A 53,352-nucleotide genomic window follows, 5' to 3' on the forward strand; every position below is an offset into this window, starting at 1 on the left:
AAATAATGGTTGGCCATCGCTCCGCGATTATAGCCAACCATTATTTCTCTCTTAGCAAGGCGTTATGTATCTAATGGAGTTTTTGTACATGGACAAAAGTATCGAGAATAATAAAGGTTTGATTGCTGACCTTAAAGCACTTCGTGCAAACTCAAATGTATATAATTTATGCTGTTTGCATAATTTTATTTTTTTTAGTTCACTTCTTTTATTTCGAAACAGAGATGTTTTCTAATTACTTGGGTTTGCTTTTCGTTTTCGCTATTAGCTTAGTGAAAGATGGTTATTCTAAGAGTGTTAAGGTAAACAAACGAGTTAATTCTATAGTTGAAGAGTTCAATAGAAAATAGAGTTAACGATACATAACAAGGCAATCAAGCAGGAAAATTTGCAGTTGGTAAGTTGAGACTCTGGGCGACTTGCTAGTAGTTTTTTCAGAGACTTAAAGGAATAAATCATGAAACTACAAATTTTGACTTCTATCGCAGTTGTTACAGGCCTTCTATCTGGATGTGCTGGAAACTTATATACACATACTTCAAAAAGTTCTACGTGTGTAGAGGATGATGGAAAGTGCACAGGTGTTTACAAAGGGATTACGTATCGTCCCTTATTAAAATATACTGAAACTTATACGCAAGATCGGGTTTTAGACTCTAAAGGAGTAGTAACACATTTTGCTGGTGCTGATGGTGATAAAGCTTGCGTTCCAACGGTAGTTACAGAAGAAAAGTTAATCCCCGATCCTGATAACGAATATATGATTCAATATGATCCTGCGTTTTTTGAAACATCAACGTTTACAGTTAAGTTGTCTCCACTGGGTACTTTATCAGAGGTTGGTACTAGTTCAACTCCAGGCGGAAAAGCATTGGTTGAGAGTTTCACTGGATTAGCTACAACAATCAAAACTTTAAATCATGGTCCAGTAAGTTCAAGCTTTGTCGATGATTCGAGTAATAAACTTTTATGTTCACATGGTAAGGTGTTTTTATCGGAGTAAACAGCATAACAAAGTGGGTGTATTATCCATACAAGAATTTCAAGCGGGACTGCTAACAGTTTGCTCGGTTTCGCTGCGCTACACAATTTTAGCAAACTATTATCAGCCCCTTATGCGGGCGTTAGAGAGCTGTAGGAATATCGAATTATGTATCTAGGCAAATGTTTATGCGGCGAAGTGCAAATAAAAATAAATGGTGAAATCAGTGACATTATTCACTGTCATTGTTCTTTATGCAGAAAAAATAGCGGTACAGCTTTTGCCACAAATGGTTTCATAAACTCTTTAGATTTAGAGATTGTATCAGGCAAGAATAGCTTAAGTTCATTTTCATTTAAACCAGGTAAACATAGGCATTTCTGCACTAATTGTGGCTCTCCAGTTTATAGTTCAAATGAACAAGATCCTACACGTTATAGACTAAGATTGGGTATTCTTGATTCAGATATAGAAGAACGCCCAATCTCTCATAATTTTGTTTCTTCAAAAGCAAATTGGGAAGAACTGGATGCTAAGCTACCAAGATATGACTCGTTTGAGCCTAGCCGTAAATAGCTTTCTAAAAAGCTCTTTAATGAGGACAAAATACAGTTGGCTTTTGCTCCTACGTCGCTAATTTTAGTCAACGTTACTTTGCCCGTTAATATGGGCGTTAGATTTTTCACAGAGTTCATAAGTTATGATGATAAATAAACTTTTAATCAATTTTTCTATGCTATTTATTTTGGTCTGCATGAATACTAATGCTCAAACTGTATTTAAGAATGTTGATATTGAAAATATATCAAATTCACGGGCTTTAATGTTAGATACTTCTTTTTTAGCGTTGATTAAAAAACACAAAATTAATACTGCTGGTGTTGCAGTGATCAAAGATCGTAAAGTTATATGGCAGAACCAGTACGGATTTCAATCTCCAGGTATTCCTGCATCAGCCAATACATTATTTGACGTTGCATCATTGACGAAAACAGTAACCGCAGAAACCATACTAAGACTCATTGCGCAGGGTAAACTCTCGCTTGATGAATCAGTAGCACCATACTGGATAGATCCAGATCTAATGGGTAATCCAAAACTTCACCAATTAACACCTAGAATGTTACTTTCCCATACTAGCGGATTTATGAATTGGCGTTATTTTTCTAACGATGGAAAACTAGACTTTGTCAATACGCCCGGAACAACTTTTGGTTATTCAGGAGAAGGTTATGAATATTTGGCGAAGTATGCCGAGAATAAAATAGGAGTGCCATTCGAGAAACTGGTTCAATCGACTGTCTTTGACCCCCTTGGTATGGACAATGCCTCAATTGGTGTACATAAGAAAAACTTCACTCGTATCGCAAAACCGTTAGATAAAAATGGAAAATTCTATGGGTATTATTGTCATCCCCAAGGTTACTGTAAAGAAGAGGGGAGCTATTCTGCTGCGGCAAATTTGGTTATAACAGTAGCCGACTATGCGAAGTTATTAATTTCATCAATGGCTGGCGAAGGGTTAAATCTTAATCTCAAACAAGATAGAAATAAGATGCAAGGTATACAGTTTACACAAAGCGATATTGATTGTGGTGACACTAGCGAGATTCAATGTCCGACCAAACTTGGTTACGGATTAGGGTGGAGCATATCCCAATTGCAAAACGATAAACTTATTGGTCACAGAGGTACTAACTGGACGGTAGTCTCGCTAGCGTATTATTATGAAGGGAGTGGTGATGGGTTAATTATTCTCTTCAATGCTCCCAACAAAGCTGGAATAGCAGGAATGATTGATGCCCTTAAGTTGCTCGATCCAGACTCTCCGGAAATACACGGATATAAACTACGACTTTCGAGAACTAATTGACAATTAATGTAGGTTTGAACAGTGCAGTTTCAATCCTGATTAGCGTATAAAATCTAACAAGCAGTTAAACAAGGACAAAATACAGTTGGCTTTTGCTCCTTCGTCGCTAATTATAACCCACTATTTTGTTGCCCGTTTATGGGTCGTTAGCTTGGAAATGAGAGTCTGGTGAAAAATTCAAAAAGCGAAGGAAATCAATCAAGCCTAGCAAATTATATGACATTGTTTTTTAGCATGTTTTTAACATTGTCTATTTTTCATAAAGCAGGGTTTAAGTATAACTTTATTTCTGATGATTTTGATTTAATTAAATTTATTATATTTCTTGGTGTTTACCTTGTCATTTATGAGTTTTGTAATGCTTTTTTTAGTTGGCTTTACCCTAATATAGTAAAGGAAAAGAAATAGGACTCTTTCAAGCTGTTCAAGCAGGAAATATACAGTTAGTTGGTTTAGCTTAGCTATACATTTTAGCCAACAAACTTTTTGCCTGTTAATTAAGTATTAGTTACTAAGGAAGCTTATGCGAATTTATCACTGGTTTTATGTTAGCTTACTGTTAGCTGTAACTTTAGGTCGTTTAATTCAGAAAGTTACTATGGACACTGGTGGGTTTGCAAGCCGATATTTACCAATAATAATCGCGATGTTATTAATAACGGCTTATGTTGGTTGTGTGTTAAATAAACCCATCTTAAATCGTTATTTCTGGCGAGGTGTTTTTTATTTTTTTTCGATAGTTAGCTTAGGGGCTTTATCCTTCTCATTTTATTTAATAATAAGTTTCGGTAACACAGTCATAATTAAAGTTGCATTTATCATGTTAGGGCTTGTTATTGTTTTTCCTGCTCTATTGTCCATGAATAAGTATTCTCATCTAAGTAATACGGTTTGGCGTAAATAGGCAAGTGTAATTTGATATATTCATCGAATGGTATTTAATTATGAGTAAGTTGCAACTTGATCACTATAGGGTAAAACTTATTGGGGCATGGTTATTCAAACATTCGTCATTGTGCTTGCTAAATTTGCTCTCGCTTAGGTAAAACTTATCGGATCCATGTTGTGCTCCAAAATGTTCATGTATGTTTATTTGTACAAGGTGGCGAAGTAGCTCATAACAAGTCAATCGAGCAGGAAAATTTACAGTTGGTTGTTAGCAGTGGGTTCAACAATTTTAGCCAATAGCAATTTGTCGCTTAAAACGGCGTTAGGCATACAAGGTCAGCATGCATAAAACTATTACACTATCAGAATACGTGAAAAAGCGTAATGGCGTAGCTCTTGGCGCACCTGGTTCTATGACTAATATGGTTAAGCGTTCGTTAGGTGCAAGTTCGTTTTATATGTTTTGGCAATATTGGAACCCAATATGGGGGTATTACCTTTCTCGTAAAGTAATGAAACCATTGAGGCAACTACTTCCAACCTGGCTAGCAATTATTATGACTTTTGCTGTTAGTGGAGCATTACATGACTTGGCTATAACGGTAGTACAATGGAAATTAACGTTTCTTTTTACACCATGGTTTACCTTTATGAGCTTTATAGTTTTAACTACAAAGTATTTAGGTATTTCATACCGTGAATATCATTGGTTGATTCGAGCATCGATAAATATATCATTCGTAGTAGTATGCTTAATTGTTACTCGTCAGTATGTCATACAAGTAGCTTAAACAAACGGTAAACACTTGGTTTTGTTCATGGCATTCACTATTATAACTAAGTGTTTTAGCCCATTTTTTTGGCCGTTATGTGCTCTCGCAACTTTTAAAGTGAAAAGGATTACAATGAAATTAGTAACAGGAATGATATTGCTAGCTCTTTTGCCTACACCATCAATAGCGAAAGATTTAGAAAAAAAAGTCGACGAATTATTTAGTGTTATAGATGACAATAATGCGCCCGGCTGTAATGTCGGTGTTATCCATAATGGTAAATTTGTTTATAAAAAAGGGCATGGCTTGGCTAACTTGGAACTAGGGGCAAGTTTAGACGGTAATAATATCCATCGAATTGCTTCGGTTTCAAAACAATTTACCGCCATGTCTGTATTACTATTAGCAGATGAAGGAAAAATCAATTTAGATGATGATATTAGAAAACACCTACCGGAATTAAAAGATTACGGAAGTAAAATCACCATAAACTCTATGCTTGGGCATACTAGTGGGATGGCTGATTATGATTATATTTCTAGCTATTCAGAAGACGAAGTAGAAGGTGGACTAAATTTACGTAATTCAATGGGAAATCCATTCCGTTTAGGCAATGAAGATTATCTCTCTATTGACGATTTCTACGACGTTGTAAAAAAAGTATCGCTACGTCACGAGCCTAATAAAAAATGGCAATATAGTAATCTTGCATACTTTTTACTCTCAATGTTAGTTGAAGAGGTTTCTGGTGAAAGTTTAAGGGATTATGCAAATAAACGTATATTTCAGCCCCTTGAGATGAATGATACTTTTTATAGTGATGATCCTACAGAGATTGTCAAAAACAGAGCGAGTGGTTATAAAAAGAATGATAAAGGTGGCTACCAAACTGATATGACAAATCTATTTTGGGTTGGTGATGGAGGTCTACATACTAACCTTGATGACTTATTAAAGTGGGATCAGCATTTTTATAACCCTAGTCTTGGAAAAAATCCTCAACAATTAATGGTACTATTAAATACACCTAATAGTAATTTTTCAGTTTCTGGTGGTTTATACGCAAATGGGCAAGTTGTAACTAAAGTCGATGGTTATGATGCCTATATGCATGGTGGGGCTTGGTTAGGTGTTCAAACATTTTACCTTCGGATACCGAAAAAGAATCTATCCACGATAGTGTTGTGCAATGATGCAAACCAAGATTCAGCTTCTTACGCAAAAGCTATTACTGAATTTTACTTGCATAATTAATTTATAAACAAACAACTAAATAGACAGGGACACGCAACAGTTGATTTTTATTCAATTTTCGTTTGTTAATTAACTGGTATTTGCTTGTTAGTGGGACGTTATATGCTTATTCATAATTGGGAGCTTACGTGAAAATAATTAGATGTAAAGCGTTCAAACCTGAACGTGCTTGGGGTGCAATAAACATCGCTAATATGAACGGCATTACGACGCGATTACATTGGACTGATCAACCTTATAAGTGGCATGTAAACGATGGCGAAGAAGTATTTGTTGTTTTAGATGGCGTTGTTGAGATGTTATTTAAGGAAAATGGAGTTGAGCAATCAACAGTGCTGGAAACTGGTGATATATTTTATGCTTCTATAGGAACTGAGCATGTTGCCCACCCTCGCGGAGAGGCAAGAATCTTAGTCGTAGAATCGGAAGGAAGCGTATAACAATCAAAATTAATTAGAATACGTAACAGTGGCTTGATTTTGCTCGACTTTATAGCCAACTAATTTTTGTCTCTTAATGAGGCGTTATATCTTACAAAGGTTTTTGTAGTATGAAGAAAGTTATTAATATCATTTTAGCCGTTATCGTGTCTTTTGCAGTGAATGCCAATGAAAATATTTTTTCTGGTACTTGGACACTTGTTTCAGGTGAGTATATTGATCACGAAGGTAACTTGATAAATTATGAAACGCTTAATTTGAAATCATTAAAAGTGATTAACGAGACTCATTTTAGTTTTGTTAGTATGTCTGGTGATAAGTTTTGGAGCTCAGGTGCAGGCACTTTTACGTTAACAGATAACGAATACATAGAGTCACCTACCTATACATCATTTAATTCCCCAAAAGGTAAAAAATACGTATTTAAATATAGAATAGAGGGAGATAAATGGTTCAGTTCAAGATGGGAAAATGATAAACGAGTAGAGTATGAAGTATGGCAAAAGCTCAGTAAATAGCGGTATAACAGGCCGTTTTGTATTACAGGAGCTTAGTGTTGACTAAAGTTATATTACAGGGATTTATCGTCGTACCACATTCAGATCTTGAAGCGGTAAAAGCTGAATTAAAAACTCACAAAAAACTTACTTTAGCAGAAGATGGATGTTTAATTTTTGAAGTTGAGCCCGATGATAATAACCTTAACAAATTTAATGTTTACGAAGAATTCATAAACCAGTCTGCGTTTGATAATCACCAAGCTAGGGCTAAGTCATCTAAGTGGGGTGAAGTAACACAAAATGTTGAAAGGCATTATCAAATAAGTTGTTGTGAATAAAGGTGTAATGAGTTGTTTTAGCAGGAGCGTAAAAGTGAGTTCGGCTATGTTTCGCGATAGCTTTAACAAACTATTAATAAACGCTTATTGTAGACGTTAGGTTTACTGAGGAAGTTTAGTGTTAAATGCCAAAATTAGTTGTTTAATAACGTTATTGTTTAGTTTAAATGTTTATTCTGTTGATACTTCGGTCTGTTATGACACAGCAATGAGTCAGCTTGACTTAAACCGATGTGCGGGAGTAAATAATAAAAAAGCTGAGCTAGAAATGCAGCGAGTTATATTAGAGATTCAAAGGCTATATAAAGGTGAGGTTAAATTTCTTAGTAACTTAGAACAATCTCAACAAAACTGGGAAACTCAACTTGAGTTAGATTTAAATTTAAAGTTTCCTAAAGCAGATGAAGCCTTGTATTACGGTAGTGTTTTTCCAATGTGTTATTCCAGTTATAAAACAAGGCTCATGCTTCAACGTATTGCGTTTTTGAAAGAGTGGTTAGAGGGAAGTAAAGAGGGGGAGGTTTGTTCTGGTTCTATAAAGCACGAATATTTTTTAAAGCATGTTGAAAGATAAAACCAAACAAGCCAATTTAGCGAGTCAGCTCAAAGTTGAGGGTTATTACATCGCTCAATATTTTCGCCAACTTTTAATGTTTTTTTAGTATCGCGTTATGTACGTAAGTGATTAATCAAGTATGCCCGATCTTAAAAACTTATATTCTCAAATGTGGCTAAATTCAATTGACAAATTTCACAATAATAATTGTGAAATAGATGATTTAATTCATGACCAATCAGACATGAGAAGAGGAATTACGGTATTATCTTATCTTGATAACTCGGTTAGTGAAAACATAACTAACTTTCTAAACGAATTGCAAGTTATAGAGCCGGAGCAGTATTACTACCCTAGAAGTGAATTGCATTTAACTATCTTATCGGTTATTTCCTGTTTTGTTGGGTTTAAATTATCAAGTATTAATGTCGAAGATTATTCCGCAATATTCCAAGAAACAATGTTAGATTTTGAACCATTTACCATTAATTTTAAAGGTATTACAGTTTCCTCATCTTGTATTTTAATTCAAGGATTTCCTGAAAGTGAACAGTTAAACCATTTGAGGGATTCTTTACGGGCAAACTTTAATGGCTCTAAACTTAAAACCACAATTGATTCACGTTATAAATTATCAACAGCCCATATAACTGCAGTAAGATTTCGTGCACCGTTTAAAAATAATCACCAACTTATGGCTGTATTATCTAAATTTAGAAATTATGATTTTGGTACTTTAGAAATAAAGTCATTAGATCTTGTCTTTAACAATTGGTATCAAAATTTATCTATTACAAAGAGTTTATCTAGTGCTAATCTTAAGACTAGATAAAAACTGCTGGCAAGTTATTTAATAAGATCTTGAACCGTTGGTTTTAAGTTTTTCATCGTCAATTTTTAAGCAATAATTTTACCTCTTAACGAGGCGTTATACGTATATAGGGAAGTTTAGGCATGGTTGTCGTCTATGGAATAAAAGAAAATTTAAACCCAATTAAAGCACAACTTTCAGATGTTATTCATAAATCGATGCAATCTATACTAAAAATGCCAGAAGATAAAAGAGCGCACCGCTTTATTCCAATGAATAAATCAGACTTTTATTATCCAGGCGGGCGTTCAGATAATTATATTGTTATCGAAATCAATATGATGGAAGGTCGTCAAATTGAAACTAAAAAATCTTTAATTAAATCATTGTTTTTAGCAATTGAATTAGAGCTAAATATATCTCCGGTTGACGTAGAAATTACGATTAAAGAGCAACCTAAACATTGTTGGGGATTCCGCGGTGTCACTGGTGATGAAGTTAATGATTTAAAATACAAAGTCAATGTTTAATCAGTTTGGATTCAATTTAAAACCGTTGGTTTTTATCTAACATCGTTCAAGTTAATTAACTATTTCGCTTGTTGGTAGAGTGTTATGAATCTAGGACAAATAAGTAGTGAAAATCAAGTTTAGTGTCTTTGGCAAAACAATGTCTTTCCATAAAGTAAATCAGTAATGGCAATTGTTTAATGAATCAGATATAAGTATTCGTTCTAGAGTCTATGATGTTGTGATTCCGTCAGATTTACAGGTAAGTGAATTAGCGACTTATCTTGATGATATTTATCATGAATACTCTTGTAATAAACATCCTAACGTAATTGAAATTAGAAATTAAATCACTAGAACAAAAAAATTAAAAGCGGAATTACTTTCAGTATCCTCATTTTTTTCGCTATATAATTTTTGTTGTTAATATAAGCGTGAAAGCGCAAAAAAATAAAAGCGCATTAGAATAGAAGAGTAAAAAAAGATAACAAAATAACAATAGAACCAAGGAGTGTAGAATGGAATTAGGTGCATTTTCAGTCAGCTTAGCGGTAAACAACATCGAAGAATCAAAAATTTTCTATCAAAAACTAGGTTTTGAAATCATTGGTGGAGATCAATCTCAAAACTGGTTAATACTTCGAAATGGTCAACATACCCTTGGGTTATTTCAAGGGATGTTTGAAGGAAATATTATGACATTCAATCCCGGTTGGGATCAAAATGGTAAAACACTCGAATCATATACGGATGTTAGAGAGCTTTTAAGAGAATTTGAGGCTCAAGGTGTAAATATCATCCAGAAATCGATTAACGGCGACAGTGGTCCTTCGAGTTTTTCTTTGAAAGACCCCGATGGTAATTCAATACTCATCGATCAACATATATAACCAAGGTTAACAAGGCGTTGCATTGTATGCTGGTGAGCTTGGTGTTAGTAGTACTAAGAAACTAGCCAAGAAACTCGCATGCAATTATCTTAATTCAAAAAGACAATGCCCTGGTTTTCTTGTTCTTTGAAAGGAACAAAATAACAAAGCCCTTATTAACCTTAAAGCACAGTTTTGTAGCTAAACTGTTTTAAAACTAACAAGTTAGGGCTCTGTCAAAGAGGTTATTTCTACTATTATTTTATGTTAAATTGCGTTCGTGACATCGATCGATAATTTAAGCATTTGTCCAGGTTGCAGATACTTTTTTCGATTGAGTCGATTCCAACGTTCAATATCTTTAATTGAAACATTAAATTTATCTGCGATTCTTGCGAAGGAGTCACCACGCCTTACTTTATAGGTAATGTTTCGCATGATTGCTTGGTCATTATGAGACATTTGTGCTGATAATAAACTGTCTTTTGCTATCTTAGCTTTTTTCCAAATAACAAGTTTTTGGCCAAGTTTTAAGGTATCTCTTGGCGCCATGCCATTCCATTTCGCTAATTGACGATAATTAACGCCATAGGTGCGACTAATGTCCCAAAAATTATCACCAGAGACTACCGTATGAATAATTTTTTCATTGCCTCTAGGTGTATTTTGTTTTTTTGCTAATCGTTGATCTTGAGACAATATGTAAGTATCAAGCGATTTTGCCGCCACAGGAATTAATAAATGCTTACCTGCACGAATGTTATTACCGCGAATATTGTTAACTTGTTTGATCACGCCAATGTCGGTATTAAATTTTTTCGCTATTCTTCCTAAACTATCTCCATTTTTAATTTGATAACGCTGCCAAGCTAAGCGATCTTCCTTGCTGAGTTTGCTCAAACCAGCTTTAAATTTCTCTACCTTATGATTTGGAATTACTAAATAATGTGGCCCTTTAGGGTCTGTTGCCCAGCGATTATAGCCTGGGTTTAAATGTTGCAGTTCTTCTAAAGGTAAATCAGCAAGCTCAGCTGCTTTTGCTAAATCAATTTGGGAGCCAATATCTACCGGTGTAATAACACTTTTATTTTCGATTTCAAAAAATTTAATATTGAAATCAGCAGGGCGTTTTACTAAATCTGCTAATGCTAATAGTTTAGGCACGTATGCTCTTGTTTCTTTAGGCAAATCAAGCGACCAAAAATCTGTTGGCATATTACGTCGAGCATTATTTTTTACCGCTCTTTGAACTCGACCTTCGCCAGAGTTATAAGCAGCAAGTGCTAATAGCCAATCACCATCAAAAAACTTATGTAAATATTTAAGATATTTAATGGCACCTTTTGTTGATGCGATAACGTCTCTACGGCCGTCATACCACCAGTTTTGTTTCATACCAAAACGAGTACCGGTACCTGGTACAAATTGCCACATGCCAGAAGCTCTACCATGAGAATAAGCAAAAGGATCAAATGCACTTTCTACGATAGGTAATAAGGCCATTTCAAGCGGTATATTGGCAGCTTCAAGTTCTTCAACTATGAAGTGCATATACGGCTTTGCTCGTTTAGCTACGCGATCTAAATAATTTTGATTTTTTGCGTACCAATTTCTTTGTACAACAACACGACGGTTTTGTTCGATGGGAAAGGTTAATTGTTCTCTGATGCGTTGCCAGACATCGTCACTCACATTGACGTCTTCTGATAATGAAATTTCAACGTCATTCACGGGATGTATCACATCTGCAGTTTCATCAGCGAGCAGTGCTTGGCTAATATCAACAGGAGAAGCGATATTTTCAAGTAAGAGCGTATTAGTTGCTTGGTTGTTATTAGCTGATAAACCTTGATTTGGTGTTGTACTTTGACAACCCACTAAGGCGATAGCGGCGGAAAGTGAAAAAGATATATATTTCATGAAAAATCTAACTATGAATACTTGATGTTTAGTGTCACTTATTTGAAGTTAAGGATCAACAAGCATAGAAAAATATATGTACCGATTAAGCAAATATATTTTTCTATAAGCTATTAGAAGGTATCTTTCCAACGACGTAAGCTGGTGAAGGTTTCAAGTACTGAGTTCATTGCTTGTTGGCTATATTCTTGCACACTGGCTTGAATTTTTTCGTCATGACAACGTAAAAAGGGGTTAATTTGTTTTTCTCTTAATATCGACGAGGGTAAAGTCACTTTATTTGCCGCTCTAAGTTCTTGTACTTGGTTATAATAATGAACTAGTTCAATATTCGTGGGATCAACCGTTAAAGCAAAAGTAAGATTGGCTAATGTATATTCGTGTGTACAGTAAACACGGGTTCTTTCCGGAAGCTCTTTTAAACAAGTTAATGAAGTGTGCATTTGTTGAGGCGTACCTTCAAAAATTCTGCCACAACCACCTGAAAATAATGTGTCTCCACAAAATAAAATATCGTCTGCATGATAAGCAATATGACCTAAGGTGTGACCTGGCAAATCAATAATATTAAAAGTTAAATCAAATGTTGGCAGCTCAACTGTATCACCTTGTTGTAATTTTTGTGTCGCAAAAGGAATGTTTTCGTGCAAAGGTGCGTATACCTCTATCTGCCAACCTTTATCTTGACAATATTGATGAAGTGCCTCAATGCCACCAATATGATCAGCATGATGGTGAGTGATGAATATAGCGGACAGCGTTTTGTGATGCTTTTCAAGATATTCGATACAAACATTAGCATCACCAGGATCAACTAAGATAAGCTGATCACAATGGTTTGCAGAAATTGCCCAAATATAATTATCAGAGAATGCTTTTATAGGTGAAATTACATTTTTAGCTGTCGATTGTTGGGTATTCATGGCTGCCCCTTTATAACTTTCAGGTTATTATACTGTGACTAGTTAAATTGTAACGATTTTATTTACCGGTAACATTTGTGCAAGTTATCCAATAGTTTTATAGTTAACCGATACTTACTGAGTTTAAAATACCATGAAACCAGCACTCGCATTTAGACAACCTCATTCACCTGCATCTTGGCTTGAATTACCTAATGGGGAATTAATAGTTGCTGAAATCAACCAACTTTTAGCGCCTTGGTGGCCTAAATTTTTTGGTTATCATTTGTTGAAAATAGGGGCGTTGAGCAGCTTTGTTGATAGTCAAAGGTGCCCAATTAAACATCATGTGGCTTTATTAGAACATCAAAAAGTTGCTCAAAGTCAAAATGTGCCAGTTTATGCAGAAATAGATGATTTGCCTTTTCTAGAACATAGTGTAGATGTTTGTGTTTTAAGTCATGCCTTAGAGTTTTCGTTAGATCCCCACCATGTAATTCGAGAAGCCAATCGAGCTTTAATACCGAATGGCTACTTAGTACTTTCAGGATATAATCCTTTTAGTTTAGCTGGGCTTAATAGTTTTATTCCGTTTAGAAGGCAACATTCTCCTTGGAGTGAACGCTTTTTCTCTGCAATGCGGGTAAAAGATTGGTTGCATTTAATGGGCTATGAAATTCTAATGGACGAAAGATGCTTACATTCAACGTTAGCCACCAATATTAGTCAGGGTTTTATTGCTAGACATTGTCGAAAATTCGCCCAACGATTTTTCCCAAGTTTTGGCTCTATTTATGTGATAGTCGCTAAAAAACGAGTTTTACCTTTAACGCCTATCAAACCGAAGTGGAAATTACGTACTCAACTTAATCCAGTTAATGTTTCAACATTAAACTCCTCTCGTCAGCAAAATAAGTGTAAATAATATAAATTTATGCTGATTTTACGGGCGTAAATTAGCTAAGATTGTCGCTATAAAATACTACGAGTTCTACCAAATGACTAGAAACGATTTTGAACGATATTTAAATGATTTATTAAAGCCAGAACAGATCAAAGATTTTTGTCCCAATGGTTTACAAATACAAGGCCGAGACACCATTCAGAAAGTTATTACAGGGGTTACGGCAACACAAGCATTAATCGATCGTGCTATTGAAGAAAACGCTGATGCGATTGTTGTTCATCATGGCTATTTTTGGAAAAATGAGTCTTATGTGATCCGTGGTATGAAGCATAAAAGGATCAAAGCATTATTGACGCATGATATTAATCTTTTTGCTTATCATTTGCCGTTAGATATTCATCCTCAATTAGGCAATAACGCCCAATTAGCCAAGTTATTAGCCATAACCCCTACAGGTCCTCTTGAGCTAGGAAATAACTTAAGTGTTGCTGTACAAGGGGTATTTTCTCAAACTATTTCTGCATCAAACTTATCGGCCAGAATTAATAAACAATTACAGCGTGAATGCTTGCATATTGCGCCGCCATCGAACAAACCAATAAAAACTATTGCTTGGTGTAGTGGTGGTGGACAAAACTATATCGAACTTGCCGCGGAGCAGGGCATAGATGCATTTTTATCTGGTGAGGTTTCTGAACAAACTACTCATGTAGCTCGTGAAATGGATATTCACTTTTTTGCTGCGGGTCATCATGCCACTGAAAGGTATGGCGCTAAGGCGTTAGGTGAATATTTACAGCAAGAATTATCTATAGACGTTCAGTTTGTTGATATTGATAATCCTGTGTAACTGTAACTGTAACTGTAACTAGTTTAATGATTAAGCTTTCTGTCTATTTATAGAAGAACAAAAAGCTTAATCTTCACTTTTACATTGTCATCTTTTAACTGTCAGATTTTAACCATTGAACTAATAATCCGATGCTTTCGTACCAAGCATTGGTTGTCTGAGTTAAGTTATGACTTTTAGGTAAATAGTACGACCAATTTTTATAACCATCGATATTTTTCACCCAATTACTGGCGGGAGCTGGGATAACATCAATACCGTGTTGTTTAAAATAATTTACAGCTCTTAACATATGATCAGCATTTGTGACTAAAACAACATTTTTACCTTGCACTCTTGGCGCGATTAATTCAGCTTCTTCTTCAGTATCTTTGGGAAAGCTTTCAACAATAATTTTGCTTTCTGGAACACCTAATAACATGGCTGCTTTTTTAACATTTGTCGCATTTGAATCATTATCGTCAAAAGCAGCGCCAGAGGTAATTAATTGTGCTTCAGGGTGTAATTTAAATATTCTTAACCCTTCAACTAAACGTTGTAATGAGCAAGGGAATAACTGGGAGGTCGCAGGAAGATCAGGATTACTCGTGTTACCACAACCTAAAATAACAATATAATCAATCGGCTTTTCAGTGTATTGATAACTGGCAAAATTATTTTCTAATGGTTGCATAACACGATCAGAAACATACCCTGTTGATAATAAAATCAATAGGAAGCTGGCAGTAAGCAAACATTTAAAACTAAGCGACGGTTTTTTATAAAATAAAATTAAAGCGATTATTAATAATAACGATATTAAGCTTAACGGCATTATTAAAAAACCAATGATTTTTTTCAGTAAAAACAAATCCATTTATTTCTTCAACAGACAGTAAATAAAAGATAATTTTAACAAGCTTTTTATTTAAATTCAGTACCTGGTCTTAAAATCTTCCTCTTTATTTTATCATTGCAGATAATTTAGACATCCAGTGTATTGATTTATCGTAACAAATGGGGTTTAATTAGCCCGCTGTTAAATTAGACTAAATACTCCAATTGGAACCACTCGTTGGGTATTAACTAATTTAACGCTCCAGAAGAGGAGCAATAGCTAGGTAAATAACCCGAGGAAACCACATTCCTATGACTGTTATTGAGGGAGACTATTGCCGAGGGTATTCAGAGCCGTGGTATCTGATACTCGGTCACTAAGGTTGAATCCTTAGGATTGTCACCTCTACTTGGCAATGTTGCTAAGTAGAATAGGGTGGAGAGCTTCTGGCTGAAAAGTTAAGCTTTGTACTTTTAATACATCTCTTCATTCAGTCATGCTCTTCCTTGATGTAAATATTGTTAAGATAACTTAGCAAATAGGGAGACCTACTATGGTTTTTAAACCTTCTTATATTTTTAACATTAGCCAGCACGGCTCTTTTTATTCTAATCATTTATCACGATTGATCGATGGAGTGTTTTCATGTCATCTTTGATAAACAATCAAGCTCGAGAAATAACCGTATCTAAATTTGGTGGTACAAGTGTTGCTGATCATCAAGCCATGCTTCGATGTGCACAGATCATTAAAAATGATCCTGCAAATCGTGTGGTCGTTGTTTCGGCAAGTTCAGGGGTTACCAATTATCTTGTTCGTTTAAGTCAAGCTAACGTCAGTGAAGCTGAGCAACAACAATTGCTTGAAAGCATCAAAAATATTCAATTGAACATTTTGGCTGAAATTGAAAATAGCGAACCGTTAGAGGAAAAAATAAACGGGCTATTAAATGAATTAACCGCTTATGCACAAGCTCAATCATTAAACCATAGCCTTCGTATAGCCGATGCAATATTATCTTTTGGTGAGCAAATGAGCTCATTATTATTTGCTCAAGTGCTGCAATCAATTGGCGTTAATGGCCATACCTTTGATGTTAAACAAATCATGAAAACCAATGACCTGTATGGCCAAGCGGTTGTTGATTTAGACAAGTTAGCCAAGTGCACAGCAACATTTTTAACCGAAAAACTTAACGATCAAGTGATTGTTACTCAAGGATTTATTGGTCAAACGGCTGACGGCCATACCACAACGTTAGGAAGAGGCGGTTCAGATTATAGTGCCGCTTTAATCGCTGAAGCCTTGGGGGCAAAAAACTTAGCAATATGGACAGATGTGGTTGGAATTTTCACAACAGATCCCCGTATTACTGATCAAGCACGAGCAATAAAAGAAATCAGCTTTGGTGAAGCGGCTGAAATGGCGACATTTGGCGCAAAAATTTTACATCCAGCCACCTTGATTCCGGCCATGCGTAAAAATATTCCTGTTTTTGTTGGTTCAAGTAAAGAGCCTGAAAAAGGCGGAACTTATATTCAACAAACAGTGGCCTCGAAACCAACTTACCGTTCTATTTCTTTACGAAAAGAGCAAACTTTGGTGACAGTTAAAAGCCCTGCAATGTTACATGCAAGTGGTTTTTTAGCGAAAGTTTTTGCCGTATTAGCTAAGCATGAATTAAGTGTTGATTTGATCACCACTTCAGAAATAAGTGTTGCGATGACTTTTGATAATCCTTCAGGCTCTACACAAGCTTTGTTAAATTCAACCGTAGTAGAAGAACTAGAACAACTTTGTGAAGTGTCGGTAGAAAATGGTTTATCGCTAATTGCTGTCGTGGGTAATAATATTCATAAAACTAACGGTGTTGGTACCAGCATATTTGATGCGTTATCTGGTATTAATGTGCGAATGATTTGCCAAGGAGCTAGTGAGCATAATTTATGCTTTTTGGTGAACGAAGCGCAAGCAAATGAAACGGTAGAAAAATTACATAATAAGTTATTTTCTTAATTTTTGTTCTCTTTTCGTTGCTTAAAATAAAGCGTTAAGATGCTATGTAGTTAGTATCTTAACGATTAATAATATTAGTCTTCGTAAGCTAATGGGTCGACAACATTATTGTCGCTAAAAGCTTCTAATCTTTCTTGGCAAGCGCCACATTTACCACAGGCTTTTTCACGACCGTTATAGCAAGTCCATGTTTTACTGTAATCTAACGCCATTTTTATTCCATCTGTTAGAATATCCGATTTGGTCACCGTTAAATAAGGACTGAAAATTTCCACGGCTTCATAATTCGCAATTTGACAAACATCATTCATTTTTTCAACAAACTCAGGGCGACAATCAGGATAGATAGCATGATCGCCCGAATGTGCGCCGTAATAAACTTGCGCTGCGCCAACAGATACCGCATAACCAACGGCTAAAGAAAGTAAAATCATATTTCGGTTAGGCACGACAGTGGATTTCATGGTTTCCGCTTCGTAATGTCCTTCAGGAATATCAATATCATCGGTTAATGATGAGCCTGCTAATAATTGATTAATTGTTGTAATATCAATTACTTTATGGGGAACATTTAAACTTTTACATACGTCACTAGCACATTGCAGTTCTTTGACATGACGTTGTCCATAATCAAAGGATAAAGCAAACACCTCTTTACCGTCTTTTAACGCGCGATTAAGAACGGTGAAAGAATCCATGCCGCCAGAATATATAACCACGACTTTATTATTAATATTAGGACTAATTTTGCTGCTCATCTTTGGACTCTCTGAGGTATAATAGGAAACTTGCGCATTTTACTTGAAATTTCTTCTCCGATAAATAGGCAATAAAGAACGCTATTATGACGACAAAATACAAAATAAACGAATTATTTGAAACCATTCAAGGAGAGGGAGCTTTTACTGGGCAACCGTCAATTTTCCTGCGTCTTCAAGGTTGTCCTGTTGGCTGCTCTTGGTGTGATACTAAACATACTTGGGAAATTAATTTATCCGATGAAGTCGATCACTTAACTATGACCAGTAAAACTGCTGAATCTGATCAGTGGGCTGCGTTAAGTAGTGAAGACATTATTGATATTTTTAGTCGTAAAAAATTTAAAGCAAAACATATCGTTATTACCGGTGGTGAACCTTGCATGGTCGATTTAACGCCACTTTGCTCGGTATTAGAAGCACATGGCTTTAGTTGTCAAATAGAAACCTCAGGCACATTTGAAATTAACACTACAGAGAATTGTTGGGTTACTGTTTCGCCAAAAGTGAATATGAAAGGTGGATACAAAATATTGACCTCAGCAATGCAAAGGGCCAATGAAATTAAACATCCGGTCGCTACCGAACAGCATGTTGATGATTTAAAGGCATTATTAACTGATCACAAGGTGACAGCAAAGCCAATTTATTTACAACCTATCAGTCAAAAACAACGAGCAACAGAATTAGCAATTAAAACCTGTATTGAAAACAATTGGCGTTTATCGATTCAAGTACATAAATATATTGGTATTGAGTAATTTTTATAACCGATCACAATAATCGTATTGATTGTAGTTAATGGCTTAATTGTTTTGGATTGGTAAAATAATTGTTATCGTCACGCCTTTAGGATTATGATGATTACTTGCCTGTATATTACCTTGGTGAAATTGACAAATTAATCTCGCCATATAAAGCCCTAAACCTAAGTGGGGCCTTTTATTTTCAGCCGTTAATTCATTAAGATCTTGATGATTGTCTCTGATTGAAATCATCGAATCAAATAGCCTTTCAGTCATCTCTTCTGGTAAATAACGGCCATTATTACTGATGTGTAGGGTTAATGAATTTGATTGTTGTTCAATAGCTAAAGTGATTTTTTTATCTTCACTAAATTCAACGGCATTACTGATCACTTTATCAAGCAGTTGAGCGATATGTTCAGGAGAGCCATTCATGGTGACTTTTTCATCGCTAAAATTTGTTTGAAAATGATAGTTTTCATAAATTTGTCGATAACCTTGTAAACAGCCATTTAATACCTGATAAAAATTAAAGGTAATACAGTCGGTATTTTTTAACATTTGCTCTAATCTAGTAGCTTCACTCATGTTGGTTAAAATTAAATTTAGTCGGTTTAATCCTTGCTGTGCTCTTTCAATATAAGCATTTGAATGGGGGGAATGTTGATTTTGAATGGTTAGATTCTCTAATGATGTTCTAACGACAGCAATTGGTGTTCTTAGTTCATGAGATAGGCGTGATGACATATTTTCGAGGTAATGGTTATATTGGCTCAATCGACTTACCGCCGTTGAAAAACTGCGAGAAAGATCGCCAATCTCATCATTTTTAGTCGATGCTGTCATCGCTTCATTTATTCTCCCGTGTTCATCAATCGCCTGTTCTGCTTGGTTTCGTAATGCTCTGATCCTATTCGAGATCCTTGATGCGAAAAAAAAGAAAGCCATAATACCAAAAATCATGATCGCTAATATGCTAGTAAATAACTTTTCTAAAGCTTGATTTCTAACGGTTCGAATACCATTGTTGGTTTCTTCTACTATCACAGCTCCATGTACTTTATTACCAAAATAAATGGGATATGCAGCTGTTAAAATAACGGCTTTATTATCACTAGAAAGTCGCCATTGTGATTGAGGTATTCCTTGTAAGGCTGATTCTATGTGTTTGCCTGTAAGGTTTTGTGCATCATAAAGTTGATCAATAAAGGCTTTAGGTGGCTGAGTGAGTAAACGTTTAAACAGAGGTTTTAAAAGTGCTTGTAACTCTGTGCGCCATGAATCTTCTTGGTTTATGCTATTTTTTTGCCATAGCCCATTGGCAGCTTGTATATCGCCAGCCTTTGCAAGCACGCGATGATGTTGATCAACTACCCAAACACTGGAATTGGTGTAACTCATTCCTTTAACGATACGTTCTATTTCAGGTGATGGTACTAATATGGTGCCTAACGAGTCTTTATTGGTTGTATTTGCGCTAGCAATCGTACTTTTTGTCTGTCCAAAGGGTTCATCAACATCGTGAATTGAAAAAGCTAAATTATCACTAATGTTTTTAAGCGGAATTCGAAACTCAATATTATAACCTTGTGGTGTTTCAAGCCATTTCCCTTGTATAAAAAGCGCCGGTGTAGGAGGAATAATTTCGTCATCTTGTATTTGAAATACATCTAACCATCCAGCATGCTTATTTGCCACAAGGTAGCGTTGAAATCTGCCTTGTGGAGTGGTGAAGGCTAATTCTAAACGGTCATTTAATTCAATACTTCGGGCATTGTTATCGCGATAGATGACATTGTCATCGACAACACTGACAAAAAAATAAAGATATTTATCATATTTTCCCACTGCTGCAGTGTAATTATTTGATAACTTTTCAATGGTTAATGGTAATGTATTCTGGTTGTTGGTTAGCTGGTTATCAACACCGTAATAATGTGATTTGGCAAGATAATTTGGCCAATCTTGATGGCTACCATCTAAATTAATTGGGTGATTAAGTTGGTAGCCGTATAAATCTTTGCCTTTTTCAACACTAGGTAAAAAGCTTGCTTGATTGTTAAAAAGATTAGGCCGTTCATGTAACGCAGTCGCTAAGGCACGGGCAGTACCTATGATGGTTTGCTCTTGACCAAACCTTAAATACTTTTCCATCTCCCATACATATTGATAACCAAACCAAGGGATAGCGACTAAAAATGAGGAAAGCAGTAATAACTTGCTTCGCAAACCGAATCTAAACTGCATTATTTAGCTATGACCTGATCATCAGCCGTATTATTGAGGCCTTGTTCCCATCGATAGCCCATACCGTAAACCGTTTCGATACAATCAAAGTTTTTATCATGTAGGTTAAACTTTTTTCTGATCCGTTTGATATGAGATGTGATCGTACTGTCATCAACGTAAATGTTTGAATCTTGCATAAGTTGTTGTCGGTTTTTAACATGGCCAGGTTTTTTAGCTAATGCATATACCATCCAAAATTCGGTAATGGTTAAATCTATGAGGTTACCTTGCCATTTCACTGTCATTCTTTGACTATCAATCGTTAAATCTTGAACGGTCAGTAAATGGTCTTGCTCGGTAGGTTTATTTAAAGCATCTTCCCGTCTAAAAAGTGCAGAAATTCGTGCCGTTAAATGGGGGAGACTAATATCTTTGGTTAAATAGTCGTCGGCACCAATTCGTAAGCCTGATACGGTATCGACATCATTATCGCGTGCGGTTAAAAAAATGATGGGTAAAGTGATAGATAAACTTCTTAACCATTGGCACAAGGTAAAACCGCCATCGTATTCTTGCTCAAGGCCAATATCTAAAATTACTAAATGAGGTAATTTAATACTAAAAGCCTGTGTGGCAGTAGTTCTATTGGCGTAAGTTTGCACTTGATAGCCTTGCGCGCGCAGTACGTCAGCGTAATTTTCTCTGATCGCAGCTTCATCTTCGACAATAGCAATTCTTTTTGACATTTATATCTGTTTACCTAATTGAGTTTATATCAGTTATTAGAGCAATTATGTTCTGTTGACAACAACACTATATAAAAGTTTATTGTTAAATTCTTGCATTTCGACACATTGCCATATTGTTGCCACATTTGTTCATTGTATCGCCATTATTGTGACCTTTTAATGGCTTTTTTAGTTGGTTTAATACTGTCAACACAAAGAGTTAAGTAAAAAAACTCTTGTATTTAATTTAAATCTAAAACAAACAATAAAGGTGACATCATGAAAAACGCGACGTTTAACCAAACCACTAAAAATCACGGTCTGAAAAAAACTTTGTTAGCCTGTTGCATTGCAACATCTTTGGTAACAGCGCCAACTATGGCAAATGACGCATTGAAAACAGACGATATAAATAAAGCCCAGCAACATAAAAAATATGAAAATATAGGGTTTGGAAGTGGTCTTGTTTTAGGTGCTGTAGTAGCAGGTCCTGTCGGGGCGTTTGTTTCCGGCATTATTGGTGTCTTCACCGCAAAACATATTAATGTTAGTAATGATAAAGATGAATTAGTAGTGAAACTTTCACAAGAGCAAAATAATCATCAACTCGCGTTAGCAAAATACCAGCAAAAAATGAAACAAATAGAGCAAGAATATCAAGATGAACTACTTGCATTACAAAACAGTCAACATAATACCACGCAACTACAAGCTGAGAATCTTTTGATGAGTTTACAGTTTTCAACGGGTTCAAGTGATATTCAACCACATTATCAAGATCAAATAGATTCATTAGTGACTTTATTAAAACAAGCCCCTGAATTGATGATAGATTTATCTGGCTATACTGACTTACAAGGTAATGAAGAGCTTAATCATGCCTTATCAATTGCCCGTGTCAATGCCGTTAAACATGCCCTATTAGATAAAGGGATCACCGCTGAACGTATCAATTTGTTTGCTTTTGGTGAAGAATCACCAGTAGTTGCCAATAATCAACAAGAGGTGAGTTTCTATGACCGCCGTGTTGTGATCAAACTTAAAGCCAAGCCAGGACTAACAGATGACACGTTAAACCAACAACAAACCGTAAGTAACTATTAAATAGTTTTTACTTAAGCCTAGGGGCTGTTGATCTTTCGCGGTTAAAATTTGTTCGAGATAAAATCGTTTTAATCGCGGCGTGTAGTGTCTAGCTTAGTCATTTACTTTTGTGAAAAGTTTTCGAGTAAAAGGAAAAACCAAGGTATTCACCTTGGTTTTTTCACTAACTTATTAAGTACAAATAGGGCAATGGTTTAACTTTACGATAAACCTATGCTTAATTAGCTAAGGGAGAAACATAACCATCGGGTTTTAAGGCTAAAACATCACAGTTTAAATTATCAATCAAATGTTCCGCAGTATTACCAATAAGCGCCGCAGATAAACCCGTTCGACCAATGGTACCTAATATAACTAATTCAGCATCTAATTCATCCGCTAGTCTGACAATAATATCTTCTGGTAATCCTTCTTCTACATGAGTATTTTCTTTACTGATGGAAAATTTTTCGGCATGTTCATTCATCGCCTCAAGGTGATGATTAAACATAGAATCATTATATTCGTTAGCATTAAATTCAGGAATTTCGATAGCAATATTAACGGGGGTTCCAGGGAAAGAATTAACTAAATGAACATTAGCTTTGATTAATTTTGATAAATTTATCGCTTCTTCGGTAATTTTAACATTAAGTGATTGATGCTCAGCTTCCGCACTACCAACATTTAACGCCGCTACTATATTACCATTCATTGGCCATAAGTGATCTTTAACTAATAATACTGGGCATGGGCACTTACGTAGTATATGCCAATCAGTTGGCGTAAATATCACTGATTTTAATTTATCGTGTTGATGTGTACCTTTAATCACTATATCAAAACCATTGTGTAAAACTTCTTCAATAATGGGTTCAAAGGGGCGATTATGCCAAATGACTTTGGTCGTGATTGAAATATTTTCTTTTGGTAAATCTTTAATTAATTCATTAAGCCATTGTAGACGATCCGTAATTAAAGATTCTCGCATAGCTTCTCTTTCATCATTGGAAAGCATAGTGGTCATTTCATAGGAGAAATCATAAATAGATAAAAATGCCGTAATGGTCGCTTTAGTTTGTTTTGCTAGCTCTATCGCTCTTTTTAAAGCTTTTTGATCTTCTGTGGTTGGATCTATGATTGCTAAAATTTGATGATATTTTTCCATATTGGCTCCAGATTGACTCAGGCTAATGATTAACTTTTAGTATAGTTATATTCTTATATAACACATAGTTGATGATTGTTTTAAATCAAAAAAGGCGGTTTTAATATAAGCTTATTTAGCCTATTAAATTTTAGTAGAAGTTACTGGAGTTTTTAGTGTGGAGAAGTTCTGAAAGAAAGCTAAGTGCTGCTATAACGCAGCACAATCTTCAAGTTTATCGTTATCTAAAATGGTAATAAGCTTCCCATCTACTTTAATTAATTCATTTTTATTAAATTTATTTAATAATCGACTAATTGTTTCTACGGTTAATCCAATGTAATTACCAATATCACTGCGGGTCATTGTTAATCTAAACTCGCTTGCTGATAAGCCTCGAGCATGATATCTAGCACTTAGGGCACAAAGAAACGTTGCAAGACGTTGTTCCGCATTTTTACGGTTAAGCAAGGTTAACATTTCTTGATCATTCTTTATTTCAGAGCTCATCATCCGAAGGATTTGTTTTTTAAGCTTTGGCATACTATTGGATAAAGAATCTAAGGTATTATAAGGGATTTCACATACCATTGAAGTTTCTAATGCTTTTGCAAAACTTGGGTGTTCAGACTCAGCAATCGCATCAAACCCTAGTAAATCACCAGCCAAATGAAAACCAGTTATTTGTTCTTCGCCACTTTCATTGACCGTGAAGGTTTTGAAAGTACCTGAGCGAATAGCATATAAAGACTGCATTTGCTGGCCATCTTGAAACAGCTCTTCTCCTTTATGGATGGGGCGTTTTCGGTCAATGATATCATCGAGTGTTTTTAATTCATTTTCATTAAGAGAATAAGGTAAACAAAGCTCACTGATGCTACAGTTTTGACAATGTATATGTTGTTGTGAAGCGCTTTGATTCTTGTACATATTATCCTTAACAACCTAGGAGGTAATTTATTTTACGAAGTTATGTTATTAAATCATCAGTTGGTATGCAATCATTAACGTATATAAACCATATACAATTAGTAATAATGCCATGATTCTTTTAAATATCGTTTGTTGTATTAATGATTTTATTTGCTCAAAACCAAATGAAACTGTTAATAAAGCAGGAAGCGTACCTAACCCGAAAAACATCATAATCAATCCTCCGTTCAACGCACTGCCGCTTGCTAGGGACCACGTAAGGGTTGAATAAACAAGCCCACAAGGTAACCATCCCCATAACACACCCAGAAAAAATGATTTTTTAATAGTATTTACTGGGATTAGTTTTTTACTAAAAGGTGAGATCACTTTCCAAATGTGCTTGCCGATGACTTCTACTTTGGTAAGCCACATTAGCCATTGTCCAATATACAAACCAAGCAAAATTAAAAATAACCCCGCGACCATTTTTAACATGATCACTGGAAATCCTAATGACTTTATAGCGAGAGAGCCTGAAAAACCGGCAATGGCACCAATAAAAGTATAAGAAAGAATTCTGCCGATATTGTACGTCAATATATAAGGCAGGTTATTTTTTCGTTGCTTTGGTAAAGCAGACGTCAACATAGTTGTTATGCCGCCACACATAGCAATGCAATGTCCGCCTCCTAATAAACCTATGATGAAGGCTGAAAAAAAGTTTAGTTCCATTTTTTATTATATTTACCAATCAATTAAGCCAATATTAACATTTTTATTTAAAGGGATATAGTTACTTAAATAGTTAAGGTTAAACAGCCATTGACTGAGTTGATGATTGAGTTTTCATAACAGCGAGTAATTTTGTTAACTATCTCGTTGCATGTCATACTAAAACTTATAGATTGTATAAAAATATCAGATACTCCATGAAGACCGAGAAAGATGATATGAAGATTAAAAAGGGCAATTCATGCAACAAATGATTGAACGGGCGTTAACGCAAATTGAGCGCTATGTTATTGGTAAGCCTGAACAAGTGAAATTAGCATTGGCTTGTTTATTAGCAAAAGGACATTTGTTAATTGAAGACCTACCTGGCATGGGCAAAACAACTTTAGCGCATGTGCTTGCCTCTTCGTTAGGGCTAAGTTATCAACGAGTACAGTTTACGAGTGATTTATTACCGGCAGATGTGATTGGGGTGTCTATTTTTGATAGCGAAAAACATAGCTTCACATTACATAAAGGGCCTGTTTTTAATCAAGTAGTGTTAGCTGATGAAATTAACCGAGCTAGTCCTAAAACACAAAGCGCACTATTAGAAGCAATGGAAGAAAACCGTGTTAGTATAGATGGTACAACGCATTCTTTACCGACACCATTTTTTGTTATTGCCACACAAAACCCTTTGTTTCATGCCGGCACTTATCCATTACCAGAATCACAACTCGATCGTTTTATGATGCGTATATCTTTAGGTTTCCCTGATAAAAATGCCGAAAAGCAAATATTGAAATCATCAAATCAAACGTTAAATTATGCTGATATCAAACCCGCCATTTCACTTGAACAACTTCAAAAGATTCAACGACATATTAATGATATTTATGTATCCGATGCTATTTTTGAATATATAATTGCTTTGTTTCAACAAACGAGATCAGGGCAGCTATCTGTCAATCCACTTTCTCCAAGAGCCGGTAAAGCACTTGTTGCCGCTGCTAAAGCATGGGCTTTTATCGATAATCGCGATCATGTTTTACCTGATGATATTAAATCAGTTTTTACAAGTGTTTGTGAACATAGAATGGTCGGTCGAACTTCACAAGGCAATGAGTCGCTGTCTAAACAAGTTCTCTCGATGGTTGATAGCGAACAATCGAATTATACAGAAAATTAACCCTTGTTGATCGGTATGTATTAATGTTTATCCACTTTAAACGAAAAATTTATCACTATGTTAATCATGGATTTAACGCTTGGTTAAATCGTCGGATGCCAAGTAAAGCCAATCAACGACTGGCACAAAATAACATTTTTATTTTACCAACCCGCTTTGGTGTTGCGTTTATCGTTTTTATTCTTTTGCTATTTATTCTGGGCACTAATTACCAAAATAATCTGATCATTATTATGTGTTATTTATTTAGTAGCTTATTTCTGACAACCATGTTTTACACTTACTTTAATATGGCTGGGTTAACAATATCAGCCACAGGTGTTTATAACGGATTTGTTGAAGAAACACTGTTTATTCCTGTCGAAATATCGTCGCAAAATGTAAAGCAATCGTTTGCCATTAATTTTACAGAGCATCACAAGGTTAATCTGATGTCGGTGAACAAACCGCACATTTTAAATGTACCTGTTCAATTTAATACTCGTGGTAAACATACTCTCAATCGTTTAATTATCAAAAGTGAATTCCCATTAGGGCTTTTTCAATGCTGGACAAAATTAAAATTCGATATTGACGTGATTTGTTATCCTAAACCCCTTAAATGTGTTGATGTAACCCAGGGAGTGAATCTTGATGATGCTAATAAACGACCAAATGGCGAATCATCACACAGAATCAAAGGCGAAGACTTTTACGAATTGAAACCCTATAAAATAGGAGAGCCACTTAGTCATATTGCATGGAAGCATGTTGCTAAAGGTGATTTATGGCAAACAAAACATTATAGCCAATCACAAAGTCATTATAACGTGCTTAGTATTAACGATATGCCAAGTCATTCATGGGAAAATAGGGTTAGTAACCTTTGTTATTTAGTGCTTCAGTATCAGCAAGCAGGCATAGAGTACGGCTTACAAATTCCAGGAAAAGTTGAACATAATATCATTGCAATAAATTCAGGTGAAAATCATTTAAAGCAGTGTTTAACCGCTTTGGCTATATGCGATTCTCCTCAAATAAATACATAATTTTAACCCTGAATATCAACGAATTAATAAGGAGGGCTGGCAAATGTTTTTGACTAAAAAGTTACCACTAAACAATAAAAATACGAGTCGAAAAAATCCGTCCTTTGTTTTATCTCAGTCTTTTAAACATCATTTATTATTCATCCAACTGTTTAATCTGCTTACACTGATCACTGAGCTTTCGTTGTGGTTCATCTCATTAAGCGTCATTTGTTTATTGTGGCAATTTACTATCAATCAAAAAATTCTTGCTCGCCCAACAAATTTTATCAAATCTTTCGTCTCAGTAGCTGGTTGTATCTTGTTAGTTATAACTGCACAAAATACTGGGGTTTTATTAGGGATGATTCATTTATTGTGTTTAGCTTATGTGTTGAAACCCTTTGAACTTAACCAGCGAAAAGATCTCTACCAACTTGTTGTTCAGGGCTTTTTTATTTTAGCAACGGCATTTATTTTTTCTCAATCAATATATTTTACTGTGGTGATATTTATAATTGCGGTGATGAATTTAGCTTGGCTACATAGTTATTTTTCTGCCGAACAAAAAGTAAATTACCATCTTAAAATGGCATTAAAGCTAATGTTGCAAAGTTTACCCTTAGCAATTGTGTTATTTTTATTTTTCCCAAAACTCTCACCTTTATGGCATGTGCCAGTAGCAAATTCTGCCAAAACTGGCTTAAGTGACAAGGTTACTATTGGCGACATTTCGACCTTAGCGTTATCGAATGAGTTAGCTTTTCGCGTTGAATTTGACAATAAAATACCAAATTATAATGAAATGTATTGGCGAACTATTGTCCTTGACCAGTTTGATGGTACTAGTTGGCACAGAAGTAAAAAATCTAAGCAAGATATTGTTAATACAAAAATACTTAGTCAACAACTTGATTTAACAAAGAATCAAATCAGTTACCAAGTGATCGCAGAGCCTAGTTTTCAACGATGGTTATTTGCTTTAGATGTTGCACGGTTGGATGACGTGAAACAAAATAAAATTGTGTATCAACTGAAAGATCAGACAATGTTAAGTCGTGATAAAATCGCACAATCATTATCATATTCTGTCACTAGCTTTATTGATAACCCAATAGAACTGTTTGCCAACCTTGCATCATCTTCGGAATTTTTAACAATAGATAAGCAATCAAACCCGTTATTGATTTCTTATGCTGAAAAGCTACGCCATGAATTTTCTGATCAAAAAACGATAGTTAATCAAGTTTTATCAACATTTCGCCTACAAGCATATCGTTATACGCTGAACCCGCCTTCACTGACCAATAACAGTTTAGATGAATTTTTCTTTGATACTAAAGCTGGTTTTTGTGAGCATTATGCAAGTAGCTTTACTTATATAATGAGGGCTGCGGGTATTCCTGCCAGAATGGTTGTGGGGTATTTAGGCGGACAGTTTAATACAAAAGGTAATTATTTTAGTATCTTACAAAGAGATGCTCATGCTTGGAGTGAAGTTTGGTTTGAGGGGCAAGGTTGGGTAAGGGTAGATCCTACCGCAGCGGTGGACCCAAGCCGAGTTGAACAAGGTTTTTCCTCACAATTATTATTAGAAAAAGAGTCGTTATCAACTTATTTTGATATTAAACACTATCTGAGTGGTGCTTGGTTGAATCAGTTAATGTTGCAATTTGAAGCGCTTGATTATCAATGGACAAAACTAGTGATAAGTTTCTCACAAGAGAAACAAAAACAATTATTTTCTCAATGGTTTGGTGATAAAATTGATTATGTCTCTGTCAGCATTATTACCTTGTCTTTCATTATTTCTGCCTTATGTATTTTCTTTGCCCATTGGTGGATAAATGCTACTTATCGTTATCCCAAATGGTTGATGTATTATCAACAGACACAACAAAAATTAAGTAAGATTGGTTTTGAAAAAGGGCATGAGCAATTACAGCGTGACTTTAATCATCAAATCAGTAAATTTGATGTTCAACTGAGTGAGTATTATCAACAATTCATACTAACGTATCAAAAAATTGCTTATCAACAAAACACCAAACAACAAAAATTAATACTTATTGAACAAATGAAAAAACAGTACAAACAAATCAACAATCGCTTAAAGGCAAAAGTGATTAAAAACAAAATAAGCGGGCAAGCTATTAACTAGATTTAACGGCTGTGGCATTCATGATTGATTGCCAATATCTTTCGATAAGTTTTTGTGTTTAGCTATTATCGACAAAGCATTTGTTTTTAAAAGGATCTGAATTTTCAATTGATTTATTAGATTTTAAAACGCCTAGTTTATTGTTTTTATAACAAAAAAATATTTATATAATAATGTTGTTTAAAATAAAGAGTTTATAAAGATCCTCCTTAAATATTCACAAAACAATCACATTTGATCACTTGCTTACTCTAAAAATCATAGCTAAATTTAAAGGTAAAGGAATTAATGAAGGTTGAGTTTATGTATTCTCATTCTGATAGTCGTTTACAGTATGACATGGTAAAAATAGTTGCTGTGCTTTCTTACATCACTGTGTTTGGTTGGTTAATTGCTTTGTTTTTATATGGCGATCATAAATCTTCTTTTGCTCGTTTTCATCTACGCCAATCTCTTGGGCTTATTTTAACTGGCGCTATGTTAGCGTTTATTCCCCTTATTGGGTGGTTACTTTGTGTAGGCGTGATCATTGCGTGGTGTTTAGGGGTATTTCATGCCATTAATGGCCAGCGAAGATTTTTACCTATTGTTGGTAAGTTTTATCAAACGCATTTTGATTTTATTCAATAAATTTGCTTTATATTTAATCGGTTATTCTCTGAGAATAGACTGAATTTTAATGACGATTATACAAGGGCGTGTTGATCTTTCGAGGTTAAATTATGTTCTAAATAAAAGTCATTTATCCTAGGCGTGAGTTAAGTAGCATGATTGTTCCATGTAAATAGCGAACAACGAATAAAAAATGGCTTTTAATTGAACCTTTCGGGCAGCCTTTGTTTGTCTCTTCTACTACATTTTTGCTTATTGAGGTGAAATAACCACAGATCATTCGCAATGTTTTGTATAAATACCAAACAAGCTGTTGCAAAAAATTATCACGAAAGAACAACACGCCCTAGTGTTCTATCCAATGATATGATTAAATTCAATTAATATTTATTTGCCAGCCAGGTTGTCTGTTGATCTACCTTTATCCCGCCAATAAAATGGAAAATTTATTAGCGCTTGTTGAAAAAATTCAACAAATCTCTCCATTGCCTGTTTTCTCAAAAGAAGTCTTTATCGTGCAAAATGCAGGTATGCAGCATTGGCTTAACATGTCGTTAGCTGAAAATAGAGGGATCAGTTTAAATATTGATTACGCGTTACCAGCTCAGTTTTTATGGGGGCTCGTTAGAACACTGGTCAATAAAGGGGATGAAGTAGATCAAGCACCGTTTTCAAGAGAAGCAATGTCATGGCGGATTTTTCAACTATTAGCTGAGAAACGGATCATTAATGATGATGATTTCACGTCAGTTACGCAATATTGGCGCCTTCCACAAAAGCCTCACATAAACAGTCAAGCTGAATTTACCCCCTCAAGCCAAGAAAATTTAAAACGCTTTCAATTATCGTGTCAATTAGCCGATTTATTTGAACAGTATCTGGTTTTTCGCCCTGAATGGATAGATGCTTGGCGGAATGAAAAATCATCTCAGCAGGATACATTTGATGGCAATAATGATTTTTACCATTTAGAGCAATGGCAAGCAAAATTATGGCTATTGTTAGTTGAAGAACAAGATTACAACCCTTTAGTTTTATTAAAACAAGCCGAAGAAAATTTAACTCAATGTCTACATTTAATTCCTAAACGTATTTGTTTATTCGGTATTAATGCCATGGCACCTATGTGGTTGTCTTTTATCAATGCCATCAGTGAAGTGACAGAAGTTCATTTTTTTCATCTTAATCCTTGTGTTGATTACTGGGGCGATATCCTTAGTGAAAAACAAGCAATTAAACATTGTGATAAATGGACAGAAGATCAATCTGATAATATTGCTAGTGTAGGCAATCCTTTATTGGCCAATTTAGGACAGCAAGGGCGTGAGTTTTTGCTATTATTACAAGAATATTCCACGGTAAATATTGAAGCATTTGAGAAAACAACTCCTCAATGTCAATCACTCCCTGTCTCCGTACTTGCTAAAATTCAAAATGATATTTTAACACTTTCAGATGCTAGGGAAGCTCCTGTCGTATTAAAAGATGAATCAATTGTCATTACTAGTGCACATAGCGCATTACGTGAAGTACAAGGTTTACATGATTGGTTATTACATCAGTTTAATAATGATGCCACATTAACACCTAAAGATGTCTTGGTGATGTGTCCGCAAGTTGAAATGTATGCTCCTTATGTTAATGCGGTGTTTGCCAAAGGTTGGCAAGAATTAGCAAGTGACATTCCGCCATTACCTTGTTCGATATCTGATCGTGTTGCTAAAGACTCGGAGCCTTTAGTCGCCGCTTTTGCTGAGCTATTAACTTTACCTGATAGTCGCTTTCAAGTCAGTCAAATATTAGCCTGGCTGCGTTTGCCAGCTATGCAAGCTAAATTTAGTTTGCAAATAGAAGATATTGAAAAATGTACCTTATGGATTGAACACGCTTGTATTCATTGGGGATTAGACGATGCTCATAAGCAACAGGTACTAGGTACGGAAAAAGCTGTTGAACAATTTTCATGGCAATATGGCTTAACACGGTTATTACAAGGCTTTGCCTACGCTGACCATGAAGCAGTATACGAAGGTAAACTCGTACTACCAAACGTTGAAGGTAGTGACGGTATATTGCTTGGTCAACTAATGTTGGTAATAGAGCAATTACAATATTTCACTTATCAGCTTAATGCTAAACGTACACCCCAAGATTGGCATCAGTTTTTACTTTCATTTATCGACGATATATTTGATGCTCAGCAAGATGATAATTTCAATGTGATTTATGCTGCCATCGAAACGTTTGTAGAATATTGTCAGCATGCAAATTTTGATGAAAAAGTTGATTTAGCCATTTTAAGGGAGTTTTTAAATTCGCACTTTAGCCAACCAGATACCGGTAGGCAATTTATGATCGGACAAGTCACTTTTTGTTCGATGTTACCAATGCGAAGTATTCCATTTAAAGTGGTCGCAATTCTTGGTTTAAATGATGGTGAATATCCTCGACAACGACCTCCTTTAGGTTTTGATTTAATGGCTTTATCAGCCAGCAGAGTTGGTGATAGATCGCGAAGAGGGGATGATCGCTACTTATTCTTGGAAGCTATTATTTCAGCCAGACAAGCTTTATACCTCAGTTATCAAGGACGAAGTATTAAAAATAATAATGTCAGACAACCATCAATCGTGCTGAAAGAATTGATGGACTACCTTGAAAAGGGATATTGTTGGAAATTATTCGCTGATAAAGCAATAGATTTACGACAATTAGCCATGCAACCTTATAGTGAGAAAAATTATTTAGGTCAATATGCAGGCTTTGATAAAAAATGGTTAGCCTTATCGCCAACTCGTCAAGTAGACAATAAAGAAACGAATTCAGTTTTAAAGATTAATAATATCGATAAGACAGTGACACAAACTGACTGTGATTATGAGCTAAGTGTTCAAGTGTTAATTCGTTTTTTTGTTCATCCCGCTAGGTTTTTTGCTCAAAATACCTTATCGCTTTATTTAGATAACGAGGATGACTCCTTAAACGATATCGAACCCTTTGATAGCGATCATCTATCGCGATATTTATTGAAAGAACAGGCGTTACATAACCTATTAACTGAGCATAATTTAGTAAGTCTTGCTGATGAAATAGATGAAACAGAGCAAAAACAACGACAACAAACCTTACTTGAAAAATATAAGCAACGAGCTAGTTTATCAGGAAAATTTCCACAATTACCTCATCAAGGCGAGCAATTGGATAAGCTGTTAACTGACAGTTTGAATTTTGCCCAATTTATTGAAGAAAATTGTTTGGCGGAAAGACAATTATTTAACCTTACTATTACGCATCAAGTTATCTTAGATAATACAGAGCCGTCACAAGTTTATAGTTTTAAACTCAATGCCGAAATCCAAGTATGCGACGACAAAATTATTCATTTTCGTAGTAGCCGACCAAAAATGAAAGATTTCTTGGGCTTGTATTTAAACTTATTAATTGTTGAAGTATGGTTAGAAAACAACTCAGAGCAAAATTCTTCCCTTAACGGCGAAGATATCGCATTATTAACATCACTACAAAAAGTCAAAGCAAGTCATGGCTTTTATTTTGATAGTAAAAATCAAAAATCCGAGCAATTTTATTACCCCTTTATTGATAACCCCAAACAACAATTAAGTCAGTTGCTATCCGTTTACTTAGAAGGTCAGTCACAAGCATTATTATTAAACAGTGACTTGGCTCAAGTATTTTTTAAAGCAAAAATTTTTGAACAAACGCATTTTGAAACGTTTTGGTTGGACGACCATAATCAACCAGCCTTTGGCTGTGATCCTTATATCCAATTTTTCTGGCCAAAGTGTCCTGACTTTAATGATATTCAACCCATACTGCTCGACGTTTATCAGAACATTGATATTAATAAACAACAGGTGAAAAAATAGGCATGAACAAAACGACACCGGTTGTGAAAAATTTAGTTGCACAAGCTATTCCTTTAAGAGGTATCCATTTAATTGAAGCGAGTGCTGGAACGGGTAAAACATTTAATATCACACGAATTTATTTGCGTTTGTTATTAGAAGAAAAACTTACCGTTAAACAAATATTGGTGATGACGTTTTCAAAAGACGCGACGGAAGAACTTCGTGGGCGAATCGATGAATTAATACGTTTAGCCTTAACAAATTGGCATGAGCTTTGTGAACAAGAAGCGTTTTTCAGTAGTATTGCCCAGACTGTATCAGCGGCTGAGGCGAAACATTTATTAAAAGAAGCATTACTGTTTCTTGATGAAGCGGCTATTTTTACGATACATGGCTTTTGTAAAAGAGTATTAACCGAACATGCGTTCGCCAGTCAAATTCCTTTCAATGCCAATATGGAAACAGATCAACAAACGTTAGTGCTGCAAGCGGTTCAAGATTGGTTTCGACAATTAGCCAGTGAAGATGAAACCGCCTTTAGGCAACTGATTGAGTTTTGGTCTGTTCCTGAAAGTTTTGTCAGTTATTTTTCCAAAGCTATTAATAAAAATTGTGATTTAGATTTAGTAGAAAGTCAGTCACTTATATCGCATTTTACTCATTTAGTGACTCAAGCAATAGCCGATTTAAATACTCATAAAGACACCTTGTTTACATATCTTGTTGAAGGTAAAAAACCAGCAGAGCAAGTAAAACGTACGGATGAATACCAACAGTTAATTCATTGGTTAGAAAATGTGATAGCCGATCATCAAAATATTTCCATTAAAATGCCCGTTGCTTTTATTGATGGACGTCGATTTTCTAGGTCAACGGCTAAAGCTGAACTGGTTGAAATATTTACCTCTGTTAATCTGGTAAAAAAACAAGCGGAAACTTTATTATCAGATATTGCACGTTTAGACGCTTTAACGATTGTTAGAACAGGTATTTACCGTATACGTCAAGCGGTTAAAGCGCAAAAGCAGCAGCTTAATGTGTTAAGTTTTGATGATTTGATCACCTCATTAGCCGATAAATTAGTAAAAGATAAACATGGCAGAAATGCTTTGGCTGACACATTAATTAGACAATATCCTTTTGCCTTAGTTGATGAATTTCAAGACACAGATCCAGAACAATTCTCCATATTAAAAGCCATGTATTATAACCGTGAGCAGGAAAGTTTTACTTCAGGCCTGATGATGATTGGCGACCCTAAACAAGCCATTTATGGTTTTAGAGGAGGGGATGTTTTTGCTTACATGTCGGCGCGACAGGATTGTGACTATCAATGGTTAATGGATACCAATTGGCGATCTAGCTGTCATATGATCTCAGGTTATAACCGCTTGTTTTATGGAGACGATTTAACATCAGATGGACGAGATGTTTTTGGCTATAATATTCCTTATCATCCTGTTAAACCATCGCCGGCTGCAATAAATAACTATAATGCTTTAGATGCTGTTTCATCTAACTCAAATTGGCATTCACAAGCAGCATTACAATTTATTCATTTTGAAAATATTGAACAAAAAGGAGCCACTAAGCAAAGTTTTAGAACTGAAATGGCTAAATGGTGCGCCAATGAAATCATTAGTTTGTTAACGGATCCTCAGCAAAATGTTCAAGCAAAAGATATCGCCTTACTTGTTCGAGATGGCACCGAAGCCAAAGATATTAAGCAAGCTTTATTTAATGCAGGTTTACCATCTGTTTACTTAAGTAATAGAACAAATTTATTACATAGCGTACAAACCAAACAATTATTACGTTTGTTAAAAGGGATCTTATTTTTAGAAAATGAGCGATATTTTTCTGCGGCATTAACTTGCCCGCTATTACCTTTTAATCCAGACGCATTTTATCGGTTACAACAAGACGACTCAGCTTGGCAATTAATGAAGGTCGCCTTTGCACAGTTAAGGGAAGAATGGCTTAAAAAAAGCTTTATCACCATGGCCTTAAAATTAATGCATGATCATATGGTGTTTAACGGTGAAGACAGTGAAAGGGCGATAACTAATTTATTACATTTATTTGAGCTAATACAAAGTGCAAGCCAACGACATAAACAGCCGCAAGAGTTACTTTATTGGCTCGAACAGCAAAGCATAGCCGAGTTTCCAGAAGGAGAAAGTGAGTTAAGGTTAGAGAGTGAAGAAAACCTCATCCGTATCATGACCCAGCATAGTTCTAAGGGATTAGAATATCCTATTGTGTTTATTCCTTATGCAACTCGGCATAAAGATCCGTTAAAATTTGGTAAGAAACACATTCAATTGATTGAATACCATAATGACCAAGGACATTTGTCTGTCAGCTTATCTGGTTCGGATGATGCTAAAAAATCAATGGCGAATGAAGCGTACGCCGAAAATATTCGCTTATTATATGTTGCAATCACAAGGGCAGAACAACGTTGTTATTTACTTTCAACCCCATTTGATAACAGTCATTTATCACCTTTAGGCTTATCATGTAAGTGGCATAAAGAAACCAACATTCCTGAATCATTAATGACATTATCACAGGAGCCTTCACAAAGTATTGGTGTTACTTTGATCGATAATGAAATCGAAACTCTGGTTTATCAAGGAGCACTAAATCTTGGTCCTTTAGGTCAAGTAAGTGAATTTAGTGGAAAAATAGAGCGAGATTGGTGGTTAAGCTCATTTACCGCATTAAGTCGTAATATTCGTGATAATGGGGTTTCATTGCCTGATAGAGATGTAGCAAGACAACAAGTAGCTATTGTTGCAGATAGTTCACCTTATCAAGATTTAATTCGGTTTTCGTTAGCCAAAGGAGCTCAAACGGGTAATTTATTACACGATATCCTTGAACATTTATCTTTTAGTCAGCCTGATTGGCCTAAAAGTATGAAATGGCCTTTAGTGAAATATGGTGATTTACCGAGTGAATATGATCAAACCGATCTAGCCGCATGGTTACAACAAGTGCTTGATACTCCTTTAAGTGAGGATTTTTCCTTATCGTCTATTTCTGCCGATCAATGCTTAAAAGAAGTGGAATTTTATTTCCCATTAAAACAAGCATCTACTAACTATTTAGCTGAAATTTTAATGGAGCATAGGCAAAACTCTCCTTATTGCGATATTCAAAACAGCTATATTAATTTACCTAATTTCAAAACGTTAAAAGGTATGATGCATGGCTTTATTGATTTAATTTTTGAACAACAAGGTAAATTTTATATTTGTGATTACAAATCTAACCATTTAGGTGACAACTATTGCGATTATCAAGCTGAAAAATTACAAGCTGATGTAGTGAGTCATCATTATGATTTACAATATTTAATCTATGGTCTTGCCTTGCATCGTTATTTAAACGTTACCCTAGCTGACTATCAACCAGAACGTGATTTTGGTGGCGTGTATTATTTATATCTACGTGGTATGTCGAATGATAAAGCACACAATAAATGCGGTGTTTTTTATCGTAAAATTTCTCCTTGCGAGCTAAACAAGCTAGATCAATTGTTTGCAGGCTGTGCTCAATTATCTGATATTTATGAGCAAGGAAATGATGATGCATAAAACCTCATTAGGTATAAAGATACCTTATAACCGTTTTGCTGATGTGCAAAAGCACTTAAATAATGTTGAAGCCATTGATTATTTCTTTGCCAAACAATTTACTGACATTTTGTTTAATCGTTTTATAAATAATACGAATAACTCTGAAACAATTAATATCGCAAATCATCAATATGAATGCTTATTCCATTTGCTCATTGCATTAAGTGTTAGTTTAAGAGAGGGACATAGTTGTTTGCCATTAAATGTTGTTGCCGAACAACGCTTTGGTTATTGTTGTGATGCTTTTGGTGTTGTTAGTCATCAAGGTTTTCAATTTCCTTCATTTATCCACCTACATGAATTGCTTTGCCTTTTAAATATTGATGAAAGTCAGGAACATGGTGTAGTTTTTCATCAAGAAAAACTCTACTTGCGTCGTTATTATAACTTTGAACAACAAGTCATCGAGTTTTTACACAGTCATCAATCTAACGCTAAAAATAATAAAAAACATTTGGTTGCGGATAACTTAGCGTTAATTGAAACAACTACATCATCTGATACCAATGAGATAATGGCGTGTCTTGCATTATTATTTCCAAATCAAAGTAACTCTGACACTGCTTTGATAGATTGGCAAAAAATTGCCGTCGCCAATGCGTTAAATAAATCTTTTTCAATTATTGCTGGCGGGCCAGGTACTGGTAAAACTTATACGGTAACTAAGTTATTGGCAGCAATTATTATGCTTAATAAAGCCCCAGCGTTAACTATTTCGCTTGTGGCGCCAACCGGAAAAGCTGCTCAGCGTTTATGTGAGTCGATTAATCAAGCAAAAGATGGTTTTAAAGCGTTATTACCTGAAGAGGTTCTCGCTAAAATCCCAACAGAAACGAAAACTATTCATCGATTATTAGGAGTTATTCCAAATAGTCCCAATTTTAGACATCATCAAGAGAACAAATTAAATATAGACGTATTGTTAATTGATGAAGTTTCAATGGTTGATTTACCTTTGATGGCGAGAGTATTTAGAGCTTTACCAGCACATTGTCAGGTGATTTTATTAGGCGATGCTCAACAATTACCATCGGTTGCCGCTGGCAGTGTTTTATCTGATTTAACGCCATTTCATCAAGCACAATATAGCCCTGATAATAAAAAGTTTCTTGAAAAGGTCACCGGCATAACTAATTTACCCATTAATAAAAAATGTCCTGTCGATCATCTTACTTATTTAACACATAGCCGTCGTTTTGACGGTAAAGGGGCGATAGGAATTTTGTCGCAACTTGTTATTGCGGGCGATAGTGAACAAAGCTGGCAGCTTTTACAATCAGCGATAAATAGTGGCAACCCTCAACTTACGTTTATTGAACAAACCCAAGAATTCTCTTCACAGGCTAGCTGGTTTAACCATTTAATTGACGAGTATTATCAACCAATACGAGCAGCTGAAAGTGTTGAACAAGCCTTTCATTTACTCTCAAAGTTTCGATTTTTATCCGCTACGAGACAAGGAGAAACAGGCGTCGAAACAATCAATAATTTAGTTGAATCACGGTTACTGCCAGAATTGTCTCATTTGATAAATCACAGGTCACATAATAAAAGCCATTCCAAAAATAGCCTTTATCACGGTAAACCTATCATGATTAATGAAAACGATTATAGCTTAGGTTTATACAATGGTGATATTGGCCTCATTTGGCAGAATGACAAAGGGCATTTAATGGCTTTTTTCGAACAACAAAATGGTCAGTTAACACAGATATTACCTAGTCGTTTACCGCAATTTGAAACGGTTTATGCAATGACTATTCATAAAACTCAAGGCAGTGAATTTAACCATGTTGCTTTAATTTTACCTACTAACACCGATAATCAACTGCTCACACGAGAGCTTTTATATACAGGTATTACACGAGCAAAAGAACAAATCACCTTACAAAGTAAAAAATCAGTCTGGTATCAAGGGGTTGAAAGTCGAGTTGCTCGTTTTTCCGGCATTAATATTAATCAATAAAGCACATGAAACAGTTAGGATAATTAAACAAATAATGAAAATAGTAGAGATAGATAAAACAATTTATAGACAACGTTTAAATCGAGTTATTATCGGCTTTATTGTTGTGTTAACTTTATTATCCCTTGTCTTTGGCACCGCTTTGATAGCCACCTTTTCTGAACCTATCACTGAAGCAATAGTCAATCAAGGTAGTGAGGACACAAGTAACTTTAAGTATAACTTCTCAGGTGTTGTGTTGGCCTTACTTTCTTGTGCTGCCATATTACACTACTTAAAAACCACACCGTTTTTTTATGAAATTTATTATGTTTGGCAAATGAAGCAAATTCACAATGTAATTTATCGAAAACTAAAGAAAATAAAAAAAGCAGCTTTTCAAGATCATAATCAAAAAGCCATGATTATTTTGAACTTTTATTACACGAGTTTACATCAGATCTATGTACTTGATGATAATACTTTGACATTATCGTCTTTAATGCTCGAGCAACAACAGTTAAATGAGTTAATGTTAGCAAGTGAACAATCAATTGATATAGAGCAGTTTAATAAAAAACTAATCGCCGAATTCTAAACGGTTTAACTATATAAGGGATGAACAATGATAGGTTACGTAACGTTAGGCACTAATAATCTTAAGAAAGCAGTGGACTTTTATGACAATCTTCTAGCAACCATAGGTGCAGGTCGCTTTATGGAGACTGAGCAGTTTGTTGCGTGGGCAACGGCTCCTGATCAACCGGGAATATCTGTAACCTTACCATTTAATGGTCAACCTGCGACTGTTGGTAACGGTAATATGGTTGCTATTGCGATGGATTCGCCGGAAAAAGTCGATGCCTTTTATAAAAAAGCGTTGGAATTAGGTGCAACCTGTGAAGGTGAGCCAGGACCAAGAGGTGAGTTTGCTGGTTTTTACGCAGGATATTTTCGTGATTTAGATGGTAATAAACTCAACGCCTTTTATTTTGCCATGCCAAGTGAATAAACGTAAATCTGTAAAAAGACAAGATGTATCAGCGCAAGGAATTGTATGAAAAAATTAAAAAATGAAGCCGCTCTGTTAAAAAAAGCCATTGAAATAGGTGAAAAATATGCAATGAATCGTGGCTATAAGGGTTTTTCTGCAACCAATGCAGCTAAGGATAAGGTTGAAAGTCTCTATCGTTTATTAGTGAATGATAAGCTTGTTCATCCTTTACCGGCAGATGGAGAAGACCTGCAAAGCATGAAGCATAAACTTGCTATTTGGATTTCAAAACAGTTGCCAGAAGGTCATGAGTTATTAAAATAATAACGACTTATCAATTACTTACATAAAGATAATAAAAAGCCTTAAGTTATTAAGGCTTTTTTGTTGGCACTGACATCAACTATCTAGCTTCATTTTAACAGCTTACCACTTCATTCTTGGTTTAAAAGGCTTTTGTTTAGCTTCATCGTGGGTCTGATTATACGACTTAATTTTATAGTTTTTTCCCGTTAATATTTTTATCTGGTAAATAGTTTCTCTTGCGATAACAGCGCCAGTAGAACTCCACCAACTTTTATTGTAGAGCTTTTTACATGCTGACACGGAATCAGGGGAAAACGTTGCGATTTCATTTGCTAGTTTAATCGCTGCTTGCATGGGATCTTTAGACACCTTGGTTAATAAACCTAAACTAAGCGCTTCTTCACCAGAAATAATTTTAGCGGTCATCGCTAATTCTTTTGCGACATCTAATGGTACGAGTTCTCTTAAAGCTAACGTTCCGCCCATATCAGGAATGAGTCCCCATTTAGCTTCCATAATCGAAATAGATGCATCTGGGGTAGCAATACGGAAGTCTCCACCAAACGCAATTTGCATTCCAGCTCCCCAGCATCGACCATGCATAGCAAAAATGACCGGAACCGCTAAATTACGCCAGCCCGTAGATACCATCTGGGCTTGATTTGAATGCCAAGGTAGCCATTTGAATAATAACCTTAATGCGTTTTTAGGGGCGCTAAACATAGACTTTACGTCAATACCTGAGCAAAAATCTTCACCTTGTCCGGAAACGATAACAGCTCTAATTGAGGTGTCTTTTTTTAGTCGCTTAATTGCATGATTTAATTCGTTGAATAAAGTCATATCAATTGCATTATGTTTATCTGCACGAGACAAGGCAATAAAAGCGATACCTTCTTTTATGTGCAAGGTTAAATTTGAATAGTTCATTAACAGCCTTAGCTAAAGTTGTCGGTGTAATAATTCTGGTCAAACCAGTTTAGTTAAGCTTAGCAAATATATTTCGACTGTCTAGGGCTGTTGAACTTTCGCGGTTAGATTTTGTTCGAGTTCAAATCGTTTTAATCGCAACGAGTAGTGTGTAGCCTAGTCATTCTAAGCAAAGACTACTCAACAAAGCGTAAAACGATTTAAGCCGAATCCTTCGAACCGCGTTTTTGGTCATTTTACGGCGTTGCCCCACAAGGATGTGGGGTAAGGTGACTTTGCAGGAGCATAAAGTCTTTATCGCCTTTTATGTGGAACAACCCTATAACAAAGGCTCTGTCTTGTATAAATACCTAACAAAATGCGGCGAAAACAATCTCGAAAGAGCAACAGCTCTTAGATATATAGAAAATTATCTACAATATACGGATTTAAACTATTCAATGAATAGTCACTTGCAATGAGCATTGATTTCTAGCACATTGTAATAATCCATAAATAAAAACAAAAACAAAAACAAAATGAATATTAATCTCTTTTCAAATACTGTATTTGTTGGTTTGTCTTTCATGCTTTCTGGGACTATAGCAACAGTAAAAGCAAATGAAGCACCATTTGCTATTGCCATTCACGGTGGCGCAGGTGCAATTCAACAAAGTAAAATGACACCGTCGTTACGAACAACTTATGAAGCTAAGTTAAATGAAGCTGTTGCTAAAGGATACCAATTATTATCCCAAGGAAAATCTAGCCAACAAGCCGTCATCGCTGCCATTCAAATTCTAGAAGCTTCACCGCTTTTCAATGCAGGTAAAGGTGCTGTATATACCTTTGATGAAGAGCACGAATTAGACGCTTCAATTATGAATGGTAAAACCCTTAACGCAGGTGCTGTCTCTGGTGTTAAAACCGTAAAAAGCCCAATCGCATTAGCTGAAAAAGTTATGGAAGAATCCGTTCATGTGATGTTAAGCGGTGAAGGCGCTGAACTATTTGCTAAAAATAAAGGTTTACCACTTGTCGATAATAGCTATTTTAATACTGAGCATCGATACAAAGCGTTATTAAAAGCCAAAAAGAAGTTGAGTGAAAAAGAGCAAGAGTTAAAAAATTTTCAAGCGGCACATCAAAGCTTACCAACAGAATTTAAAGTCGGAACCGTTGGTGCAGTGGCTTTAGATAAAGCGGGAAATCTAACTGCCGGTACTTCAACTGGCGGAATGACAGCTAAGCGCTTTGGTAGAGTTGGTGATGCGCCGATAATTGGTGCAGGTACTTATGCAAATAATAACAGTTGTGCTGTTTCTGCCACTGGACATGGTGAATACTTTATTCGTTATCATGTTGCTGCGGATATTTGCGCGCGGGTTCAATATCAAAATATACCGTTAGCGAAAGCGGCTGATATTGTTATTAACGATGTATTAGTTAAAGCAGGGGGATCAGGCGGGGTTATAGCTATCGACGCACAAGGAAATATAACCATGCCGTTTAATAGTGAAGGTATGTACCGCGCTAGCATGTCTTCTAATGGTCAGTCATTTGTCGGAATATTTCATAATGAATAAATTATTGGTGTTATCAAGCATCTTTTTAATAGCAGGCTGTTCAGACAATGTAGGCGATGTAAGTTTAGGTTGGTTTACTACCAAAGACGTAAAAATAGAAGCCATTAAAGATCCTAAACTCAATGGTGTAACTTGTCATATCAGCCATATTGAAGGTAATTTAGATTTATCAGATCCTTCTGATATGAGTATTGCGTGTCGTCAAACAGGTGAAATTACAGCGACTGAACTTGCCTTAATTGATAAATCGAAAAACGGTGAAATTGTTTTTAAAGAATCGAAAAGTATTCTTTTTAAAAGTTTAAAAATCAGACGAATTTATGATCAAGAAAATCAAAGTTTAATTTATCTGTCGTATTCAACCAAAGAATCAAGTGGTAGTCATCACCATTCTTTATCTACGGTTCCATTATATAAAACAGCCGCTTGGCAATCATTACAACTTTCGAGCAAAGCTACCAATATTAAAAATTAACTTCATATTTATTCATACTATAATGTTAAAACAATTATTTAAAACTAAGCCTGTCATAGACGATAATTCTCGCCTTTGGATATTTGATACCTTCTTTTGGGCAATTGAACATTTCAATAGTCAAGTATTTCAAACGGAAACTGAATTAGTGCTTCCTACAAACACCTTTTATCCAGGCCGAGTAGGTAGTGCTCTGGAAATGGCTAATAACGTTTTTACTCATACGGTACAATACGCAGGTATGAAAAATTGGCCGTTAACACTTGTTGCGCCACAACAACTGACTTCAATTGATTTTCCAGAATTAAAAATAGCACAGGGGTTACGAGGCAAGCGGTCCTTCATTGAATTAGTCAAAGATTCAGATCAAAGCATTAAATTTACTTTTAATCCAAGTCAACTGAATCAACCACAAGATTTAATCGCTTCTTATGTTCAGCAATTAGCAACCATATTAGTGATGCAACAAAAAATCCTTCCTCCCGGTGGCAAAGAATTTTTACCTCAAGCTATTGATGTTTTATCTTGTGTGATGGGATTTGGCGTTATTTTTGCCAATACTGCTTATCAATTTAAGGGGGGCTGTGGGTCATGTTATAACCCTAGAGCGAATAGACAAGCTGCGTTATCTGAACAAGATACAGTATATGTCTTAGCGCTTTTCTGTTTACTTAAATCCAAAAAACCAAAAGAGGTTAAATCGCATTTAAAAAGTCATCTTCGAAAACCTTTTAAAAAGGCTTATCAAGATATTTGTTTATTTCATGATAATCACAAGCATGCTTTATTTTCAAAGGTTGAACAGTAAAAAGGCAATGAAAAACGAAACAAGATTAATAAATTGTAATTATGATAAATTATTTTGATAGAGACATGATTTATTTAATAATTACGTCTACAGTATTTATATAAACCCTTGAAAATAATTTACAAAATAAAAAAATAAGGAATATAGCGATGCTTACATCAGTCAACCTTCGCGATTACATGTTAACTAATCCAGCAAAAGTAAATGAAAATGTTCATTTATCAGAAGCGATGAAGTCGATAATTGATAACAAAGTATCAGGCTTGTGTATTATTAATGATACCGGTGATTTTGTTGGCATATTATCTGAAATGGATTGTCTAAACGCTATTTTAAATGCTACCTATAATAATATCGGCGTTGGAAAGGTGAGTGAGTATATGATCAAAGACAATATACTTACTGCAAGCCCAAATGATGATATTGTTGATGTTGCAAAAGATATGCTAATGAAAAAACATCGTCGTCGTCCTGTTATTGAAGGTGGAAAATTAGTCGGACAAGTAACATGTCGTCAGTTACTTGCTGCAGTCAATAAATTTAATTTATAGCGGATTATTTCACCGTAAGTTAATAACTGAAAACCTTTTCTATTAAGTATTGGTATTAAACACCAGAATTGATAAAATAAGCTTTTACATGTTTTTCATGAGTTTATTTTGTCTTCTGAAGTTTCTTCTGATAATAGCATCACACTTGATGCACTTTTTCCTTTATTAAACCAAACGCGACTTGCCGATAAGTCGCGTTTTAAAAAACGTCTTCATCAATTAAAAAAATTTAAAGTTTCTGAACAGAAACAGCAAGATAAAAAACAACGTCAAATAAATCAGCTTGCCGAGCAGATAAAAAAGTCTATCTTGCATAAAGAAAATAAGCAGCAGAAAACCCTTCATATACATTACCCTGAAGCTTTACCTGTCTCTCAAAATGTCGACAAAATATCTCAGTTAATTAAAGATAATCAAGTTGTGATTATCGCAGGTGAAACCGGCTCTGGAAAAACAACTCAAATACCTAAAATTTGTTTAGCATTAGGTAGAGGGATCGAAGGGTTAATCGGTCATACTCAACCAAGACGTATTGCTGCTCGAACTGTAGCTACTAGATTGGCTGAAGAGCTTAACAGCACAGTAGGCGATGTAGTTGGCTATAAAGTCCGCTTTACAGATCAAGTTAGTGATAATAGTTATATCAAATTGATGACCGACGGAATATTACTTGCTGAGATGCAAAATGATCGTTTACTAAAGCAATACGATACTTTAATCATCGATGAAGCCCATGAAAGAAGCCTAAATATTGATTTTATATTAGGTTACTTAAAGCAAATACTACCTAAGCGTCCTGATCTGAAAGTTATCATTACTTCTGCAACGATTGATCCTGAACGTTTTGCTGCACATTTTGGCACAACAGATACTGAGCAAGCTCCTATTATTGAAGTTTCTGGACGTACATTTCCTGTAGAAATGTTATATCGGCCATTAAATGAAATGAAAGATAATGACCAAGATGGTCAAGACGATGGCGTTGATGTTATATCTGGCATTTTGCAGGCAGTTGATGAACTTTCTGCCTATGGCCAAGGCGATATATTAGTTTTTTTAAACGGTGAACGAGAAATCCGTGATACAGCCTATGCACTGGAAAAAGCAAATTTACGTCATACCCAAATATTACCGTTATTCTCACGTTTGACAGTACAAGAACAAAACCGTATTTTCCAACCTCATTCAGGTCGTAATATTGTTTTGGCTACTAACGTTGCTGAAACGAGTTTAACGGTTCCGGGGATAAAATTCGTGATAGACCCGGGTACAGCGAGGATCTCTCGTTATAGTTATCGAACTAAAGTTCAACGCTTACCCATTGAAGCCATTTCACAAGCTAGTGCTAATCAACGAGCTGGTCGTTGTGGTCGTGTGTCTGAAGGTGTTTGTATACGCTTATATTCTGAAGAAGACTACCTAAACAGACCCGAGTTTACGGATCCTGAAATATTACGGACAAACTTGGCAACTGTTATTTTACAAATGCTTGCTTTAGATTTAGGCGATATTAATAACTTTCCGTTTGTACAGCCACCAGATAGTAGAAATATTAATGATGGAGTTCGTCTATTAGAAGAACTCAATGCTGTTGATAAAACAGATCAAAACAATAGGTTAACGAAAACAGGGCGGTTGTTAGCGAAATTCCCTGTAGATCCACGCTTAGCTAAAATGGTGTTAACCGCAATAGAGTTAGGTTGTATAGAGCAAATTTTTATAATTGTTGCCGCCTTAAGCATACAAGACCCACGAGAACGTCCTTTTGAAAAACAACAAGCGTCTGATGAACAACATAATCGTTTTAAAGATAAGCAATCAGATTTCATTAGTTTTTTAAATTTGTGGGGTTATGTTAACGATAACCAAAAAGCGTTAACGAATAATCAATTTAGAAAATTATGTCAAAAAGAATTCCTTTCTTATATTCGAATACGCGAATGGCAAGATATTTATAGCCAATTAAAGTTAGCGTTGAAAGACAACAATATTGCGATGTCTTCGGTGACCGTTGACGATGAAAATAGCCAAGGGCAAGATATTATTCATCAAGCCATTTTAAGTGGGCTGTTAAGTCTTATAGGCCAACAAGATGAAAATAGAGAATATAAAGGAGCAAGAGGCACTAAGTTTTTTGTTTTTCCTGGCTCTGCTTTAGCTAAAAAGCCCCCGAAATGGTTGATGGCAGCCGAGTTAGTTGAAACGAGTCGATTATTTGGTCGAATGGTCGCTAAAATAGATCCATTATGGATTGAGCCAATGGCAAACCATTTATTAAAACGGAATTTTAGCGAACCACACTGGGAGAAAAAGCAAGGCTCAGTAATGGGTTACGAGCAAGTTTCTTTATATGGCATGGTTATCGTTGCCAAGAGGAAAATACAATTTAATACCATAGAACCAGATACTTGTCGGGATATCTTTATCAGAGAAGCACTTGTCAATGGTGATGCAAATATTCGAGAATCCTTTTATCAGCGTAATCTTGATTTAGTTAAAGAAGTAGAGAAACTAGAACAAAAAGCTCGACGTAAAGATTTTCTTATTGATGAAGAACAACTTTATCATTTTTACAGCGACAAATTGCCTGAGCATATCATTTGTCAACGAAGTTTTTTATCTTGGTGGAAAAAAACGAAATTAAGCCAGCCTAAGTTGCTTAATTTTACCCGAGAATTTTTACTCAACGAAGACAGCAAAAAAATTACTAAAGCTGAGTACCCTGATATTTGGCAACAAGGGAATTTAAACTTTGCTCTAAGTTATCATTTTACGCCTGGAGATATCGATGATGGTGTTAGTGTCCATATTCCGTTAGGCATTTTAAACCAAGTACAAGAACATGGTTTTGATTGGCAAATCCCTGCATTACGTTACGAATTAATCATAGCGTTAATCAAAGGTTTACCAAAAAGTTTGAGACGTAATTTTGTCCCGGCTCCTAATTATGCTGATGCTTGTATTGCAGCAATTGTGCAAGATGAACAAACTTTACAACAAGCGGTAGCTAAGCAATTACTTAGAATGACAGGGGTTAGATTAGATGAAGAAAGTTGGCAAGATTTAGTACTACCAGTTCATTTACAAATGAATTTTAAAATCATTAACGATAAAGGAAAGGTCATTGAACAAGGCCGAAATTTAACTCAGTTACAAGCAAAATTACAAGGTAAGGTTAAAGCCTCAATTAAACAAGTGGCTGATAAAGGAATAGAACGAAAAGAAATAACCCGTTGGGACTTTTCTAAATTACCGAGCAATTATCAAAAGAAAGTCGCAAACCTAACTATTAAAGCGTTTCCTGCGCTTGTCGATCATAAACAAAGTGTAGCAATTGAGCTATTTGAACACGAAGTACTTGCTGAGCAAGCGATGCTAACGGGAGTTGCACGACTCATTTTAATTAATATTCCGTCACCGATAAAATACCTTCAACAAAAGCTGCCAAATAAAGCTAAGTTAGGTTTATATTTTAATCCTTTTGGTTCAATTAATGATTTATTGCACGATTGTATATTAGCTTCATGTCAATTTTTAGTTAAAGAACAAGCCGAAATTCCGAGAGATGAAGAAAGTTTCAAGCAATGTATGGATTATGTACGTGCTGAAATTGCTGACACAGTTTTAAACTTAGCAATAAAAGTAGAAAGAGTGCTGCAATTATCACACGAAATCACTAAAAAACTAAAAGGTAATGTGCCACTAAACCTCATTCAATCTCACGGAGATGTGAAACAACATTTGCAAAAATTAATTTATAAAGGTTTTATCACACAAGCGGGTTATCAACGTATGGCCGATATTGAACGTTATCTAAAAGCAATACAACGACGATTAGAGAAGTTACCTATTGATCCCAATCAAGATCGTTTAAAAATGATAGAAGCAGAAAAAGTTGAACAACAGTTTTTGCAAGTTCAAGCAAAAGTGAAACAAGACCTTGCTGTATTAGCCGAAATCAATGAAGTACAGTGGATGATTGAAGAATTAAAGGTATCTTTGTTTGCGCAAAATTTAAAAACACCTTATCCAATATCAGTGAAACGCATTACCAACCATTTGAAAGAATTTAGTTAAATTTTTACTTTGGCTGTGACTTACTTTGTTAAGCTGATATTTGACATGTTTTAGCGCAATGCGTATAAAAGAAACAAGAAATTATCAATAGGCCAATGGAGTAGTGATGGTTAATTATGATGATAAGCGTGATTTTTATCGTATGATGTTAAACAGCGATGTATCAGTCACCATTATAGACGATGAAGCAAATAGTACGATATTTGCCACATGTCGAGATTTAAGTGCAACAGGTATGGCAATTGAAATGTCACATCCGCTTGAATTAAATACTAATGTCAGAGTAAGTGTTGAATCTTCAGGCAGCACAGTACAACCTTTAGATGTTCAAGGTAAAGTGGTACGTGTTACAGAAGAAAGTACTGATACTTATTTAATTGGTATTAACATTGCCGAAATAGACTAAAAACTGAAAATAACGTTCAGTTTTTAGTCAACTTGGCAAACCAAGCCTTTTAAATAATAGCCTTCAGGGTAATTTGAAGAAACAGGGTGATCTCCTGCTTGGTGTAACCTTTCTACAATATACGCATTACGTTTTGCGTCTAATGCAGCGTCTGCAACAATTTTTTGGAATAAGTTACTTTCCATCAAACCTGAACATGAAAAAGTTAATAAAATCCCATTTGGTTTTAATAACTGCATCGCCAACATATTAATGTCTTTGTATCCACGACAAGCGCCGGTAAGTTGTGCCTTTGATTCAACAAACTTAGGTGGATCTAAAATTATCATATCAAACGTTCGTTTTTCAGTGCGAAAACGTCTTAGCAATTTAAAAACATCTTCTTTGATAAATGAAACATTTTTATCCGCTAAATTATTTAATTGCAGATTATGATCTGCCGTATCTAGAGCCGGTTGTGAAACATCAACATTAATTACTTCTTTAGCGCCATTTGCGGCACAGTGTAGCGAAAAAGTGCCCGTATATGAAAAGCAATTTAATACCGTTTTATCTTTTGCATATCGCCCGGCTGCAACACGAGAGTCTCGTTGATCTAAATAAAAACCTGTTTTATGACCCGTTGCAACATCCACGTGAATATTAATGCCATGCTCTTGAATCACGGTACTCGTAGAGGCTTGCGGCTCAGTTAACCAACCAGTCACAGGCTCTAAGCCTTCTTTTTTACGCACATCAACATCTGAACGTTCATAAATATGACAAGTTGGATATAATTCTTTTAAACAATCAACTAAGGTATATCGATGAAAGTCTGCACCAGCGCTTAACAACTGACAAACAATTAAATCATTGTATTTATCTATTGTGACACCTGGTAATCCATCTGATTCACCAGCAATTAGTCGGTAGCCTGTTAATTGACCTTGCTCGATAAACCAATCCCGTCGTTGTTGCGCGTTTAATATTTTCTTACGAAAAAAATCTCGATCAATTTCTTCGGTTTCATCAAAACTCCAAATACGAATTCTTATTTGTGATTCTGGAGAATATGCTCCTTTAGCAAGCCAATTTCCCTTGTTATCTAAGACGTCTACGGTATCTCCTAACATAGGATTACCTTTTATTTTATTGACAGCTTTAGAGAAAACCCAAGGATGTTTTCTTAACAAAGATTTTTCTCGCGAAACTTTTAAATAAATTCTTGCTGACATTTGCCTATACTTAATATTACAAGGTTAATTTGCGCCGAGTTTAGTCAATGCTTAGCGCAGACGCAATCTTCTAATGGATTTATTTATCATAAAAATAAGAGAGATGAAGTGATGAATGTTAGTTATTTAGCTCATATTAGTGGAAAAGTGCAGGGTGTATATTTTCGTGCATCTAGCCAACAAAAAGCAATTGAGTGTAGTTTAAGTGGTTATGCACGGAATTTAGCCGACGGAGATGTTGAAGTGTTGCTTTGCGGGGAAGAGAAAAATGTGGATGAAATGTTAGAATGGTTAAACCATGGTCCACCTTCAGCAACAGTTTCTCATGTAAAGACGAAGCAAGTTCCTTGGCAAGATCATAATCATTTTTCTATTGGGTAAATACAACAAATGGCTATTCTTCGACAAAGGTAAAGCGTTTGAACGTTTTACCTTCCCGCTCAATAATTTCATCAAACATTGAAAGGGGTCTTATCCAAATTTCTCTATCGCCATATTCAGGCTGATATACAACGTGTTCCTCTTCTGTTTCGCTGTGTTTAGCAATGTGTAACACTTGATAATAATTACCTTTGAAATGTTGATATCGACCTGTTTTTAACATTTTATTTCTCGAATTTGACAATAATATTTACATTATAAAAGATTGGTTAACGCAATACCTAAGCCGAAACGTTGTTGACTATGATTATAATCAATTAAACTTTCGCCATAACCGGCAGTATATTGTGCATAGCCCCTTAACTTTCCCCAAAGAGGGAAAGTAAAACTAAGTTCCATACCGCCTTTGTGATGTGAAAAATTATGCCGACCTTCAAACGACAAAACATATTTTGACCATTTATGCGCGATGCCTAATTCAAAATGCCCCATGTAATCACTTATATCTGGGTTATCATCACCGTCAGAGGCTAAATAATTTTCCTTTTCTTTTTCTTTAAGCCTGAACCATGGTTTAAAAGATAGTGCGAAATTATCTTTTTCTAGTAAAAAGTTAACATACACACGATTCCAACTACGTGATAAAGGTTGTGAACGACCATTTGATTGATGTTCGGCTCCAATAGCAAAACCAGTATTACTACCTAAGGGATGCCAATTTAACGGAGCAACATAAAACATCTCAGGTTGATAATTAGTTTCTCTAAACGGTTTTGAAATATTGTTGGAATACAATTGCCACCAAGACTGTAACGTAAAACCAAAGTGCAAACTATCACCTTCAATAAAGATATCATTTTTATTCAATGGTACTTTAATACTGAGTTGAAATTTTGCTTCAAAATTTTCTAAATTATCTTCCCAGTTATCAAAATTATCGTAGGCATATGCTTCTTTATTGATCCTATTTGACATTGAAAACGGCAATATATAATTCATCTTATGTGGTGTTATTACATAAGGGTCAAATGCAGCGATTCGTTCTGAAATCAATCGATTTGAGATAGCGCCAGTTTTAATTTTTCTTTCTTTTAATCGGTCACACTTTTCTTTAATTTGTGTTGTGGTAAGTTCTTCTTCGGCATTTTTAATTGCTTCTAATAAACAAGCATCTCGTAAATTTTGAGCATTGGCATTATTGCTTTGCAACAATAAAAAGCAAACAGATATCAGCAAAGCAAATGATATATCTATTTTAAAAAGAGTCATTTAAATAAATTAATTAGAATAGAATGGATAAGGCTAGGATATAACTTGCAAGGGTGGCAATCAATCTTTAGTTGTTAAAGGAAATACCTTTATGAGTTATAAGTATGAAAAGTTGCCTTGTATAAAGCTTGGCTTATAGTCAATGTTTAAATATTGCTTGCGGGAGATCTTTAATTTAATAATGAGTGAACTGCCTACCTAAAGTCGTACATAAGATTAAATGGTAATTAAGATTCAAGAAGGAATAAAGAATTGGTTGCGGGAGCCCCTTATTTTTGAAGAGAGCGAACTGACGACCTAAGGTCGTACATAAGATTAAATGGTAATTAAGATTCAAGAAGGAATAAAGAATTGGTTGCGGGAGCCAGATTTGAACTGACGACCTTCGGGTTATGAGCCCGACGAGCTACCAGGCTGCTCC

At 35.3% G+C, this 53,352-nt stretch carries 49 protein-coding genes and 1 riboswitch; of the genes, 36 read left to right on the forward strand and 13 right to left on the reverse strand.

Annotated elements, in window-relative coordinates:
* The first annotated feature begins 457 nt into the window (after window positions 1-457).
* From Q4493_RS15945 to Q4493_RS16010, 14 genes are all read left to right on the forward strand, one after another.
* Window positions 458-1,003 (forward strand): hypothetical protein, encoded by a 546-nt coding sequence (locus tag Q4493_RS15945; RefSeq protein WP_303454744.1) that lies wholly within the window; start codon window positions 458-460, stop codon window positions 1,001-1,003.
* A 147-nt stretch (window positions 1,004-1,150) separates the two neighbouring features.
* A complete protein-coding gene (locus Q4493_RS15950; protein WP_303454746.1) occupies window positions 1,151-1,558 on the forward strand; it encodes a GFA family protein in 408 nt (135 codons plus the stop codon).
* 124 nt (window positions 1,559-1,682) lie between these two features.
* A complete protein-coding gene (locus Q4493_RS15955) occupies window positions 1,683-2,855 on the forward strand; it encodes a serine hydrolase (RefSeq protein WP_303454748.1) in 1,173 nt (390 codons plus the stop codon).
* A 168-nt stretch (window positions 2,856-3,023) separates the two neighbouring features.
* Window positions 3,024-3,263 carry a hypothetical protein gene (locus tag Q4493_RS15960; protein WP_303454750.1) on the forward strand — a complete coding sequence of 80 codons (240 nt, stop codon included), beginning with the start codon at window positions 3,024-3,026 and terminating at the stop codon, window positions 3,261-3,263.
* 115 nt (window positions 3,264-3,378) lie between these two features.
* Window positions 3,379-3,759: a hypothetical protein gene (locus Q4493_RS15965; protein ID WP_303454752.1), complete on the forward strand. Its 381-nt coding sequence runs from the start codon at window positions 3,379-3,381 to the stop codon at window positions 3,757-3,759.
* A 325-nt stretch (window positions 3,760-4,084) separates the two neighbouring features.
* Window positions 4,085-4,534, forward strand: a complete 450-nt coding sequence (locus Q4493_RS15970) for an acyltransferase (RefSeq protein WP_303454754.1) — start codon at window positions 4,085-4,087, stop codon at window positions 4,532-4,534.
* 114 nt (window positions 4,535-4,648) lie between these two features.
* The gene (locus tag Q4493_RS15975) at window positions 4,649-5,770 is read left to right on the forward strand and encodes a serine hydrolase (protein ID WP_303454756.1); all 1,122 of its coding nucleotides are present in this window, start codon (window positions 4,649-4,651) and stop codon (window positions 5,768-5,770) included.
* 128 nt (window positions 5,771-5,898) lie between these two features.
* Window positions 5,899-6,210 carry a cupin domain-containing protein gene (locus Q4493_RS15980; protein ID WP_303454758.1) on the forward strand — a complete coding sequence of 104 codons (312 nt, stop codon included), beginning with the start codon at window positions 5,899-5,901 and terminating at the stop codon, window positions 6,208-6,210.
* Between the two features lie 110 nt (window positions 6,211-6,320).
* On the forward strand, window positions 6,321-6,728 hold the full coding sequence (locus tag Q4493_RS15985; RefSeq protein WP_303454760.1) for a hypothetical protein: 408 nt from the start codon (window positions 6,321-6,323) through the stop codon (window positions 6,726-6,728).
* A 35-nt stretch (window positions 6,729-6,763) separates the two neighbouring features.
* Window positions 6,764-7,048: a putative quinol monooxygenase gene (locus tag Q4493_RS15990; protein WP_368506790.1), complete on the forward strand. Its 285-nt coding sequence runs from the start codon at window positions 6,764-6,766 to the stop codon at window positions 7,046-7,048.
* 118 nt (window positions 7,049-7,166) lie between these two features.
* Complete coding sequence (locus tag Q4493_RS15995; RefSeq protein WP_303454762.1) at window positions 7,167-7,622, forward strand: lysozyme inhibitor LprI family protein; 456 nt, start codon at window positions 7,167-7,169, stop codon at window positions 7,620-7,622.
* 121 nt (window positions 7,623-7,743) lie between these two features.
* Window positions 7,744-8,436: a 2'-5' RNA ligase family protein gene (locus Q4493_RS16000; RefSeq protein WP_303454764.1), complete on the forward strand. Its 693-nt coding sequence runs from the start codon at window positions 7,744-7,746 to the stop codon at window positions 8,434-8,436.
* Window positions 8,437-8,558: 122 nt separating this feature from the next.
* Complete coding sequence (locus Q4493_RS16005; protein ID WP_303454766.1) at window positions 8,559-8,945, forward strand: tautomerase family protein; 387 nt, start codon at window positions 8,559-8,561, stop codon at window positions 8,943-8,945.
* Window positions 8,946-9,442: 497 nt separating this feature from the next.
* Window positions 9,443-9,814: a VOC family protein gene (locus Q4493_RS16010; protein WP_303454768.1), complete on the forward strand. Its 372-nt coding sequence runs from the start codon at window positions 9,443-9,445 to the stop codon at window positions 9,812-9,814.
* Between the two features lie 246 nt (window positions 9,815-10,060).
* Here the strand turns inward: Q4493_RS16010 and Q4493_RS16015 are convergent, their stop codons facing one another.
* Window positions 10,061-11,713, reverse strand: coding sequence for a LysM peptidoglycan-binding domain-containing protein (locus tag Q4493_RS16015; RefSeq protein ID WP_303454770.1), 1,653 nt, complete (start codon window positions 11,711-11,713; stop codon window positions 10,061-10,063).
* Between the two features lie 113 nt (window positions 11,714-11,826).
* Window positions 11,827-12,636, reverse strand: coding sequence for a hydroxyacylglutathione hydrolase (gene gloB, locus Q4493_RS16020; protein ID WP_303454773.1), 810 nt, complete (start codon window positions 12,634-12,636; stop codon window positions 11,827-11,829).
* Between the two features lie 133 nt (window positions 12,637-12,769).
* Here gloB and Q4493_RS16025 point away from each other — a divergent pair, with 133 nt between their 5' ends.
* Both Q4493_RS16025 and Q4493_RS16030 read left to right on the forward strand, forming a co-directional pair.
* On the forward strand, window positions 12,770-13,540 hold the full coding sequence (locus Q4493_RS16025) for a class I SAM-dependent methyltransferase (protein WP_303454776.1): 771 nt from the start codon (window positions 12,770-12,772) through the stop codon (window positions 13,538-13,540).
* Between the two features lie 73 nt (window positions 13,541-13,613).
* Window positions 13,614-14,372 (forward strand): Nif3-like dinuclear metal center hexameric protein, encoded by a 759-nt coding sequence (locus Q4493_RS16030; protein WP_303454778.1) that lies wholly within the window; start codon window positions 13,614-13,616, stop codon window positions 14,370-14,372.
* Between the two features lie 94 nt (window positions 14,373-14,466).
* Here the strand turns inward: Q4493_RS16030 and Q4493_RS16035 are convergent, their stop codons facing one another.
* Window positions 14,467-15,084, reverse strand: coding sequence for an ElyC/SanA/YdcF family protein (locus tag Q4493_RS16035; protein ID WP_303454781.1), 618 nt, complete (start codon window positions 15,082-15,084; stop codon window positions 14,467-14,469).
* Window positions 15,085-15,446: 362 nt separating this feature from the next.
* Window positions 15,447-15,643, forward strand: a riboswitch (Lysine riboswitch).
* Window positions 15,644-15,834: 191 nt separating this feature from the next.
* Between Q4493_RS16035 and lysC the strand changes: the two genes are divergently transcribed.
* Window positions 15,835-17,205: a lysine-sensitive aspartokinase 3 gene (gene lysC, locus Q4493_RS16040; protein WP_303454784.1), complete on the forward strand. Its 1,371-nt coding sequence runs from the start codon at window positions 15,835-15,837 to the stop codon at window positions 17,203-17,205.
* A gap of 74 nt (window positions 17,206-17,279) precedes the next feature.
* Here the strand turns inward: lysC and queC are convergent, their stop codons facing one another.
* Window positions 17,280-17,939 carry a 7-cyano-7-deazaguanine synthase QueC gene (gene queC, locus Q4493_RS16045; protein WP_303454848.1) on the reverse strand — a complete coding sequence of 220 codons (660 nt, stop codon included), beginning with the start codon at window positions 17,937-17,939 and terminating at the stop codon, window positions 17,280-17,282.
* A 110-nt stretch (window positions 17,940-18,049) separates the two neighbouring features.
* Between queC and queE the strand changes: the two genes are divergently transcribed.
* Window positions 18,050-18,724 carry a 7-carboxy-7-deazaguanine synthase QueE gene (queE, locus tag Q4493_RS16050; RefSeq protein ID WP_303454786.1) on the forward strand — a complete coding sequence of 225 codons (675 nt, stop codon included), beginning with the start codon at window positions 18,050-18,052 and terminating at the stop codon, window positions 18,722-18,724.
* Window positions 18,725-18,769: 45 nt separating this feature from the next.
* On the opposite strand, the gene pdsS is transcribed toward queE, so the two are convergent.
* Window positions 18,770-20,956: a proteobacterial dedicated sortase system histidine kinase gene (gene pdsS, locus Q4493_RS16055; RefSeq protein ID WP_303454789.1), complete on the reverse strand. Its 2,187-nt coding sequence runs from the start codon at window positions 20,954-20,956 to the stop codon at window positions 18,770-18,772.
* On the reverse strand, window positions 20,956-21,684 hold the full coding sequence (gene pdsR, locus Q4493_RS16060; RefSeq protein ID WP_303454791.1) for a proteobacterial dedicated sortase system response regulator: 729 nt from the start codon (window positions 21,682-21,684) through the stop codon (window positions 20,956-20,958). The genes pdsS and pdsR overlap by 1 nt, the downstream gene beginning before the upstream one ends.
* 261 nt (window positions 21,685-21,945) lie before the next feature.
* On the opposite strand from pdsR, the gene pdsO reads away from it, so the two are divergent.
* The gene (gene pdsO, locus Q4493_RS16065; protein WP_303454793.1) at window positions 21,946-22,770 is read left to right on the forward strand and encodes a sortase-associated OmpA-like protein PdsO; all 825 of its coding nucleotides are present in this window, start codon (window positions 21,946-21,948) and stop codon (window positions 22,768-22,770) included.
* 217 nt (window positions 22,771-22,987) lie between these two features.
* Here pdsO and uspE read toward each other — a convergent pair whose 3' ends face one another.
* The 3 genes from uspE to Q4493_RS16080 form a co-directional block, all read right to left on the reverse strand.
* Window positions 22,988-23,917 (reverse strand): universal stress protein UspE, encoded by a 930-nt coding sequence (gene uspE, locus Q4493_RS16070; RefSeq protein ID WP_303454795.1) that lies wholly within the window; start codon window positions 23,915-23,917, stop codon window positions 22,988-22,990.
* A gap of 189 nt (window positions 23,918-24,106) precedes the next feature.
* On the reverse strand, window positions 24,107-24,826 hold the full coding sequence (gene fnr, locus Q4493_RS16075; protein ID WP_303454797.1) for a fumarate/nitrate reduction transcriptional regulator Fnr: 720 nt from the start codon (window positions 24,824-24,826) through the stop codon (window positions 24,107-24,109).
* A 48-nt stretch (window positions 24,827-24,874) separates the two neighbouring features.
* Window positions 24,875-25,543, reverse strand: coding sequence for a sulfite exporter TauE/SafE family protein (locus tag Q4493_RS16080; RefSeq protein ID WP_303454798.1), 669 nt, complete (start codon window positions 25,541-25,543; stop codon window positions 24,875-24,877).
* 241 nt (window positions 25,544-25,784) lie between these two features.
* On the opposite strand from Q4493_RS16080, the gene Q4493_RS16085 reads away from it, so the two are divergent.
* The 10 genes from Q4493_RS16085 to Q4493_RS16130 all read left to right on the forward strand — a co-directional run bounded on the left by Q4493_RS16085 (window position 25,785) and on the right by Q4493_RS16130 (window position 41,273).
* Window positions 25,785-26,714, forward strand: a complete 930-nt coding sequence (locus Q4493_RS16085; RefSeq protein ID WP_303454800.1) for a MoxR family ATPase — start codon at window positions 25,785-25,787, stop codon at window positions 26,712-26,714.
* A 23-nt stretch (window positions 26,715-26,737) separates the two neighbouring features.
* The gene (locus tag Q4493_RS16090; RefSeq protein WP_303454803.1) at window positions 26,738-27,742 is read left to right on the forward strand and encodes a DUF58 domain-containing protein; all 1,005 of its coding nucleotides are present in this window, start codon (window positions 26,738-26,740) and stop codon (window positions 27,740-27,742) included.
* Window positions 27,743-27,785: 43 nt separating this feature from the next.
* Complete coding sequence (locus Q4493_RS16095) at window positions 27,786-29,882, forward strand: DUF3488 and transglutaminase-like domain-containing protein (protein WP_303454805.1); 2,097 nt, start codon at window positions 27,786-27,788, stop codon at window positions 29,880-29,882.
* Between the two features lie 303 nt (window positions 29,883-30,185).
* Window positions 30,186-30,512, forward strand: coding sequence for a DUF4870 domain-containing protein (locus Q4493_RS16100; protein ID WP_303454807.1), 327 nt, complete (start codon window positions 30,186-30,188; stop codon window positions 30,510-30,512).
* 392 nt (window positions 30,513-30,904) lie between these two features.
* Complete coding sequence (recC, locus tag Q4493_RS16105) at window positions 30,905-34,381, forward strand: exodeoxyribonuclease V subunit gamma (protein WP_303454809.1); 3,477 nt, start codon at window positions 30,905-30,907, stop codon at window positions 34,379-34,381.
* A 2-nt stretch (window positions 34,382-34,383) separates the two neighbouring features.
* On the forward strand, window positions 34,384-37,968 hold the full coding sequence (recB, locus tag Q4493_RS16110; protein WP_303454811.1) for an exodeoxyribonuclease V subunit beta: 3,585 nt from the start codon (window positions 34,384-34,386) through the stop codon (window positions 37,966-37,968).
* Complete coding sequence (gene recD, locus Q4493_RS16115; protein ID WP_303454814.1) at window positions 37,961-39,976, forward strand: exodeoxyribonuclease V subunit alpha; 2,016 nt, start codon at window positions 37,961-37,963, stop codon at window positions 39,974-39,976. The genes recB and recD overlap by 8 nt, the downstream gene beginning before the upstream one ends.
* Before the next feature lie 34 nt (window positions 39,977-40,010).
* Window positions 40,011-40,553 (forward strand): DUF3087 family protein, encoded by a 543-nt coding sequence (locus Q4493_RS16120; protein WP_303454817.1) that lies wholly within the window; start codon window positions 40,011-40,013, stop codon window positions 40,551-40,553.
* A 27-nt stretch (window positions 40,554-40,580) separates the two neighbouring features.
* Complete coding sequence (locus tag Q4493_RS16125) at window positions 40,581-40,967, forward strand: VOC family protein (RefSeq protein WP_303454820.1); 387 nt, start codon at window positions 40,581-40,583, stop codon at window positions 40,965-40,967.
* Between the two features lie 45 nt (window positions 40,968-41,012).
* Window positions 41,013-41,273, forward strand: coding sequence for a DUF5062 family protein (locus Q4493_RS16130; RefSeq protein WP_303454822.1), 261 nt, complete (start codon window positions 41,013-41,015; stop codon window positions 41,271-41,273).
* 102 nt (window positions 41,274-41,375) lie between these two features.
* Here Q4493_RS16130 and Q4493_RS16135 read toward each other — a convergent pair whose 3' ends face one another.
* A complete protein-coding gene (locus tag Q4493_RS16135) occupies window positions 41,376-42,185 on the reverse strand; it encodes a crotonase/enoyl-CoA hydratase family protein (protein ID WP_303454825.1) in 810 nt (269 codons plus the stop codon).
* Window positions 42,186-42,751: 566 nt separating this feature from the next.
* Here Q4493_RS16135 and Q4493_RS16140 point away from each other — a divergent pair.
* From Q4493_RS16140 to Q4493_RS16165, 6 genes are all read left to right on the forward strand, one after another.
* Complete coding sequence (locus Q4493_RS16140; RefSeq protein ID WP_303454851.1) at window positions 42,752-43,750, forward strand: isoaspartyl peptidase/L-asparaginase family protein; 999 nt, start codon at window positions 42,752-42,754, stop codon at window positions 43,748-43,750.
* Entirely contained in the window at window positions 43,743-44,225 is a 483-nt protein-coding gene (locus tag Q4493_RS16145) for a CreA family protein (protein WP_303454827.1), read from the forward strand. The genes Q4493_RS16140 and Q4493_RS16145 overlap by 8 nt, the downstream gene beginning before the upstream one ends.
* 22 nt (window positions 44,226-44,247) lie before the next feature.
* Window positions 44,248-45,033 carry a hypothetical protein gene (locus Q4493_RS16150; RefSeq protein ID WP_303454829.1) on the forward strand — a complete coding sequence of 262 codons (786 nt, stop codon included), beginning with the start codon at window positions 44,248-44,250 and terminating at the stop codon, window positions 45,031-45,033.
* Window positions 45,034-45,182: 149 nt separating this feature from the next.
* Complete coding sequence (locus tag Q4493_RS16155; protein ID WP_303454831.1) at window positions 45,183-45,584, forward strand: CBS domain-containing protein; 402 nt, start codon at window positions 45,183-45,185, stop codon at window positions 45,582-45,584.
* A gap of 138 nt (window positions 45,585-45,722) precedes the next feature.
* Window positions 45,723-49,661 (forward strand): ATP-dependent RNA helicase HrpA, encoded by a 3,939-nt coding sequence (hrpA, locus tag Q4493_RS16160; RefSeq protein WP_303454854.1) that lies wholly within the window; start codon window positions 45,723-45,725, stop codon window positions 49,659-49,661.
* A gap of 106 nt (window positions 49,662-49,767) precedes the next feature.
* Window positions 49,768-50,067: a PilZ domain-containing protein gene (locus Q4493_RS16165; protein ID WP_303454833.1), complete on the forward strand. Its 300-nt coding sequence runs from the start codon at window positions 49,768-49,770 to the stop codon at window positions 50,065-50,067.
* A gap of 23 nt (window positions 50,068-50,090) precedes the next feature.
* On the opposite strand, the gene Q4493_RS16170 is transcribed toward Q4493_RS16165, so the two are convergent.
* Complete coding sequence (locus Q4493_RS16170) at window positions 50,091-51,281, reverse strand: class I SAM-dependent methyltransferase (protein ID WP_303454835.1); 1,191 nt, start codon at window positions 51,279-51,281, stop codon at window positions 50,091-50,093.
* 111 nt (window positions 51,282-51,392) lie between these two features.
* Here Q4493_RS16170 and Q4493_RS16175 point away from each other — a divergent pair, with 111 nt between their 5' ends.
* The gene (locus tag Q4493_RS16175; RefSeq protein ID WP_303454857.1) at window positions 51,393-51,662 is read left to right on the forward strand and encodes an acylphosphatase; all 270 of its coding nucleotides are present in this window, start codon (window positions 51,393-51,395) and stop codon (window positions 51,660-51,662) included.
* A 13-nt stretch (window positions 51,663-51,675) separates the two neighbouring features.
* Here Q4493_RS16175 and Q4493_RS16180 read toward each other — a convergent pair whose 3' ends face one another.
* Window positions 51,676-51,885 (reverse strand): DUF1653 domain-containing protein, encoded by a 210-nt coding sequence (locus Q4493_RS16180; protein ID WP_303454837.1) that lies wholly within the window; start codon window positions 51,883-51,885, stop codon window positions 51,676-51,678.
* A gap of 32 nt (window positions 51,886-51,917) precedes the next feature.
* The gene (locus Q4493_RS16185) at window positions 51,918-52,931 is read right to left on the reverse strand and encodes a phospholipase A (RefSeq protein ID WP_303454839.1); all 1,014 of its coding nucleotides are present in this window, start codon (window positions 52,929-52,931) and stop codon (window positions 51,918-51,920) included.
* Between the last annotated feature and the right edge of the window lie 421 nt (window positions 52,932-53,352).

The organism is Colwellia sp. 1_MG-2023 (assembly GCF_030546755.1).
In the GTDB taxonomy this organism is placed as follows: domain Bacteria; phylum Pseudomonadota; class Gammaproteobacteria; order Enterobacterales; family Alteromonadaceae; genus Thalassotalea_H.

Coding starts and splice junctions, on each gene's coding strand:
- Q4493_RS15945 (WP_303454744.1), top strand. CDS start 458: ATGAAACTACAAATTTTGACTTCTATCGCAGTTGTTACAGGCCTTCTA.
- Q4493_RS15950 (WP_303454746.1), top strand. CDS start 1,151: ATGTATCTAGGCAAATGTTTATGCGGCGAAGTGCAAATAAAAATAAAT.
- Q4493_RS15955 (WP_303454748.1), top strand. CDS start 1,683: ATGATGATAAATAAACTTTTAATCAATTTTTCTATGCTATTTATTTTG.
- Q4493_RS15965 (WP_303454752.1), top strand. CDS start 3,379: ATGCGAATTTATCACTGGTTTTATGTTAGCTTACTGTTAGCTGTAACT.
- Q4493_RS15970 (WP_303454754.1), top strand. CDS start 4,085: ATGCATAAAACTATTACACTATCAGAATACGTGAAAAAGCGTAATGGC.
- Q4493_RS15975 (WP_303454756.1), top strand. CDS start 4,649: ATGAAATTAGTAACAGGAATGATATTGCTAGCTCTTTTGCCTACACCA.
- Q4493_RS15985 (WP_303454760.1), top strand. CDS start 6,321: ATGAAGAAAGTTATTAATATCATTTTAGCCGTTATCGTGTCTTTTGCA.
- Q4493_RS16000 (WP_303454764.1), top strand. CDS start 7,744: ATGCCCGATCTTAAAAACTTATATTCTCAAATGTGGCTAAATTCAATT.
- Q4493_RS16005 (WP_303454766.1), top strand. CDS start 8,559: ATGGTTGTCGTCTATGGAATAAAAGAAAATTTAAACCCAATTAAAGCA.
- Q4493_RS16010 (WP_303454768.1), top strand. CDS start 9,443: ATGGAATTAGGTGCATTTTCAGTCAGCTTAGCGGTAAACAACATCGAA.
- Q4493_RS16015 (WP_303454770.1), bottom strand. CDS start 11,713: ATGAAATATATATCTTTTTCACTTTCCGCCGCTATCGCCTTAGTGGGT.
- gloB (WP_303454773.1), bottom strand. CDS start 12,636: ATGAATACCCAACAATCGACAGCTAAAAATGTAATTTCACCTATAAAA.
- Q4493_RS16025 (WP_303454776.1), top strand. CDS start 12,770: ATGAAACCAGCACTCGCATTTAGACAACCTCATTCACCTGCATCTTGG.
- Q4493_RS16030 (WP_303454778.1), top strand. CDS start 13,614: ATGACTAGAAACGATTTTGAACGATATTTAAATGATTTATTAAAGCCA.
- lysC (WP_303454784.1), top strand. CDS start 15,835: ATGTCATCTTTGATAAACAATCAAGCTCGAGAAATAACCGTATCTAAA.
- queE (WP_303454786.1), top strand. CDS start 18,050: ATGACGACAAAATACAAAATAAACGAATTATTTGAAACCATTCAAGGA.
- pdsS (WP_303454789.1), bottom strand. CDS start 20,956: ATGCAGTTTAGATTCGGTTTGCGAAGCAAGTTATTACTGCTTTCCTCA.
- pdsR (WP_303454791.1), bottom strand. CDS start 21,684: ATGTCAAAAAGAATTGCTATTGTCGAAGATGAAGCTGCGATCAGAGAA.
- pdsO (WP_303454793.1), top strand. CDS start 21,946: ATGAAAAACGCGACGTTTAACCAAACCACTAAAAATCACGGTCTGAAA.
- uspE (WP_303454795.1), bottom strand. CDS start 23,917: ATGGAAAAATATCATCAAATTTTAGCAATCATAGATCCAACCACAGAA.
- fnr (WP_303454797.1), bottom strand. CDS start 24,826: ATGTACAAGAATCAAAGCGCTTCACAACAACATATACATTGTCAAAAC.
- Q4493_RS16080 (WP_303454798.1), bottom strand. CDS start 25,543: ATGGAACTAAACTTTTTTTCAGCCTTCATCATAGGTTTATTAGGAGGC.
- Q4493_RS16085 (WP_303454800.1), top strand. CDS start 25,785: ATGCAACAAATGATTGAACGGGCGTTAACGCAAATTGAGCGCTATGTT.
- Q4493_RS16090 (WP_303454803.1), top strand. CDS start 26,738: ATGTTTATCCACTTTAAACGAAAAATTTATCACTATGTTAATCATGGA.
- Q4493_RS16095 (WP_303454805.1), top strand. CDS start 27,786: ATGTTTTTGACTAAAAAGTTACCACTAAACAATAAAAATACGAGTCGA.
- Q4493_RS16100 (WP_303454807.1), top strand. CDS start 30,186: ATGTATTCTCATTCTGATAGTCGTTTACAGTATGACATGGTAAAAATA.
- recB (WP_303454811.1), top strand. CDS start 34,384: ATGAACAAAACGACACCGGTTGTGAAAAATTTAGTTGCACAAGCTATT.
- recD (WP_303454814.1), top strand. CDS start 37,961: ATGCATAAAACCTCATTAGGTATAAAGATACCTTATAACCGTTTTGCT.
- Q4493_RS16120 (WP_303454817.1), top strand. CDS start 40,011: ATGAAAATAGTAGAGATAGATAAAACAATTTATAGACAACGTTTAAAT.
- Q4493_RS16125 (WP_303454820.1), top strand. CDS start 40,581: ATGATAGGTTACGTAACGTTAGGCACTAATAATCTTAAGAAAGCAGTG.
- Q4493_RS16130 (WP_303454822.1), top strand. CDS start 41,013: ATGAAAAAATTAAAAAATGAAGCCGCTCTGTTAAAAAAAGCCATTGAA.
- Q4493_RS16135 (WP_303454825.1), bottom strand. CDS start 42,185: ATGAACTATTCAAATTTAACCTTGCACATAAAAGAAGGTATCGCTTTT.
- Q4493_RS16140 (WP_303454851.1), top strand. CDS start 42,752: ATGCTTTCTGGGACTATAGCAACAGTAAAAGCAAATGAAGCACCATTT.
- Q4493_RS16145 (WP_303454827.1), top strand. CDS start 43,743: ATGAATAAATTATTGGTGTTATCAAGCATCTTTTTAATAGCAGGCTGT.
- Q4493_RS16150 (WP_303454829.1), top strand. CDS start 44,248: ATGTTAAAACAATTATTTAAAACTAAGCCTGTCATAGACGATAATTCT.
- Q4493_RS16155 (WP_303454831.1), top strand. CDS start 45,183: ATGCTTACATCAGTCAACCTTCGCGATTACATGTTAACTAATCCAGCA.
- Q4493_RS16165 (WP_303454833.1), top strand. CDS start 49,768: ATGGTTAATTATGATGATAAGCGTGATTTTTATCGTATGATGTTAAAC.
- Q4493_RS16170 (WP_303454835.1), bottom strand. CDS start 51,281: ATGTCAGCAAGAATTTATTTAAAAGTTTCGCGAGAAAAATCTTTGTTA.
- Q4493_RS16175 (WP_303454857.1), top strand. CDS start 51,393: ATGAATGTTAGTTATTTAGCTCATATTAGTGGAAAAGTGCAGGGTGTA.
- Q4493_RS16180 (WP_303454837.1), bottom strand. CDS start 51,885: ATGTTAAAAACAGGTCGATATCAACATTTCAAAGGTAATTATTATCAA.
- Q4493_RS16185 (WP_303454839.1), bottom strand. CDS start 52,931: ATGACTCTTTTTAAAATAGATATATCATTTGCTTTGCTGATATCTGTT.